Raw genomic sequence first — 54,390 nt, 5'->3', positions numbered from 1 at the left:
CACCGCCCTGGCCGACCGGACGGTCGCGGTGGTCATCCTGCCCTCGGACGTCCTGGAGAAGGACGCGGTGCCCGAGCCGCCCGACGCCCACGGCTACTACCACACCTCCGCGGTGCCCTCCTCGACGATCACGACACCGCCGGCGGACGCGCTGGACGCCGCGGCGGCGGTGCTCGATGCGGGGGAGAAGGTCGCGATCCTCGCCGGGGCCGGCGCGCTGGGGGCGTCCGGCGAGCTCACCGAGGTCGCGAACGCCCTGGGCGCGGGCATGGCCACCGCGCTGCTGGGCAAGGGCGTCGTCGACGAGCGCTCGCCGTGGGTCACCGGCGCGATCGGGCTGCTCGGGACCACGGCCTCGTGGCACCTCATGCGCGAGTGCGACACGCTGCTGATCGTCGGCTCGACGATGCCCTACACCGAGTACTACCCGGCGCCGGGCCAGGCGCGGGCGGTGCAGATCGACGTCGACGGCACCCGCTGCGGCATCCGCTACGACACCGAGGTCAACCTCACCGGGGACGCGGCGGCGACGCTGTCCGCGCTGCTCGGGCGCCTGCGCCCGCGCGAGGACCACGGGTGGCGCGCGCAGGTGGAGCGCTGGACGAGCGCCTGGGTCGAGTACTCCGTGCAGCGCGCCCACGCCCACACCAGCGCGCTCAACCCGGAGCTGGTCGTCCGGGAGCTCTCCGACCGCCTGCCCGACGACGCCCTGCTCGCCGTGGACTGCGGCACCGCGACCTCCTGGTACGCCCGCGACGTCACGCTGCACGGGCGCCAGTACGGGTCGCTGTCGGGGACGCTGCTCTCGATGGGCGGCGGGATGCCGTACGCGATCGCGGCGAAGAACGCGCACCCCGACCGGCCCGTGGTGGCGCTCGTCGGCGACGGCGCCATGCAGATGAACGGGGTCAACGAACTGATCACCGTGCAGCGGTACTGGGCGCAGTGGAGCGACCCGCGCTTCGTCGTGCTCGTGCTGTCCAACGACGACCTGTCCTACGTGTCGTGGGAGACGCGCGGGATGCTCGGCGAGGCCCCCGACCCGCAGTCCCAGGCGATCCCCGACGTGCCCTACGCGCAGTGGGCGATGCTGCTCGGGCTCGACGGTGTCGAGCTGCGGGAGCGCGCGCACATCGGCGCGGTGTGGGACCGGGCGCTGGCCGCCGACCGCCCGTTCGTGGTGGACGCGAAGGTCGACAAGGACATCCCGCTCGTCCCGCCGCACGTGACGATCCAGCAGGCGCTCAACACCGCCCGCTCCCAGCTGGCCGGGGACCCCGACGCCCTGTCGATCATCGCCAACGGCGTCAAGCAGACCGTCGGCGCCAAGGCGCGCTCGGTGCTGGGGCTCGCGCCGAAGGAGTGATCTGGCCCCGGACAGGGCACACGACCTCTCATGGCGGCCAGGGGTAAGGCGTTCGTCGCGTCCCTGTCGGGGACGTCGCTCGAGTACTACGACTTCGCCGTGTACGGCACGGCGTCCGCGCTCGTGTTCCCGCAGCTGTTCTTCCCGGGCTCGGACCCGCTCACCGGGGTCCTGCTCGCGTTCACCACGTTCGCGGTCGGGTACATCTCGCGGCCGGTGGGCGGGTTCGTGTTCGGCCGGCTCGGCGACACGATCGGGCGCAAGCGCGTCCTGGTGTCGACGCTGCTGCTGATCGGCGCGGCCACGGTGCTCATCGGGCTCCTGCCCACCTACGAGACGATCGGCGTGACGGCGCCGATCGTGCTCGTGCTCCTGCGCTTCGCCCAGGGCGTCGGGGTCGGCGGCGAGTGGGGCAGCGCGGTGCTGCTCTCCGGCGAGTTCGGGGATCCGCGGCGGCGCGGGTTCTGGTCGTCGGCGGCGCAGATCGGCCCGCCCGCGGGCAACCTGCTCGCCAACGGCGTGTTCGCCGTCCTCGCCGCCACGCTCACCGGCGACCAGCTGCTGTCGTGGGGCTGGCGGGTCGCGTTCCTGCTCTCGGCGGTGCTCGTCGCGTTCGGGCTGTGGATCCGGCTCAAGCTCGAGGACACCCCGGTGTTCCGCGCGCTGCAGGAGTCGGGGGAGACCTCGGCCAGCCCGATCCGCGAGGTCCTGCGCACCCAGCCCCGCGGGCTGGTCGCGGCGATCCTCTCGCGCCTCGGGCCCGACGTCGCGTACTCGCTGCTGACGGTCTACGTGCTCACCTACGCCACCCGCACCGCCGGCTTCGAGCGCGCCGCGGTGCTCTCCGCGGTGCTCGTCGGGTCGGCGCTGCAGCTGGGGCTGGTGCCCGCGTTCGGCGCGCTGTCCGACCGGTGGAACCGGCGCGCGGTGTCCTGCGCCGCCGTGGTCGGGATCGGCGTGTGGGTGTTCGCGCTGTTCCCGTTGATCGGTGCCGGTTCGTTCGGGCTGCTCGTGCTCGGCGTCGTCGTCGGGCTCGCCCTGCACGCGGCCGCCTACGGCCCCCAGGCCGCGTTCATCACCGAGCAGTTCAGCCCGCGACTGCGCTCCACCGGCTCGTCGCTCGGCTACACCGTCGCGGGCGTGCTCGGCGGCGCGCTCGCCCCGCTGCTGCTGACCTCGCTGAACGCCGACCTCGGCTGGGCCGCCGCCGCGGCCTACGTCGCCGTCGCCTGCGTGCTCTCCGCGGTCGGGCTCGCCATCGGCCGCGACCACGACCCCCGCGAGGACGAGGAGCTCGCGGCCGCTGCGGGCGCGGAGTCCGCCCGCCCGTAGGGTCGCGGGCATGGCGGTCACCGTGGACAACACCGACGACCTGACCCGCGCGCCCGGCGCTGCGGTCACCCCCGACACCCTGCCGAACGACCTCGACATCACCGACCTCGTCGTCGGCGGCGGCACCGAGGCCGGCCCGCGCGACACCGTGCAGGTCCAGTACGAGGGCCGGCTGGTCTCGAACTCCACCGAGTTCGACTCCTCGTGGAGCCGCGGCGCCACGCCGGTCGAGTTCCCGCTCGGCCAGGTCATCGACGGCTTCAAGCTGGGCATCTCGGGCATGCGCGAGGGCGGCCGGCGCGTGCTCGTCGTGCCGCCGCACCAGGGCTACGGCGCGCAGGGCGCCGGCGGTGTCATCCCGCCGAACGCCCACCTCGTCTTCGTCGTGGACCTGGTCAAGGTCAACTAGACGGGTCGGTCGCCGCGGGCCGCGCCAGGACGTCGGCGGCCAGCCGCGGGATGAGCGCGTCCGCGGTGACCCGGTAGCCGAACTCGGCGTACGCGAGCAGCTCGCGGTGCACGAGGTCGCCGAGCGGGCCCGGCAGCGCGCGCCGGGCGTGGTGCGCCGCGGCCTTCAGGCGGTACTTGTCGTGCAGGGGCAGGACCGCTGCGTCGCCGCGAAGGTGCGGCGACGCCTCGGGTGTCTCGATCATGATCGGTCTCCGTTCCGGGGGTCAGCTGACCAGCTCGGCGAGGAGCGCGGCGGCCCGCCGGGCGCCGTCGGCGCGGACGGTCACGGGACGCGGCGGCCGGGCGAGCAGGCCGGCGACGGTCGCCGCGATCACCTCGGGCGTCGCGTCGGCGTAGTCGAGGCGGGTCCCGGCGCCCAGCCGGGCGAGCCGGTGCGGCACGTGGAACTGCTGCTCGAAGTGGTGCTCGAGCGGCACGTAGACGAACGGCACGCCCGCGCACGCGAGCTCCATCGTCGTGGTGAGCCCGCCCTGGACGACCGCGACGTCGGCGGCGGCGAGCTCACGGTCGAGGTCGGGGACGTGCCCGCGCACCTCGACACCGGCCGGCACCCGCAGCGACGCCGGGTCGATGCGGGGGCCGGCGACGAGCACCAGGCGCAGGCCCGGCACCGCGTCACGGATCGCCGGGAACGCGCCCGCCACCCGCTCCAGCAGCGCCCGGCCCACCCCGGACCCGCCGACGCTCACCACGCACACGCGCTCGTCGGGGCGCCAGCCGAGCTCGGCGCGCACCTCCTCGCGGTCGCACGCCGGGGCGCCGGTGGCCACCCAGCCGCTGAACGCGAAGTGCTCGCACGTCCAGTCCCGCACGGTCGGCAGCCCCGGGCCGAGCGGGTCGGTGACCAGGTCGTCCGGCTCGCCGACGAACACCGACCGGTCGCGCAGCCGCGGATGTCGGGCGACGTGCTCGACCATCTCGGCGTTGTGGTCGGCGGTCAGCGCCGCCTCGGACGCCCCGCCGTCGGGCATCGGCAGCCAGCCCACGAAGTCGGTGAGCCACGCGAACGGTGCGCGCTTGAGCTCCGGGTTCTCGTGCAGGAAGTGGTCGATCTCCCAGCTCTCGTCGGCGACGACGAGGTCGTGCCGCCCCTCGTCGACGACGTCGGCGAACACGTGGAAGTTGGCCACGAGGATCGCGTCCATCCGCCGGATCGCCTGGAAGGCGTGCAGGTCGCGCTCGCCGGCCTCGTCCTCGATGTGGGCGCTCTCGGAGGCGAGCAGGGCGCTCGCCGGGTGCACCCGCAGCCCGTCGCGCTCCAGCAGCTCGGTGACGGGGTGCTGGGCCAGCCAGTCGATCTCGAGGTCGGGGCGGGCGGCCGCGAGCTCCCGGGCGATCGCGACGTCGCGGCGCGCGTGGCCGAGGCCGATCGGCGAGCTGACCAGCAGCACCCGCGGCCGGCGCAGCCGCGCGGGCGTCCACGTCGTGCGTCGCGGGCGCGGCGGCGCCAGCGAGCGCGCGAAGTCGCGCAGCAGCAGGTTGACGCGGACCGGCTCGCGCAGCGGCGGGGCGTGGCCGGCGCCGGGCAGCGTGACGAACGTGGCGCCGGTCCACCCGGCGATCGCGACCCCGAGCTCGTAGGGCGTGACCTCGTCGGCGTCGCCGTGCACCACCAGGACCGGGCAGCGGATCGCCCGGCAGATCGCCTCCGCGTCGGCCGTCGTGCGCTCCGCGATGCCGGGCACCGTCGCGATCAGCGTCTCGGCGTCGGTCTCGAGGCCCCAGGTGACGATGTCCTCGAACGGCTTGGTCGCGTGCGCGTCGGTGACGACCCGGGACGCGAAGAACTCGACCCAGCCCCGGTGGTCGGCCTTCCAGTAGTGCCGGTTGGCCTTCTCCCAGCCCTCGTAGGTGTCGCGGACCTCGTCGAACCCGTCCGGCAGCGGCCAGGGCAGCGCGGGACCGATCGCCACGACCCCGAGGACGCGGTCGGGATGCCAGGCGGCGAGCTCGAGGGCCCGCCGCCCGCCCATCGACAGCCCCACGACCACCGCGCGGTCGGTACCGGTCGCGTCGAGGACGGCGACGACGTCGTCGACCATCTCGGTGTCGCGGTACGCCTCCGGGTCCGCGGGACGGTCGGCGGCGCCGTTGCCCCGGCCCTCGACGGTGATGACCCGGAACTCGCGGGCCAGGAACGGCACCTGGGCCTTCCACTGGCGCATGTGCACGATCGCCCACGAGGTCAGCAGCACGATGGTCGGGCCCGGGGCGGGCCCCTCGAACACCTCGTACCCGACCCGGACGCGGTCCCGGGTGATCGTGCCGACCTCGTCGGGCTCCCGTGCGCGCATGACGCCCCCCTCGTCCCCGGTCCCGGATCTAGGGCCGGATCTCGTACACGTCGTTCAGCGGCGTGCCGACGACCCGGCGGAAGCGGGTGAACCCGGCGTCCGTGGCCACCTGGCGCAGCGCCGCCGGCCCCGCCTGGGCGCCGAGGCTGTAGCCGCCCTCCTGCGACCGCGCCGCCGGCACGCAGCACAACGTCGACGCGCCGTAGAACAGCCGGCCGACGGGGTTCGTGTTCTCGTCGACCGAGTCGCCGGCCGCGGGCTCGACGACCATCCAGGTGCCGTCGGGGTCGAGCGCCGCGCGGATGTGCCGGGCCGCGCCGAGCGGGTCGCCCATGTCGTGGAGGCAGTCGAAGGTGGTGACGAGGTCGTAGCCCGTGCCGCCGAAGCCCTGCGCGCTCGCCACCTCGAAGCTCGTCCGGTCGCCGACGCCGGCGTCGGCGGCGCGCTTGCGGGCCACCTCGATCGAGGCGTCGTGGTAGTCCGAGCCGGTGATCGTCGACGCGGGGTAGGCCCCGGCCATGAGGACCGTCGTCGCGCCGTGGCCGCAGCCGACGTCGGCGACGCGCGCCCCGCGCTCCAGCTTCGCCACGACCCCGTCGAGCGCGGGCAGCCACTCGGCGACGAGGTGGCCGATGTAGCCGGCCCGGAAGAACGACTCGCACCCGAGGAACACGTCCTCGTGGTGCTCGTGCCACCCGACGCCCGCGCCGGTGCGGAACGCCTCGGCGATCCGGGGCTCGCTGCGGATGATGCCGGTGGCCAGCACGAACGCGCCGGGCACGTAGAGCGGGCCGTCCGGGTCGGTCAGCGCGAAGGCCTGCTCCTCGCACAGCGAGTAGACGCCCCCGGCGTGCTGCACGTAGCCGCCGGCGGCCTGGCCGGCGAGCCACTCCGCGACGTAGCGCGGGGTGGTGTCGGTCCGCGCGGCGAGCTCCTCGGGCGTCGCGGGGCCCTCGGCCAGCGCGCGGTACAGCCCGAGGCGGTGGCCGAGCACGACGCTGCCGGCCGCGAACGTCGCGCCCACGTCGGCGACCGCCTTGCCGACGAACGCCATCACCTTGTCCATGTCGACGGCCATCGCGCCGCTCTCCTCCGCTGGCTCCTCCGGGCTCCGCCCCGGCCGACGACACGGTCGCGGGGGCCGTTGCGCCGCCGTTGCGCGCCCGTCACGGCGTGACCCGGAGGAGCTGCTCGGTCAGGGGTCGCCACCCGTGCGCGCGGGCCGCGGCGAGCAGCGGGGCGAGCGTGACGCGGGCCCGGGCCTCGCGGCCGCGCGCGAGCCAGGCGCGCGCCACCGAGACGTAGGCGTCGGCGCCGAGCAGCCACGCCGTCGCCGGTGGCGCGGCGATGCCGGCGAGCAGGCGGTCGGCCTCGAGCAGGGCGGTGTCGGCGGGCAGGTGGGCGGGCAGGTCCGCCGGTGTCTCGCCGTCGCCCGCCTCGGCCAGCACGGCCAGGCACCGCACGCGGCAGGCCGCGACGGCGTCCGGCCCGGCGAACGCGAGGCCGCGCGCCGCGAGCACCCGTGCCTCGGCGACGTCGCCGCGGGCGAGCAGGGTGGTGGCTAACAGTGCGCAGGCGGTCGGCGTCCACCAGCGGTGCCCGGTGTCCCCGTTGCGCCGCATCGCCCGTCTCCCGGCGTCGACGGCCTCGTCGAGGTCGCCCTGCTGGCGCGCGACCCACCCGAGGTGGGCGAGGAACCAGGCGTCGTGGCCGCCGAAGCCGGAGTGGCGGGTCACGGCCAGGGCCTCGTCGATCCGCGCGCGGGCCTCGTCCCACCGCCCGGCGGCGATCGCGGGGAACGAGCCCTCGAACACCGCCCACTGCAGGACGGCGCGGTCGGGGAGGCGGCGGGCCAGGGGCTCGAGCTCGTCGACCACCTCGGCGAGCTCGTCGACCATGCCGGTGTAGGCGTACGCGGCCTTGAGCCCGTCGAGGCCCAGGAGCAGCGCGTGGTCGCCGGCGGCGCGGCCGGCGGCGACGGCGCGGCGGCCCTGCTCGACGGCCTCGCCGAAGCGCAGGTCGTTGGCGGCGAGGATGGCCAGGCGCCCGCGCAGGTCGGCCTCGGCGCCGCGGTCGCCGAGGGTGGCGGCGCGGCGCAGGCCCGTGCGCAGGTGCGTCACGCACTCGGCGGGCGGGACGCCGAGCGCGATCGCGACGTCGCCGCCGAGCTGGCGCAGCACCGCCATCTCCAGGCGGCGGTCACCGGCGTCGCGGGCCGCGGCGGCGGCCCGGCGCAGGTCGCTCCACGCCTCCTCGTGCCGCTCGAGGCCCTCCCGGGCGCGGGCCCGGGCGACCAGCACACGCCCGGTGATCTCGGGGTCGGCGACGCGCCCGGCCGCGGCGAGGGCCCGGGAGTGCAGCGACTCAGCGTCGCCCATCGCGCCCCGCACGGCCGCGGTCTCGCCGGCCAGCAGCAGGGCGCGCGCGGCGCGCGGCCAGTCCTGCGCCGCGGCGGCGTGGGTGCCGGCGGACTCCGGGGTGCCGGCGAGCAGGTCGGCGGCGCGGCGGTGGTGCAGACGCCGCACCGGGGCGGGGGTGGTGGCGTAGAGGACCTCGTGGACGAGGTCGTTGGCGAACTCGTAGGTCGGTCCGGTGGGGGTGAGCAGGCGCGCGGCCGCCGCCCGCTCGCAGCGCCGGACGATCTCGGGCACCCCGAGCTCGAGCAGGCCGGCGGCGACCTCGGGGTCGACCCCGGCGCCGAGGACCGCCCCGGCGCGCAGGAGCTCCTCGACCTCGTCGCCGAGGCGCCGGACGCGGGCGAGCACCGCGGCCTGCAGGGACTCGGGCACCCCGGGGTCGCCGGCGGCCAGCCCGCGGAGCGTCTCGACGACGAAGAGCGGGTGACCGCGCGTCCGGCGGTGGATCGTCGCCCCGAGGTCCCGGCGGCCCGCCCGCTCGGCGAGGGCCGTGACCGCGGCGGCGTCGAGCGGGCCGAGGTCGAGGCGGTCGCCGACCGCCGCGAGCTGCGCGAGCGCGTCGGCGCCCTCCTCCGCGCGCACGGTCGTCAGGACGAGGACGCGCGCGCCGCCGGGGCGCAGGGCGAGGAAGTGCAGCAGCTCGACGGTGGCGAGGCCGGCGTTGTGCAGGTCGTCGATCAGCAGCAGCAGGGGAGCGGTGGCGGTGAGGTCGGCGAGCAGGCCCGTGACGCCCGCGAACACGCGCCGCGGGTCCGGGCGCTCCTCGGGCTCGTCGTCGGCGAGCGCCGGGAACAGGCCGGCGAGGGACGGCGGTACCGGGCCGGCGAGCACCGGACCCAGCGCGTCGACGACGGGCTGCAGGAAGAGCGAACGCTCGGCGCCGTGGCAGCGCGCCGACGCCACGCGGCCCCCGGTCGCCGCGGCGAGCGCCGCGATCTCGCCGGCCAGCCGGGTCTTGCCGATGCCCGCCTCCCCGGCGAGCAGCACGAGCGCCGCGTCCCCGCGCGACGCCGCCTCCCAGCGCGCGGTCAGGCGGGCGACCTCGTCGTCACGCCCGACGCAGTGCGACGCCGCCGCGGACCGGGGAGGTGCGCCGGGAGCGGGGTCGGGGTCGGGGCGCTCCTGCAGGAGGGCGAGGTAGTCCTCGCGGGTGCGGGGCGCAGGGGCGACGCCGAGCTCGTCGGCGAGCGCGGTCCGCAGCCGGTGGTAGAGCTCGATCGCCCGGGACGGCTCGCCCGCGCGCCGGTGCGCGGCCATGAGCAGGCGGTGGGCCGTCTCGTCGAACCGGTCGGCGGCCACCGCGTCGGCCGCGGCGCGCCGCGCGCGGTCCGCGTCCCCGGTGCCCAGCGCCGCCCGGGCGTCGGCGTGCCGGGCACGGCGCAGCAGCTCCCGCCACTCGTCGCGGGCCGCGGCCACCCACGGCTCGTCGGTCTCCTCCGGCAGCGGTTCCCCGGTCCCGAGCAGCGCCAGGGCTCCCGCGGCGGCGCTGGCCGCGAGCCCCGGCGCGGCACCGGCGAGGCGCCGGTCGGACTCGTCGAGCAGGCGCGCCGCCTCGTCGAGGTCGACGACGACCCCCGGCGCGGCGCCGAGCCGGTACCCGCCGCGGTCGCCCAGCAGGATGTCGGGCTCGAGGCGGCTGCGCAGCCGGCTGACCAGGGTCGCCACGCCGGCGGCGGGGCTGCGCGGGGCGTCCCCGTCCCACAGCTCGGCCGCGAGCTGCTCGCCGGTGAGCACCGCGGGACGGCGCGCCGCCAGCAGCGCGAGCAGCCGCCGCTCCTTGGGGCTCCCGATGCGCAGCGCCTCCGGTGGCGATCCGCGCTCCACGCGCAACGGCCCGGCCAGCCGGACCGTGACGCTCATCACCACAGTGTGCGACGGCCATCGTCGCCGGGGCAATGCGGACATCGCCCGGACGGGCTAGCGGCGATGACGCCGCGTCATCCTCAGGTGCCGAACGACGCGGGCTGGCCCGTCGCCTCGAGCACCGACATCCACAGGTCGCCGTCGGGGTCGACCTGGTTGCGGTGCGAGGTGATCAGCCGCATCGGGATGTGCACGAACCGGCGACGCCAGCGCACGACCACGGTGTCGGTGCGCCCGGCCATCCCGGCGTGCACCGCGGCGTGGGCGAGGCGCACGCAGTAGACGCTGTCGTAGGCGTTCGCGGCGACGCTGCGGATGGCGTAGCTGGGGTCGAGGTAGCGCACCGTCGGCGGCAGGTCGACCTCGGTGAGGTGCTCGGTGATCTTCTGCTTGAGGAAGAGCCCGATGTCGCCGAGCTTGGTGTTGCCCGAGGCGTCGGTGGTGCGCCCCTCCTGCTCGAGCAGCTCCTGGCCGGCGCCCTCGGCGACCACGATCACCACCTGCCCGTGGCGCCGGACGTGGTCCTCCACCCGCCGCAGCACCCCGTTCGGGCCGTCCAGGACGAAGGGCACCTCGGGGATGAGGACGAAGTCGGCGTCGTTGTTCGACAGCGCCGCGTAGCAGGCGATGAAGCCCGAGTGCCGCCCCATGAGCTTGACGATGCCCACGCCGTTCTCGGCGGCCTGCGACTCGACGAACACCGACGCGATGAACTCGGTGGCCTGCGCGAACGCCGTCTGGAACCCGAAGCTCTGGTCGGTGTAGGGCAGGTCGTTGTCGATCGTCTTCGGCACCCCGACGACGGCGATGTCGAGCCCGCGGGCGTCGATCTCCCGGGTGAGCTTCATGGCGCCGCGCATGCTGCCGTCGCCGCCGATGACGAACAGGACGTCGATGCCGAGCTCGACGAGGGTGTCGACCATCTCCTCGGGGCACTGGTCGCCGCGCGAGCTGCCCAGGATCGTGCCGCCGTCGTTGTTGATGTCGCGCACGGCGTGCAGGTCCAGCTCCACGACGCGCTCGCGGTGCCGGCGGGTCAGCCCGGCGTAGCCGTTGCGGAAGCCGTAGATGTGGGCGACGGCGTAGTGCTCGGTGAGCTCCTGCACGATGCCGCGGATGACGTCGTTGAGGCCCGGGCACAGGCCCCCACAGGTCACGATGCCCACGCTCGTCGCCGCCGGGTCGAAGTAGACCTTCCGGCGGGGGCCGGCCGCCTCGAGGCTCGGCAGCCGGTCGATGGGCACGCCGCGGGCGAGCAGCACCGAGACGGTGTCGTCGACCAGGACACGGTCGTCCTCGTGGACGTAGTGCGGCGAGGTCCGCTTGGTCGCCAGCATCTCGGCGAAGGGGGAGTCGAAGCGGCACTCGCCGAGGGTGCGAACGCGCAGGTCGTCGAGCTCGAGCGTCACGGGAGGCTCCCGGTCGGGTCGTGGCGGGACCGGCGGCGCTACCGGTTCTGTATCGTTCACGATAGCCGAGCGGCGCCACCTGTCCCGACCGGGAACCGCCGCACCAGCTCACTGCGCGACCGCAGGCCGAGCTTGCGGTAGACGCGGGTGAGGTGGTTCTCGACCGTCTTGCGGGAGACGAACAGCGCCGCGGCGGCCTCGTCGTTGGAGCGGCCCTCCGCGACGACCCGCGCGACCTGGAACTCCTGGGGCGTCAGCGCCGCCCAGGCGGCCGCCGCCGGCGCGCGCCGCGGGGAGGACACGCCCGCGGCCGCGAGCTCGGCCTCGGCGCGGTCCGCCCACGGCCCGGCGCCGAGGGCGACGAACACGGCGTGCGCGTCGCGGGCGGCGGAGCGGGCCGCGGTCGGGCGGCGCAGGCGGCGCAGGCACTCGGCCTCGGCGAGCAGCGTGCGCGCGCGCTCGAAGGGCTGGTCGCACCGCGCGTGGACCTCCCGGGCCCGACTGAAGCACGCGCCGGCCTCGTCGGGGTCGTCGGCGAGGAACCCGCGGCACCGGTGCGCCGTCGCCGCCGGGAAGGTCAGGACCGCCCCGGTCTCCCACCAGGCGAGCACTTCCCGGGCGCGCTCCTCCCGGCCGCTGCGGACGAGTGCCTCGACCAGGTCCGGGACGTAGGGCACGACGTTGCCGGCCTCGAGGCCGTCGGCGCGGGCCCGTCGGTGGGCCTGCTCGAGGTGCTCGACGGCCACGTCGGTCTCGCCGGCGACGAGGGCGGCGAGGCCCTCCACCGCCGGCGCGTAGGTCTGGAGGCAGTCGATGCCGTGCGAGCCGACCGCGGCCAGGACGCGCCGGGTGCTCTCGCGGGCGGCCTCGACGGCGCCGGTCGCCGCGTCCAGCCGGGCCAGGATCAGCGTGGCGAGCGCCGCGGTGCCGGCCTCGCCCAGCTCCTCGGCCCACTGCCGGGCCTCCACCGCGTCGGCGCGCGCCGCGGGCCAGCGCCCCCGCCAGGAGTCGAGCTCGGCGCGGATCGCGTGGGCGTACGCGAGGACCGCCGCGACGCCGTGGCGGCGCCCGGTGGTCAGCAGGGCGCCGACGCGCCGGTCGGCGTCCTCGTAGCGCTCGGTGTGGACGGCGACCTGGGCGAGCTGGGCGGCCGTCTGCAGGTCCCGGGGCGGCCCCTCCTCGAGCCCGTCGAGCAGCGCGAGCGCCGGCGCGGTCTGCCCGGCCAGCACCAGCGCGCACACCCGCGCGGGGCCCGCCGACGCCGGCGCGAGCGCCGTCGCGCGGCGGGCGAGGTCGAGCATCGCGTGGACCCGGCCCGCCATCCCGGCCGGCATCGTCGCCTCGGCGAGCAGCGCGCCCGCGGTCCCGGGGTCCACCGGCGCCACGTCGTCGGCGGCGCGGACGAGGTCGACGTACGCGCGCCGGGGGTCGCCGAGCCAGGCGGTCGCCCGGCTCCGGACCACCTCGACGCGGGCGGCGAACCGCACGTCCCCGGCCAGCGCCGCGGCGGCCTCCGCGTGCCCCGCGGCGAGGTCGAGCGCGCCCGCCAGGAGGAACTCGCGGGCGGCCGCCAGGAAGCGCTCGGCGCGGTGCCGGCGCTCGGTGGTGAGCTGCGCGGCCCGCGCCCACGCCTCGCCGGCGCTGCGGTGCCCGCCGAGCTCGGTCGCCGAGCACGCCGCCGCCGCGAGCTGCGCGGCGACGGCGTCGTCGGTGCCGTCCACCGTCGCGGCGAGGTGCCAGGCGCGCCGCGCGCCCGTGGTCCGCGCGGCGAGCGCGGTGTGGGCCCGCCGCGTCACCGCCGGGTCGGCGCCGAGGACGACCGGGCGCAGCAGGGGATGGCGCAGCGCACGGCGGGCGCCGTCGGCGCGCAGCAGGCCCGCGCGCTCGGCGAGCTGCTGGTCGCGGGCGGACACCCCGAGGTCGGCGAGCACCCGGTCCACGACGTCGGCGTCGGCCGACCCGGCGGCGGCCACGGCGGCCACCGCCACCCGGGCCTCGTCGGGGAGACCCTCCAGCGCGCTCGTCCACAGGGCCTCGAGCGCCGGGCCGGGTCGTGGCGCCCGGCGCGCGCCCGTCGAGTGGCGGGCGTTCTCGACGAGGGCGAGGGGGTGCCCGGCGAGGTCCTCGACGAGCCGGTCGAGGGCCACCGGCGGGAGCCGCTCGGCGAGCGGGCCGAGGAGCAGGCGGCTCTCGTCGGCGCCGAGCCCGTCGAGGTCGACGACGCGGGCGCCGGGCACCGTCCGCCCCCGGTCACGCGTGGCGAGCACCAGCGCGACCCGGGCGCAGCGCAGCCGCCGGGCCACGAACAGCAGGACCTCCTCCGACGGGGTGTCGACCCACTGCAGGTCGTCCACGACCACCAGCAGCGGCTCCGCCTCGCCCGCCGCCTCGAGCAGGCCGAGCGCCGCGGCGCACACCGCCAGCGAGCCGCCCGCGCGCCCGGCCCGCAGCGCGACGCTGACCTCGAGGGCCTCGCGCTGGACCTCCGGCAGCGCGGCGAGCGAGCTCCGCAGCGGCAGCACGACGTCGGCGAGGACCGCGAACGGCAGGTGGGCCTCGGCCTCGCTGCCGGCGACCCGCACGGTGCGACCCCGCGCGCCGATCCGCGCCAGCAGCTCGGTCTTGCCGATCCCCGGCTCCCCGCGCACGAGCCCGACGCGCTGCGGGCACCGGCCCGCCGCGATCGCGGCCAGGGTCTCGATCTCGGTCGCCCGCCCCACGAAGGTCGGTGAGTCCGTCGTCGCGGTCATCGTGCCTCCCCGTGGTGGTGTCACCGGGGCGTGCGTGGTGGCTGGGACACAGGATGCCGCTGGTCCCGCACGCGGTCCTGCCGCCTTTCGGGTCGGACCCGGGGGAATTCCCCGGTGCGCAGGAATGGCGTTCTACGCCGTCCGACGGAACGCACGACCGAGAGCGATCGCGCGATCACGGGCGGAGAGAATCGCGAGGCACTTTCGGTCCCGGCCGCCCGCTCCCCGCCATTCCGGCCCCACCGATGCGGGAGTTCTCCCCACTGCCGACGTCGTGCACGGAGAGGAATCGTCGAGAGCGGACAGGTCGGGGGACGCCGTGTCGGCACGGATGCTGTCCAGGTCGAGCCGGGCGGCGACGTGCTGCTCTTCCCGGGACCCCGCGACGCGGCACCCGCCGCCGTCACCACCGCGGTCGCAGGAGGAAGCGCATGAGTGAGAGCACCGGGCTACGTCGCGTCAGTGTCCGTACCCCTCCTGAGGCAGGAGCGGCATGACCACCCTCCGCGAGCAGCAGGACCGCGCCGCTGCCCGCTACCAGCACCGTGCCCCCGAGCGGGCCGAGACCGAGCGCAAGCAGGAGGCCACGGGCACGCTCGTCGTCGACGATCCCGACCAGATCGAGGCCCGGGCCGAGCGGCTCCTCGGGGACGCCGTCGGGACGCGCGCGGTGCGGCAGGCGGGGCGGCACGAGGGCGTGCTCGAGCGGATCATCGCCGAGAACGACCTGCAGCCGAGCCTCTTCCTCGGCCGCGGCACGGCGATCGCCGAGTCGGTCGGGCGGATCTCGCTGCCGGGCGGGGGAGCGGGGACCGGCTTCCTCGTCGGCCGGCGGCTCCTGCTGACCAACAACCACGTCCTGCCCGACGCCGCGACGGCCGGCGGGTCGTTCGTCGAGTTCGACTTCGAGCTCGGCCCCGACGGGCGGCCCGAGGCCCCGGCCGCGTTCGACCTCGACCCGGACACGCTCTTCCTCACCGACGCCGACATCGACGCGAGCCTCGTGGCCGTGGCGCCGAGGAGCGGTGTCGTGGCCGGGGACAGGTACGGGTGGAACAGGCTGCTCAAGCAGCAAGGCAAGATCGTCATCGGCGAGGCCGCGAACGTCATCGGCCACCCCTCGGGGCGCCGCAAGGAGATCGCGGTCCGCCACAACCGGCTGCTCGACCAGCTCCCGGACTTCCTGCACTACGAGGCCGACACCGAGCCGGGCAACTCCGGGTCGCCCGTGTTCAACGACCAGTGGGAGGTCGTGGCGCTCCACCACTCCGGCGTGCCGCGGACGAACGACGCCGGCCAGTGGCTCGCCGTCGACGGCCGCGTGTGGGACCGCTCGATGGGCGACGCCGCCGTCGACTGGGTGGCGAACGAGGGCGCGCGGATCTCGGTGGTGCTCACGCGCCTGCGGGCGCTGGCCCGCACGCCGGCCCAGACGGCGCTGCTCGACGAGCTCGGCGCCGAGGCGCTGATGGGAGCGGCGCCGACGGAGACGTGGAGGACGGCGCGCGAGACCACGGGCCGCGCCGGTCTCCCCGGGGTCCCGGGGACGCCGCCGCACCTCGTGTTCCTCCACGGCCGCTCCCAGCAGGGCAAGGACCCCGCCGTGTCGCGGGTGGACTGGGCGGGCGGCCTGGCCCGCGGGCTCGGCGGCGTCGGCCACCCGCCCGTCGACCCGGCGCGCGTCTGGTTCCCGTACTACGGCGATCTCCTCGCCGGGCTCGCCGACGCGTCGGCCGTCGAGCGGATGGCCGCCGCGCAGGCGGCGGGCACCGTGGCCGAGCAGGTGGCCCCGGCCGGTACGTCGGCCCGCGCCACCTACGCCGAGCTCATCGAGGACGCGGCCGCCCGCGCCGGGTTCCACCCGACGGCGACCGCGCGGGAGGGCATCGGGGACCTCCTCGCCGGGCTCCAGCCCGCCCTGTCGTGGCTCGCGAACCGCAGCCGCCTGGACGACGTCGTCATCGCCGCGGTGTTCCGGGACGTCGCGCTCTACCTCGACGACGACCAGGTGCGGCGCCAGGTGCTCGACACGGTCCTCGCGACCTTCCCGACGTCCGGACCGGTCACGCTGGTGTCGCACAGCCTCGGCACGATCGTCGCGCTCGACCTGCTCACCCGGGTGCCGCCGGCGGTCGAGGTCCGGCTCCTCGTGACCGCGGGCAGCCCGCTCGGCATGGACACCGTCACCAAGCGGCTGCTCAGCGGCGGGCCGCGGCGCCCGGCGGTCGGGCGCTGGGTCAACGCCTGGTGCCCGGCCGACGCCGTGGCGATCGGGTGCCCGCTCGCCCCGTCCTGGGGCGGCGGGGTGGAGGACGTCCAGACCGACAACGCGACCGACCGCGCCCACGCGATCACCGAGTACCTCGCCGACCTCCGGGTGGCGTCGGCGATCGGGGGCACCGTCTGACGGACGCCGGTGCGCGAGGGGCCGCCGTCCGGGCTACGGTGCGGCGGTCCCGCAGCCCCCCGTCCGGAGGAACCATGGCCCACGACGTCGTCGTCACCCGCACCGTCGACGCCCCCGCCGAGCGGGTGTGGGACCTGGTCGGCGACCCGGCCCGGATCGGGGCCATCTCCCCGGAGTGCCACCGCGTCGACTGGCTCGGCGGCGCCTCCGGGCCGGCGCCGGGTGCGCGGTTCACGGGCCACAACCGCAAGGGCCTGCTGCGCTGGTCGACCACCGGCACCGTCGTCGACTACGACCCGCAGCGCGAGATCAGCTGGGACGTCGAGCTCCTGGGCCAGTCGGTCGCGCGGTGGGGCTTCCGCCTGACCCCTGAGGGCGGCCGGACGCGCATCGAGCAGTACTGGCAGGACAAGCGCAGCCCGCTCGCCAACGTCGTCGGCCGGGCGCGCGCCTGGGACGTGCCCGCCGCCAACCGGCGCGGCATGGAGCAGACGCTCGACGCGATCCGGCGGCGCGCCGAGCAGGGCTGAGCCCGACCGGGGGCTCAGGCCTCCAGCGACGCGAGGCTCTCGAACCCGGAGAGCTGCAGCACCCGGCGCGTGTGCGAGCCCGGCGGCACGTCCACCCGCAGCTCGATCTGCAGCACCTCGAGGCGCGCGGCCAGCGCGAACAGCACCCGCAGGCCGGCGCTGTCGAGGTACTCGAGCTCGGCGAGCTCGAGGGTCACGGCGGAGGTCTCGTTCGGGATCGCCGCGGCGAGCTGGTCCTCGACGTCGCCCGCGTTCTCGAGATCGACCTCGCCGCCGATCCTGATGCGCACGTCGGACCCGTCGGAGCGGACGGCGACGGTGGCGTCGGTCATGGCGCGTCCCCCCTGATGCGGCGCCGGAAGGTCACGGTCGTGCCGCCGGCCCCGGCGATCACGTCCATCTCGTCGCTGCACTGGCGGATGAGGGTGGTGCCGCGCCCGCGGTTCTGCCCGCGGGCCGACCGCCAGCGCCCGTTGTCGCGCACGGTGGCGACCACCGAGCCGCCCTCGCGCTCCATCTGCAGCGTCAGCGTGCCGCCGGCCGGGCCGTAGGCGTGCTCGACGACGTTCGAGGCGGCCTCCCCGACGGAGACGAGGATGTCGGCCATGTCCTCGCCGGTGGCACCGGCCGCGCCGAGCCACCGGCGGACCGCGGCGCGGATGTCGGCGAGCACCCGCGGGACCGCGGGGACGACGATGTGCAGCGGCACGACGGCGGGTGTCACGCCCCGGCGCATCACGAGCATGGCGACGTCGTCGTGCACCGGGTCCGCGCCGATCATGCGGTGCAGCACGGCGGCGCACACGGCGTCGGCGTCGGTGTCGGGGTCGACCACCTCGCACATCGCGTCGAGCCCGACGTCCAGCGGCCGCCCGCGGCGCTCGACGAGGCCGTCGGTGTAGAGGAAGAGCAGCGACTGCGGCGGGAGCTCGATCCGCGTCGTCCGCCGCGGCGGCCCGACCGACACCCCGACCGGGAGGTCCACCGGCACGTTGACGAGCGCCGCCGGGTGGCCCGACCGCGCCATCACCGGGGGCAGGTGGCCCGCCGTCGACAGCGTCAACGACTCCAGCGACGGCTCGACGATGGCGTAGAGCACCGTCGCCATCACGTTGTCCTCGAAGTGCTGGACGTTGGCGTCCAGCCGTTCGATCACCTCGGCCGGGTCGTCCTCCTCGAGGGCGAAGGCGCGCAACGCGCTGCGCAGCCGCCCCATGACGACCGCGGCCTGCAGCCCGCGACCCACCACGTCGCCGATGACGATGCCGAGGCGCCCCGACGGCAGTCCGAAGACGTCGTACCAGTCGCCGCCGAGCCCGCCCGCCTCGCCGGGGACGTAGCGCGCCGCGAAGTCGATGCCGGTGACCTTCGGCAGCGCGCCGGGCATGAGGCTGCGCTGCAGGACCGAGGCCGCGGCGCGGTCGAGACCGGACATGTGGGTGCGCGTGACCAGGGCGATCCGGTCGGCGGCCGTCTGCAGCAGGTCCGCGTCGTCGCGGGTGAACAGGCGCGGGCGCAGGGTGCCGACGTGCAGGACGCCGAGCACGCCGCCCTCCGCGATGAGGGGCACGCCCAGCAGGGAGCGGATGTCCTTCTCGCGAAGGATCGGGTTCATGACGTTCGAGTGGTCGACCTCGTCGATGACGACCGGGCGGCGCTCGGCCGCGATGCGCCCCGCGAAGCCCTTGCCGACCGGGATGCGCACCCCCTGGCGCACCTCCTCCTCGATGCCGCGCGCCGCGGTGGCCTCGAGGTAGTCGCCGGCGGCGTCGAGCAGGAGCACGGCCGCCGTGTCGGCCTGGAGCAGGGCGCGCACGCGGTCGAGGAGCTCGGTCAGCAGGTCGCCGGTGTCGAGGTGCGCCAGCGTCGTGTCGGTGATCTGCTCGATGCGCCGGAGCCGGTCCTCATCGGTGACGGGGCTCGACGCTGCCATGGGCGCGAACGCTAGTACGGCGCCCCGACGACACGAAACGCACGTGGCCTCGAAACGAACACGCATCGGGGTGACGGCGCCGGTGGCCGGGGCCGTCGGTGGGCCCGGCTAGCGTGGCGGGCGTGCGACTGGCGACCTGGAACGTGAACTCGGCGAAGGCCCGCGAGCCGCGGCTGCTCGGCTGGCTCGACGAGCGCGCGCCCGACGTGGTCTGCCTGCAGGAGACCAAGCTGTCCGACGAGGCGTTCGCCGAGTCGTTCGCGGCGCCGCTGGCCGAGCGGGGCTACGCGGTCGCCCACCACGGCGAGGGCCGGTGGAACGGCGTCGCCCTGCTCTCCCGCGTCGGGCTCGACGACGTCGAGGAGGGCCTGCCGGGCGGGCCCGGCTACCCCCACCAGGAGGCCCGCGCCGTCACCGCGACGTGCGGCGGCCTGCGCGTCACCTCGGTGTACGTGCCGAACGGCCGCGACCCCGCCGACCCGCACTACGCCTACAAGCTCGAGTGGCTCGCCGCGCTGCGCGACCGCGTCGAGGCCGTCGGGGCGGACAGCGCCGTCGTCGCCGGCGACTTCAACATCGCCCCCGCCGACCCGGACGTCTACTCCGTCGAGGCGTTCGCCGAGTCCACCCACGTCACGCCGCCCGAGCGCGAGGCACTCGCGGCCCTGCTGAAGGCCGGGCTGCACGACGTCACCCGCGAGCGCTGGCCCGACGAGCGCGTCTTCACCTATTGGGACTACCGCGGCGGCGCCTTCCACCAGGACCGCGGGATGCGCATCGACCTGGTGCTCGCCGGCGCGCCGGTGGCGCAGCGCCGCGCGGCGCTCTGGGTCGACCGCCAGGCCCGCAAGGGCACCGGCCCCTCCGACCACGCGCCGGTGATCCTCGACCTCGACGAGGCCCCCGACGGCGACATCGGGCCCGTGGTGCCGCCGCCCTCGCTCGGCGCCAAGAAGGGCGGCTCGCGCCGCAAGTAGCGCCTCAGGCCCCGCGCGCCGCGCGGAACGCGGCGCCGGCCTGCTCGAGGTCGACGACGGGCTCGGGGTAGTCGAGGTCGTGGGAGCCGCGGTGCTTCCACGGCTCGTGGATGCGCGTGCCCTCCAGCGCGGCGAGCTCGGGCACCCAGCGGCGCACGAACGCGCCGTCGGGGTCGTAGCGCTTCGCCTGGGTGATCGGGTTGAGCACCCGGTTCGGGCGCGTGTCGGTGCCGGTGCCCGCCACCCACTGCCAATTCATCTGGTTGTTGGCGACGTCCCCGTCGACGAGGTGGTCGAGGAAGTGGCGGGCCCCGAGGCGCCAGTCGAGGTAGAGCGACTTGGTCAGGAAGCTCCCGGTGATCAGCCGCAGGCGGTTGTGCATCCAGCCCTCGTGGTGCAGCTGGCGCATGCCGGCGTCGACGATCGGCACCCCGGTGCGCCCGTCCGCCCACGCCGCGAACTCGTCGTCGTCGCGGCGCCAGCGGTCGCCCCGGTCGCGGTAGTCCCGCGTCGCGGCACGGGGGACGGCGGCGAGGGTCTGGTGGTGGAAGTCGCGCCAGGCGAGCTGGCGCACGAACTGCACCGCGGCCTCCGACTCCGTGCCGGCCCGCCGCGCGACCTCGGTCGGTGAGAGGCACCCGAAGTGGAGGTACGGCGACAGGCGCGAGGTGCCGTCGCGCGCCGGGAGGTCCTGGCCCCGGGCGTACTCGTCGATCCGGTCGAGCCAATCGTCGAGCCGTGCGCGGGCGGCGCGCTCGCCGCCGGGCAGGAGGTCCGGGGCGGTCGGCCCGTCGGCGAGGTCCGCCGGCGCCGGGACGTCGCCGGCGCGCACGCCCGCCGGGAGCCGCAGGTCCTCGGGCGGGTCGAGGGGCTCGCGGATCTCCAGGCCGGCCCACTTCCGGTGGTAGGGCGTGAAGACCTTGAAGTGGTCGCCGCTCGCCGGGGTGACCGTACCGGGGGAGACGACGGTGACGACGGCGTCGTGCACGACGAGCTCGCGGTCGCCGAGCGCCTCCTCGAGCGCCCGGCGCCGCCGGCCCGCGTAGGCGCTGACGTCGCCGGCGACGTGGACGGCGGTGGCGTCGACCGCGTCGGCCACCGCCGCGACCTGCGCGGCGACCTCGCCCCACCGCACGACCAGCCCGGCGCCGGCGTCGCGGAGGCCCGCGTCGAGGTCGGCGAGCGACTCGGCGAGGAACCGGGCCCGGTTCGGCACCCGGTAGCCCTCGATCGCGATGTCCACCACGAACAGCGGGACGACCTGCCCGTCGCCCTGCTCGGCGGCGGCGTGGAGGACGGGCTGGTCGTGGACCCGCAGGTCGCGCGTGAACAGGCAGACGGTGGGCACGGGATCGCGTTCCCGTCACGCCCGCGCGGTACTCACGAGCGTCGCCGCCCACTGCTCGAGGGTCGTCGGCGTCGTCGTCGCCGGGGTGCGGCCCGCGAGGCTCTGCACCGCGCCGCGGTTGAACGCCGCGTTCATCGCGAGCTGCTCCTCGACGACGTCGGCGGGCAGCCCCGCCTCCTCGACCAGCACCGCGCGCATGACGTCGTCGGGCGCCCGCTCGTAGCGCAGCGGGGTCCCGAGCACCCCGCCCAGCCGGGCGATCGCCTCGGGCATCGTCACGTCCTCGGCGCCGAGGACCTCGCGGACGCCGACCGCGGCGGTGTCGAGCAGCGCGTCCGCCGCGGCGTCGCCGACGTCGGCGGTGGCGACCATGGGCAGGACGACGTCCGCGTCGACCGTGTCGTGGTGCACCCCGGTGGCCTGCATCGGCGCGAGCGAGGGCAGGAACGACTCGAAGAACAGGCCGGGGCGGACCAGCGTCACCTGCGCGTCGAGGGCGGCGAGGCGCTGCTCCTGCTCGTGGAGGGGCTCGAGGAAGCCGGTGCCGCGCTCGACGTCGGCGCCCAGCGAGCTCAGCGCCACGACGCGCGGGACCCCGGCCGTGGCGAGCGCCGACGCGATCGCGGTGCCGACCTGCTCCTGCTGGCGGCGGTAGCCGGGTGCCGCGAGGTCGAGGGGCATGAGGACGTAGGCGGCCTCGGCGCCGCGCAGCGCGTCGGTGAGGAACGCGGGGTTGGTGATGTCGCCGACGGTCGGCTCGGCGCCGCGGGAGACGGCGCCGGCGAGCCGGGCGGTGTCGCGCCCGACGGCGCGCACCGGCACGCCGGCCTCGCGCAGGCGGCGGACGACCCGGCCGCCGGTGTTCCCGCCGGCTCCCAGAACAGTGATCATGATGGCGTCTCCTCGCTGGTGTCTCGATCGGCTGCGTCCGAGCCTGCTGCGGGGGAGTCGGACGAACCATCACCAGGGCGCCGGGTCTCTTGCTCGATCGTCCACGGTGCTGGAGCCTGGGTGGCGTGACCGTCGTCCAGCCGCCGTGGACCCCGTCCGATGCCGTCGGCGCGGCCCTGCACGTCCTGCGGATGAGCGGGACCTTCTACTGCTCGTCGGAGCTGCGGGCGCCGTGGGGGCTGCGGCTGCCCGAGACGCGGGGCTGCCTGTGGTTCCACGTCGTGACCTCGGGGTCGGCGACGATCCGGGTCGGCGACGACGAGGTGACCCTCTCGCCGTCGGACGTCGTGCTCCTGCCGCGCGGCGAGGGCCACGAGATGCGCTCGGGCGACCACGCGCCCGGCGCGCACGTGCCGAACGTCCTGACGCTCCCGCACACCTGGTACGGCGACCGCTACGCCTCGATCAGCTACGGCGGCGACGGCCCGGCCACGACCATGATCTGCGGCGCGGTCCGCCTCGAGCACCCGATGGCCGAGCGGCTCGTGGAGCTGATGCCCGACGTCGTCCACGTGCCCGTCTCGCCGCTCACCGCGCGCCTGCACGACACCCTGCGCCTCATCGCGCTCGAGGTGGAGGAGACCCGCCCCGGCGGCGAGGCCGTGATCACCCGGCTCGCCGACGTGCTGGTCGTGCAGATGCTGCGGGCGTGGCTGTCCCACGACCCCGCGGCCCGCTCCGGCTGGCTGGGCGCGCTCGCCGACCCCGACATCGGCCGCGCGCTCGCCCTCGTCCACGCCGACCCCGCCGCCGACTGGACGGTCGCCGGCCTCGCCCGCGAGCTCGCCCTGTCACGCTCGACCTTCGCGGCGCGCTTCACCGCCCTCGTCGGCGAGCCCGTGATGGCGTACGTGACCCGCTGGCGCATGCTCGTCGCCCACGACCGCCTCCGCGCGGGTGACACGACGGTCGCCGCCGTCGCGGCGGCGATGGGCTACCGCTCCGAGGCGGCCTTCAGCCGCGCCTTCCGCCGCGTCGTCGGGACCCCGCCCGGCTCGGTCCGTGCGCGCCCGGCGGCCGAGGAGATGCTGCTCGGGGCGTGAGCACCCGTGTCCTGGGGACACGGGTCGACGGTGCCGGTCCCGGCGCTGCCCGTGGCGGGGCCGGGCGGCGACCGATCCTCGAGTCGAAACCCGCGTCCTGAGGACACGGGTCGAGCTTGTCCGTTCCGCCCCCGCCGCGGTGCGCGGTCCGCGACGCTGGAGCCGTGGATCGCGAGGCCCGGGAGCGGCAGGAGGCGGACTCCACCGACGAGCTGCTCACCGTGCTGCTCGACGACCTCGGTCCGGCGGTGCAGTGGTACCGCGACGAGGTCGCCCGCCGGCTCGGGCTCTCGTCGGCGGAGCTGCTGTGCCTCGACGTCTGCCGCCGGCACGGACCGATCTCCAAGGGCCGGCTGGGGGAGCGGCTCGGCCTCACCCGGAGTGCGGTGGCGAAGATGCTGCGGCGTCTCGAGGGCGACGGCCACCTGGTGCGGGACCTTCCCCGGGGTCGGGAGCAGGAGATCCACGTCCGCCTGCGACCACACCCGCACCGCGACGCCGTGCTCGCCGACCTCCGCGCCGACATGCGGCGCGCGGTGAAGCAGGTCGTCGCCGACTTCGCGCTCCGCGAGCAGCGGCACTCGCTCGCGGCCGGCGTGGTCGTCCGGCTCGGCGACACCTTCTTCGAGCACGCCCGCGCCCTGGCCGAGGCGACCGCGTGGCGCCGCATCCTCGCCGAGCGTCGGGCGCGCCGGGAAGCCGATCCGGCGCGGCCGTGGTGGGAGCGCTACTGAGCCCGCCGCCGCCCGCGGTAGGGCAGGGCGAACAGGTACAGGCCCGTGGTGAGGAGCAGGGCGAGGGGCAGCAGCGGTGTGTAGACGATCCACACCGAGGCGGCGCTGCCGACGGCCAGGGCGATCGTGGTCGCCACGACCGTCACCACGAACAGCATGCTGATCCAGCGATGGGTCTGCCGCACCGCCCGGCTCGTCCTGACCATGGTCCACTCCTCCGTCGCGGCGATCTGGGTGCCTCACGGTAGGGAGGCGGCCGCCGGAGGGGCTTCTCGATTCCTGATCAGAACCCGGGCAGCCCGGCCGCGTCCAGGCGCGTGTCGAGCTGCGGGGCGGGTCATCACGAACGACATCCGCCGGCGCACGGCCACTCCTCGACGTCCGGTTCGTCCCCTGTGGGCGGAGCGAACCTGACGATCACGGTGCCGGGACCGGATGCGGGGAACTGCTCAGGTGGCGGACATCGGGCCCGCGGCCGTCACGTGCACCACGGCCGCGCCCAGCTCGTCGGAGGCGTCGAGGTCGACGTCGGCGGTGATGGCCCAGTCGTGGTCGCCCTCGGGGTCGTCGAGCACCTGCCGGACGTGCCAGGTCCGGCCGTCCACGGTGACGCGGTAGAACGCCGGGCCGCGCGCGTCGGGGCCTGCCCCGAGCTCGTCGTACTCGGCGAAGTAGCCCTCGATCGCCTCGGTCCAGAACGCGGCGTCGGGGCCGTGCTCGGAGAGGTCCGCGAGCTCGGCGGGGGAGCGGCGGGCGAACAGCTCCACCCGGCGGAACATCTCGTTGCGGACCAGCACCCGGAACGCGCGCTCGTTGCGGGTGACCGGCGGCGGTCCCTGGTCGACGGGCCGCGCGTCGTCCCCGGCCGCGTCGAGTTCGGTGGGGTTCGCCAGGTTCTCCCACTCGTCGAGCAGCGACGAGTCGGTCTGGCGGACGAGCTCGCCGAGCCAGGCGACGAGGTCATCGAGGTCCTCGGTGCGCGCCGCCTCGGGGATCGTCTGGCGCAGGGCGCGGAACGCGTCGGTGAGGTAGCGCAGGACGAGGCCCTCGGAACGCGCGATCTTGTAGTACGAGACGTACTCGGTGAACGTCATCGCGCGCTCGTAGAGGTCGCGGACCACCGACTTCGGCGAGAGCTCGTGGTCGGCGACCCACGGGTGCCCGGAGCGGTAGGACTCGTAGGCGGCCCCGAGCAGCTCCGCGAGCGGCTGGGGCCAGGTGACGTCCTCGAGCAGCTCCATGCGCTCCTCGTACTCGATCCCCTCGGCCTTCATCGCCTGCACGGCCTCGCCGCGCGCCTGGTTCTCCTGGGCGCGCAGGATCTGCTTCGGGTCGTCCAGGGTCGACTCGACCACCGAGACCATGTCGAGGGCGTAGGTCGGCGACTCCTTGTCGAGCAGGTCGAAGGCCGCGAGCGCGAACGGCGAGAGCGGCTGGTTGAGCGCGAAGTCGACCTGGAGGTCGTCGACCAGCCGCACGTCCGGGCCGTCCGGCGTCTCGATCCGTTCCAGGACCTGGGCGTCGATGAGGCCCCGGTAGAGCGCGATCGCGCGCAGGATCAGCCGGCGCTGGACGGGTCGCTCGGCGTGGTTGTCCTCGAGCAGGTGGCGCATGGCCGCGAAGAACGGCTGCCCGCGCTGCGCGACCTGCAGCAGCATGGCCGTCGACACCCGGAACTGGCTGGTCAGTGCCTCGGGCTGGGCCTCGACGAGCTTCTCGAGGGTCTTGCCCGACCACGACACGAAGCCCTCGGGCGGCTTGACCCGCACCACGCGCCGCTGCTTCTTGACGTCGTCGCCGGCCTTCGCGAGGCGCTTGGCGTTCTCGACCTCGTGCTCGGGGGCCTGCGCGACGACGTAGCCCGCGACGTCGTGCCCGGCGCGACCGGCGCGGCCCGCGACCTGGTGGAACTCGCGGGCGCGCAGGTGGCGCACGCGCTGGCCGTCGAACTTCGTCAGGGCGGTGAACAGCACCGTGCGGATGGGCACGTTGATGCCGACGCCCAGGGTGTCGGTGCCGCAGATGAGCTTGAGCAGCCCGGCCTGCGCGAGCGTCTCCACGAGGCGCCGGTACTTGGGCAGCATCCCGGCGTGGTGCACGCCGATGCCGTGGCGCACCAGCCGCGAGAGCGTCTTCCCGAAGCCCGCGGTGAAGCGGAACGAGCCGATGAGCTCGGCGATCTGCTCCTTCTCGGCCTTCGACGAGACGTTGAGGCTCATGAGGGCCTGGGCCTGCTCGATCGCCGCGGCCTGCGTCGTGTGGACGATGTAGACCGGCGCCTGCTGCCCCGAGAGCAGCTCGGTGATCGTCTCGTGCAGGGGCGTCGTGGCGTAGCGGAACGAGAGCGGCACCGGGCGCTCGGTGTGCGCGACGACGGCGGTCTCGCGGCCGGTGCGGCGGGTGAGGTCGCCCGCGAAGAAGGTGACGTCGCCGAGGGTCGCCGACATCAGCAGGAACTGGGCCTGCGGCAGCTCGAGCAGCGGGACCTGCCAGGCCCAGCCGCGCTCGGCGTCGGCGTAGTAGTGGAACTCGTCCATGACCACCTGGCCGACCTCGGCCTCGCGCCCCTCGCGCAGCGCCCAGTTGGCCAGCACCTCGGCGGTGCAGCAGATCACCGGCGCCTCGGGGTTCACCGCGGCGTCGCCGGTGAGCATCCCGACGTTGGCGTAGCCGAGCTGGGCGCCGAGGGCGAAGAACTTCTCCGAGACCAGCGCCTTGATCGGCGCGGTGTAGACCGAGCGCTCGCCCCGCGACATCGCGGTGACGTGCGCACCGAGCGCGACCAGCGACTTCCCGGAGCCGGTCGGCGTCGAGAGGATCACGTTGGAGCCCGACACGAGCTCGATGAGCGCCTCGGACTGCGCGGGGTAGAGGTCGAGGCCCCGTTCGGCCGCCCAGCCGGCGAACCCCTCGTAGATCTCGTCCGGGTCCGCGCCGGATGCGGGCAGGAGCGCGGTCGAGGTGGTCACACCGCCATTGTCCGGGATCGCACCCCGTCCCCGAGGAGCCCCGCGGGTTACGATGCGTCACTACACGCGCCTGCCGTCGTTGGGCCAGGTCGGCTGCAGGAAGGATGACGTGTGACCCAGGGTGACGAAGCGACGAGGACGGCGCGCCCGCCGCTCGGCCGCCGCGCGGCGACGAAGGCCAGGACCCGCGAGGCCCTGCTCGACGCCGCGCGCCGCGTCTTCGCCGAGCGCGGCTACGGGCCGGCCTCGGTCGAGGAGATCGCCCGCACGGCCGGGGTGTCCGTCGGCTCGGTGTACGTGCACTTCGCGAGCAAGGAAGCCCTGTTCACCGCGCTGGTCGAGGCCCAGACCTCCGCGGACGTCTCGGCCATGACCGCGGTCGTGCACGACGACCCCGACGAGACCTTCGCCGCCCTCGACCGGCTGGTCGGCGACATCGCCGACTCCCGCGAGGAGGCCTTGCTCGACGCCGAGATCTGGCTCTACGCCGTGCGCCACCCCGAGTTCGCCGACCGTCTCGCCGAGCACGAGGTCCGGATGGCCCGCTTCGCGAACGAGCGGCTCTCGCACGACTGGGACGCCATGGACCCCGCCGTGCGCTCCGCGGTCCGTGACGACGAGTTCGTCATCGCCGCCGCGGCGTTCTTCCACGGGCTCATCCGCCTGCGGCGTGTGCTCGGCGAGGAGGCCGTGCCGACCGACCTCTACAGCCGGGTGCTCAAGCTCCTCCTGCGCCTGCCGGACCGCTCGACGGAGTAGTGCCGGGTGCCGTGCGGCGGGATCCGGGGTACGTCCGAGCTGTGTCCACCCAGCGCTCCCGCAACCTGACCTGGATCCCCCGCGTGCTCGGCGTCGCCACCGCCGGCTACAGCGTGGCGATCATCGCCGACCCGTCGCTCTTCGCCCGCCCCACCGGTCTGCAGGCCGACGGCGCGCCGCTGCCGACCGCGACGGCGATCGGCGTGCGCGCGCTGGGCGGCCGCGACCTGGCGTCGGGGCTCGCGATGGCCCTCGCGCCGGCGGGCAAGGCGCTGAAGACGGCCATCGCCGTGCGCGTCGGCGCCGACGTCGCCGACCTCGCGGTGCTCGGCACCTCGCTGCCGGGGCAGCAGTACCGCGCGAAGGCCGCCGGTGTCGCGGCCGTGTGGGGCACCCTGTGCGGGCTGAGCTACCTCGCCGCCGGCGACTGATCGGCCGGCACCTCGGCGGCGCGCAGGTGGTAGACACCGGCCGCCGGGGTGAGCGGGTGCAGGTCGTACACGTGCACGACCTTCGGGCCGTCGTGGAGGTGGGTGTGGGTGACCACCGGAAGGGGCGCGCCGTGCCGCGCCTCGCGCACCTCCACACGCCCGTCGAGCGGCCCGCCCACGTAGAGCAGGACGGCGTCCTCGTCGGTCATGGCGGCCTCCTCGGATCGCTCGCGGGTGGACGGACGGTACGTCGGGACCAGCGTAGGGATCGACACGCTCCGGCGCTGCGTCTCTTCGGAGGCAAGCGATGACTGGCGGTGACAGCGGCGGTGACAGTGGCCGTGACAGCGGCGGTGACGGCGTGCGCGACTGGACCGCGCCGGGCACCGCGCCCCTGGTCCCCGAGATCACCCTGCTGCTCGCCGACGACATCCACCGCACCTGGTCGGCGCTCGACGAGGAGGCCCCGCCGTTCTGGGCGTTCGCGTGGGTCGGCGGGCAGGCCCTCGCCCGCTACGTCCTCGACCACCCGGACCTGGTGCGCGGCCGGCGCGTGCTCGACCTCGCGTCCGGCTCCGGCCTGGTGGCCATCGCCGCCGCCCGTGCCGGCGCGGACGTCGTCATCGCGTCCGACACCGACGCCCGCTCGCGCGCCGCGATCGGGCTCAACGCCGCGGCGAACGGCGTCGAGGTCGAGGTGCTCGGCGACGTGCTCGATGGGCAGGAGGAGCTCGACGTCGACCTCGTGCTGGCCGGCGACGTGTTCTACGAGCAGCCGATGGCCCGCCACGTCGAGCGCTTCTGCGACGAGGCGAGTGCCGCGGGCGTCGACGTCGTCGTCGGCGACCCCGGGCGCGAGTACCTGCCGCGGCGCCGCGTGACGGCCCTGGGCCGCTACGAGGTCACGGGGACCCTCGACCTCGAGGGCGGCGCCACGACCACGACCACGGTCTACCGGTTCACCTGACGCGGCTCCGACTGATAGAACCGTCACCTCTGACGGTTACCAGGCGAGGTCGGGAGGCGCGGTGCGCGCGGTGCAGGTCGTCCGGCTGGACGGGCCGGAGGCGGTCGAGGTCAACGAGGTCGAGGAGCCCAAGGCCGGGGCCGACCAGGTCCTGATCGACGTCGAGGCGGCCGGCGTCGTCTTCCCCGACCTGCTGCTGACCCGCGGCGCGTACCAGATGAAGCCCGAGCTGCCGTTCTCGCTGGGCAGCGAGGTGGCCGGCACCGTGCGCGAGGCCCCGGACGGCTCGGGCTTCTCGGCGGGCGACAGGGTGGCCGCGCTGCCCGTGCTCGGCGGCTTCGCCACGACGGTCGCCGCGTCGACCGAGACCGTGTTCCCGCTGCCCGACGGGGTGTCGTCGGACGTCGGGGCCTGCCTGCCGATGAACTACCTGACCGCGCACTTCGTGCTCGAGACCCGCGCGCAGCTCGCGGCGGGGGAGACGGTGCTGGTGCACGGCGCGGCCGGCGGCGTCGGCGTCGCCTGCATCCAGTTCGCCAAGGCCCGGGGGGCGACGGTGATCGCCGTCGTGTCGTCGGAGGCCAAGGGCGAGGTGGCGAGCACTGCCGGCGCCGACCACTGGGTGTCCGTCGAGGGGTTCAAGGACGCCGCGAAGGAGCTCACCGGGGGGCGGGGCGTCGACGTGGTCGTCGACCCGGTCGGCGGTGACCGCTTCACCGACTCGCTGCGCAGCCTCGGCGACGACGGCCGGCTCGCGGTCGTCGGCTTCACCGCCGGCGAGATCCCCACGGTCAAGGTCAACCGGCTGCTGCTCAACAACACCTCGGTCGTCGGCGCCGGCTGGGGCGCCTACGCCTCGAAGCGCCCGGGCTTCATGCGCCGCCAGTGGGACGCGATCCGCGACGACGTCGCGAGCGGCCGGCTCGCCCCGCCGATCAGCGCGACCTACCCGCTCTCGCAGGCCGCGGCGGCGATCGCCGAGCTGGCCGAGCGTCGCGTCACCGGCAAGGTCGTCATCCACCCCGGGGAGCACTGAGTGGATCTCGCGCACACCCGGACCGGCGCGGGTGAGCCCGTGCTGCTCCTGCACGGGATCACCCACCGCCGGCAGGGCTGGGACCTCGTCGCGCCGCTGCTCGCCCGGGAGCGCGAGGTGTGGGCGGTCGACCTGCCCGACCACGGCGAGTCGCCCGACCTCCCGCCCGAGTACACCGGCGACATCGGCCCCCTCGCCGACGCGATCGAGGCGTTCTGCCGCACCCAGGGCCTCGACCGCCCGCACGTCGTCGGCAACTCCCTCGGCGGGCTCGTCGCCCTCGAGCTGGCCGCGCGGGGGACGGTGCGCTCGGCGACGGCGCTCTCGCCGGCCGGGTTCTGGTCGCGCGCCGGGCGCCTGTGGGCCCGCGGGGTGCTCGGCGGGGCGCACGCGCTGCTCGCGCCGATCCCGTCGGCGCGGCTGCGCCGGATGCTCGCCACCCCGGTCCTGCGCACCGCGCTGCTGGGGCTGCTGCTCGCGCACCCGTCGCGGATGGACCCCGACCAGATCACCGCGGACCTGTACGGGCTGAGCCACCCGCGCTCGTCGTTCCGCACGATGCTCGCCCACCTCGACACCTGGACGATCCCGCAGCGCGCCGCGGTGCCCACGACCGTCGGCTGGGGTGCCCGCGACCTCCTGCTGCCCCGCGGGCAGTCCAAGCGCCTGCGCCGCGCCCTGCCCGACGCCGCGGTCTACGTGCTGCCGGGGTGCGGCCACGTGCCGATGGGCGACGACCCCGCGCTCGTGGCCGACCTCGTGCTCGCCGCGACCCGCCCCCGGCCCACCGCCTGAGCTCGCCCACGCTGTACCTGACCCGGGGCCTGCCGGCCTCGGGGAAGTCGACGTGGGCGCGGGCCCTCGTCGCGTCCCGGCGACCGGGCTCGATCCTGCGGGTCAACCGCGACGACCTGCGCCGCAGCATGGTCGACCCCGCCTACACGACGCCGGTCGACGCGGTGGAGCGGCGGATCTCCGACGCGGAGTGGCGGCTGGTGCGGGGCGCGCTGCGTGACGGTGTCGACGTCGTCGTCGACGCCATGAACCTGCGCGCGGGGCCGGCGCGGCGCTGGCTCGCCCTGGCCGAGGCGTGCGGCGCCGGCACGCACGTCGAGGACGTCGTCACCGACCTCGAGGAGTGCCTCCGCCGCGACGCCGCCCGCCCGGCGCTCGAGCGCGTGGGGGCCGAGGCGCTGCGGGACCTCGCCGCCCGCTTCCTCGACCCGGACACCGGGCGCCCGGCGCCGCTCGCCCCGCCGCCGCGGCTGTCCTCGGCGGGCGGCGCGCCGTTCCCGTCGCCGCCCGGGGCGCCGGCGGCGGTGCTCGTCGTGGTCGAGGGGCTGGGGATCGACGCCCCGGTGCCCGCCGCCGTCGCGGTGCTGACCGCGCTCGCCGACGCGGGCCACCGGGTGATCGCCTGCTCGGCGCGCCCCGAGGACGACCGGGCCACCGTCGCGTCGTGGCTCGCGCGCCACGTCCCGGTCGTGCTCGAGGCGCTGCTGCTCCGCCCGCCCGGCGACCGGCGCGCCGACGACCGCGCCGTGCTGGCCCTCGTCGACGAGCACGTCCGTGACCGCTACGCGCTCACCGCGGTGGTCGAGGGGCGACCGCGGCGCGCGCAGGCCTGGCGCGACCTCGGGCTCGCGGTCGTCGAGGTCTCCGACGGCGAGGTGTGAGCGGGCGGACCCATGGCCGTGCCAGCATGGGACCGTGGCCCACGAGAACGAGTGGTACTACTGCCTCAAGCACCATCGGGTGGAGCCGTGGGACGGCTGCCGCTCCGCCGACCGTCTCGGTCCCTACCCGGACAAGGAGACCGCCGAGCACGCGCTGGAGATCGCCCGGCAGCGCACGGAGGCGGCGGACAAGTACGACGAGAGCTGATCCTCAGCGGAACCAGCGGCGGTGCGCCCGGCGCGCGACGTCGGTGACGTCCGCGACCAGGTCGTCGAGCTCGGCGCGGAAGCGCGCGGCCGGCAGGGAGATCGCGATCGCGGCGCTCACCCGGCCGCCCGGGTCGGCGATCGGGGCGCAGACGCAGCCGAAGCCGGTCGCGTACTCCTCGCGGTCGAGCGCGTAGCCGTCGCGGCGCACCCGGGCGAGCTCGGCGTCGTAGGCCGCGAGGGTCGTGATCGTCTCGGGCGTGTACGCCGTCCAGCCGGGAGCCAGCCGCGCGCGGCGGTCGGGCGCGAAGGCGACGAGCACCTTGCTGACCGCGAGGGCGTGCGCCATCGACGGCGGGATCCGCGCGGGCAGCTCGGGGACGAGGCCCAGGCCCTGGTGCCCGCGCAGGTCGACGACGTCGAGGTGGTCGTCGTCGGCCCACTCGACGAGGTAGGTCCACGCGCGGGTGCGCCGGTAGAGCTCGCTCACCGCCTCCGAGAGGACCTCCGGCAGCTCCCACCGCAGCGCCGGCCGCTCGGGCCCGCCGAACGCGGGACCGGGGCGCAGCCGGTAGGCACCGGCGTCGGTGCGCTCGGCGTGCCCGGAGCGCAGGAGCCCCGTGACGACGGGCAGGACCCCCGTGCTCGTGCGACCGAGGTGCCCGCCGAGGGTGGCGAGGTCGACGCCCTCGGGGTGCGCCGCGAGCACGCGCAGGGCACGCAGCGTGCCGGGAGCGGCCGTCCGCGGCGGTCGAGGCGGGCGACTGTCACCCGACCGGGGCAGCGGGAGCTCGATCGTCACGAGACGTGATCGTAGGCAGTGCGGCCCGGCGGCGGAACGGCACCGGCATGAGGAAACGGTGAGGGTGCCGGGTCAGATCGCCTCGAGGTGCTTGCCGCACGACGGGCAGCGCGTGGGCGGGTCCTCGTCGGCGAGGCGCCCGCACTCGTCGCAGACCCGGTGCATCCAGCACGCCGGGTCGCCCCCGGCGTCGTCGGGGAGCTCGGCGGGGGACCGCTCGGAGGAGGCCATGGGGCCATCGTGCCCCGAGCGGTCCCGTCGTGGGTCAGCGCTGGGCGAAGGGGTCGTCGAAGCCGAGCCGCCAGGTGCCGTCGGTCTGCTTGCGCAGCAGGATGACCGCCTGTCCGTCCATCCGCGCCGGCCCGTCCTCGCCGACACCGGTGAGCGTCCAGTCGGAGTAGACGACCGCGTCGTTCTCGCGCTCGTAGACCACGTGGGTGCGGAGGTCGATCGACGGTTCCCGCATCGGGAAGGCCGTGATCCAGTCGCGGATGGCGTCCGGGCCGACGAGGGGCTTGCCGCCGGGCTCGGGCACGAAGAGCGCATCGTCCTCGTACAGGCCCAGCAGCCCGTCGATGTCGCCGGTGTTGAACAGCCCCATCCAGACCTCGTCGGCCTGCGCCGGGCTCATGATCGCCATGGTGTGACCCCCTGGTTCCTCCTGCTGTCGTGGCGGGCATGACCCAGCGTCGCAGTGGTTGCCGCAGAAGGCGCCACGGGTCGCCGAGATGGCGCAGCCGTTGCTCACGTGCTGCGTCCGGATGCCTCCACGAGCGTGGCGATCCAGAGGTGGCTCAACCAGGCGGCGTAGTCCTCGTCCGTCCAGCCGCGCCCCTCGACGAGGGTGCGCCAGAGCGTCCCGTCGGTCGTGGCGAACAGGACGTCGCGGCAGGTCTCCTCGGCGGCCGTGAGGTGCCCGGTCGCCGCGGCCGCACGCGCGTGGACCCCCAGCGCCTCGAGACGGGCCCGGTCGATCTCGGCGAGGAACTCCGCCGCCGCGGGATCGCCCCCGGCCGCGTGCTCGACAGCCCGGCGCAGTCCGGCCGTCCGACCCATGATCGCGGTGTTGACGCCGGCGAAGCGCACGAGCCGGGCCCGGAGATCGGGTTCGTCGAACACCGCGCGCAGCTCCGGCCGCTCGAGCAGGTGCACGTCGAGGTCGTCGCCGCCGACGGCGAGGTCCCAGGCGCGCCGCAGCAGGGTGAGCTTGGTGCGGAACGCCGAGTAGACGGTCTCGGGGGCCACCCCGGCCGCGGCGGCGACCTCGGCGACGGTCGTCGCGCCGTACCCCTGCGACACGAACAGCTCGTGCGCGGCCCGGAGGATCCGGAGCCGGTTCTCCCGGGCCTGCTCCGTCCGGCGGCTGGAGTCGTAGCGCCTCTTGACGCCGTCCGACATCGGGCACACCCTCCTTGTATTGAATGCAGTCCCACTGTATCGGAGGTGCGGCATGACCGCGCGGACCACGGAGGTCGAGGCGTTCCTGGACGAGATGCTGCCCCGCCAGGTGGCGGCCGAGCGCGCGCTCTGCGGAGGTGACGCGGGCCCGCGCGGCACGACGTGGTCGTCGCGCGACCCGGTGACGCTCTTCGGCGGTGCGGTGGTGCTGCGCCGCGGCCGGGACGAGGTGAGCGCGGTCTTCCGCTGGCTCGCCGGCCGTTTCACCGAGCTGCGCGCCTACGACTTCGAGCTCGTGGCGGCGGGGGCGAGCGGGGACCTCGCCTACACCGTGGGGTTCGAGCACAAGACCGTCGTCGCCGACGGGGCGGAGTCGACCTACACGCTGCGGGTCACGCACGTGTACCGGCGCGAGGACGGGCAGTGGCGCATCGTGCACCGCCACGGGGATGCGCCCCCGGTGGATCGGGCCCCGCGCTGAGGTGACCCCGGAGACGACGAAAGCCCTGGTCTCGACCCGTCTCCGGGTTCCGACCAGGGCTTCCTGGGTGGGCGATACTGGGATTGAACCAGTGACCCCTACCGTGTCAAGGTAGTGCTCTCCCACTGAGCTAATCGCCCGAGGCGCAGGCGGGAATCGAACCCGCGTACAGGGCTTTGCAGGCCCTTGCCTAAGCCACTCGGCCACTGCGCCAGGCTTCCGGAGGTCTTCCGGCTCACCGTGGAGAAGTAGGCAAGCAGCCTCCCGAGCGGACGACGGGACTCGAACCCGCGACCCTCACCTTGGCAAGGTGATGCGCTACCAACTGCGCTACGTCCGCGTGTGGCCGGCGGGTTCCGGGAGGTCCAGCTCGTCCCGTTCCCGCCGTTGCCGACGAAGAGAACACTACTGCATCGTGCGTCCCCCGCGTTGTCGGGGGGGGGGGTGCGTGTCAGCTCGGGTCGCTCGACAGCAGCAGGCCGAGAGCGTGCTCCAGGTCCAGCCAGTCGTCCTCGGAGCCGGGCGCGACGATCTCGTGGGTGCGGGTGAGGAACTCCGACACCTCGCGGCTCGCGGCGCGGAAGGTGGCGTGACCCGAGGGGGAGCTGAGCTCGATCTCGACCGACTCGGGGTCGCCGTCGGCCGGGCGGATGCGGACGTCGCCCGCCCCGGCGGCACCGAGGAGCCCGTCGGTGAGGAGGTCCCGGGAGAAGACCCACTCGACCCATCCGGCGCGACCGGTGCGGAACGCCGCCTGCACGGCGTACGGGTCGCGCGTGTCGTACCGCATCTCGACCTGGACGGGCACGGGCGGGTTCGGCGGGCCGACGAGGTCGAAGACCGCCGTGGAGCGGATCGTCGTGTGATCGTTGAGCATGAGGCTGCCTTTCGCACGCTGCTGTCGTCGGGGGAAACGACTGGCGGACGACCCTGTGACGCCGGTTCACCCGGCTCACGCACGCATCACACCGGACGGGCACTCGGATGAGCGCTTACCCGGTTCGGTTCCGTAACGAACCACCCTCCCCGGCCGGGCGTCCACCCCTGCCCCGGGAGCACTAGCCTGACGCACGTCCTGCCCGGACACACACACCGGAGGAGAGGGTCGATCAGTGACGGACGCGTCGCGCGGAGTCCCCGAGGTGACTCCGGAGAGTGACGACGACCGCCATGGCGCTGTGACCGATGCCACATTGCTCGAACAGATCGGCGAGCGCAGCGCGGACGCCCTGGCGCAGCTCTACGACCGCTTCGGGCGTCCCGCCTATTCGCTCGCGCGTCGCATCTGCGTCGACGAGACGTTGGCGGAGGACGTCGTGCAGGAGGCCTTCCTCGTGGTGTGGCGCGACCCGGGCCGCTTCGACCCCGCCCGCGGGACGGTGTCGAGCTGGTTCCTGACGCTCGTCCACCACCGCGCGGTCGACGCCGTGCGCCGCGAGGCGACCCGGCGCAAGCGCACCGCCCCGTCGAGCTCCGACGGCGAGGACTGGAACATCCCGCCCGGTCCCGGCGCCGACCAGGCGGCGCTCGGCGCGGTGGTCGCGGGCAAGGTCCGTGACGCGCTCGGCGAGCTGCCGGCCGACCAGCGCGAGGCCCTGGCCCTCGCGTACTTCGGCGGGTACACGCAGCGGGAGGTGGCGGCCCTCGTCGGCGTCCCGCTGGGCACGGTCAAGTCCCGGATGTTCGCCGGGACGCAGAAGCTCCGGGCGATGCTGGGCCCGCATGTCGAGGTGGAGGGGGAGCAGTCATGACCCACCGCGCCCCCGAGACGCACACCGGCGACCACGACGCCCTCGCCGTCGGCTGGGCCCTCCACACCCTCGACCCCGACGAGGCGACGGCCTTCGAGGCGCACCTCGAGACCTGCCCGACCTGTCGGCGGACGGTCGACGACACCACCGCGATCCTCGGTGACCTCGGCGGCGCCGTCGTCCCGTCGGACCCGCCGCCGCGGCTGCGGCAGCGGCTGCTCGACGCGGTGGACGCGGACCTCGCGGCGGGGTCCGGCCCCGGCGTCGACACCCCGGACGCACCGTCCCCCGGCCCGGTCCCGTCCCCCGAGGAGCCCTCGCCGGAGCGGCGCGACGCGACCGTCGTGCCCCTCGCCCCGCGCCGGCGCGCGACGCGCTGGCTCGCCGCGGCCGCCGTCGTCCTCGTCGTCGCCGCGATCGGCGGGCTCACCGCGGCCAACCAGTCGCTGCGCGACGAGCGCGACTCCGCCCAGGCCGCGGCCGCCGCCCAGGCCGAGCGCGAGGCCGCCGTCGCCGACGTCCTGCGCGACGCCGGATCCCCGGGGGTGTCGCACGCCGTCCTCGCCGGGGCACAGGGCGGCATCGTCGGGCTCGTCGTCGACGACGGCACCGGGCAGCGCGTGCTGACCACCGGCCTCGGTCCCAACGACGCCGCCAGCGAGATCTATGTCCTCTGGGGGCTGGTCGACGGAACCCCGCAGGCCCTCGGGACGTTCGACGTCGGGGGCCGGGCTCCGGACGTCCGTTCCGTACCCTCGTCCCCCGAGGCGGTGCCGTATGCCGGGTTCGCGGTGTCACTCGAGCCCGGCCGCACGGCGCCCGCCTCGCCGACCAGGGTCGTCGCGAGTGGGCAGGTGGGACGTTGAGCGAATCGGGCGAGCAGTCGACGGCGACGGCGCAGCAGTCGCCGCCACCGCCGTCGCCGCCGGCCCAGGGCTCGACCGTGACCCCGCCGCCCCGGCACCGCACGATGCGCACCCGGCTGCGCCACTTCCGCGCCCGGGTGCGCGCCAAGCCGAAGATGAACAAGGCCTGGCGCCTCGGCATCGGGATCCTCGGCGGGATCGTGCTGATCCTCGGCGTGATCGCGATCCCGTACCCCGGTCCCGGCTGGCTGATCGTCTTCGCGGGCCTGGGCATCCTCGCGACGGAGTTCGCGTGGGCCGGGCGCCTGCTGCGGTTCGCCCGGCGCCACTACGACCGCTGGATGGCGTGGGTCGGCCGGCAGCACGTCATCGTCAAGTTCCTGCTGGGTCTGCTGACCTGCGCGATCGTGCTGGCCACCCTCTGGCTGCTCGGTGCGCCGTACCTCGTCGCGAAGCTCGTCGGCCTCGGACACTGGACCTGGCTGCAGAGCCCGCTGGGTTGATGGTCTAGGCTTCGGTCCAGCGCAGGGCGATTAGCTCAGGGGTAGAGCGCTTCGTTCACACCGAAGAGGTCACTGGTTCGATACCAGTATCGCCCACCCGCGGAACCCCTGGTCAGAGGCTCGTGAGAGCCACCGGCCAGGGGTTTTGTCGTCCCCGAGCAAGATCGAGGCAGCGTCCGGGCAGTCGTCGAGGCCCGCTCGTGACCCATGACGCGCGGGACCATGGTCGGCGGGACACCGTCGTCGACGGGCCACGTCGCGTACGAGTGCCGCAGGTCGTGGAAGGCAACCCGCCGAAGTGGCGCCGGGAGACCTCCATGACGCCGTAGGTCCGGTTGAGCAGCGCAGGCGGACGGTGCGGCTCCGACGGCTGTCGTTGTCGCGACAGCCGTGGAGTCGTCACCGACCGCCCTGGCGATTACCGACAGGCGCTCGTCACCGGGCCGATCGCTACGCATGCCGTATGACCTGTACGGTCGGTGCTCGGTCGACGCGACGGCCGTGACCCGGACACGGGGTGCTGCGTTCAGCACATCCCGGACAGTCTCGTTCTTCATGTGCATCCCGAGCCGCCCGATGATCGGCGGCATAGGCAGATCCCAGCGCATGTCGCTTCGGCTCTGCCCGATCAACGCTGCCTCGCGCTGCGCCCCGCGCCCCTGACACCTCGAGCCAGGGGGAGCGCCACCATGGACAGCCGCGACGTCGAGCAGCTGGTCACCGCACTGCGCAACGCGGCCCGGCAGATGGCCGCGAGGCGCAGCATGCGCGATCTCGAACAGACCCTCGGCCAGATCGTCACCTCTGCGGTGGAGACCGTGCCGGGAGTCGACGACGGCAGCGTGTCGATGACGCGCGACGGGCGCGTCGAGACGCGCAACCCCACCAGCGAGACCATCCGCAAGCTCGACGAGACCCAGAGCGAGCTGGGCGAGGGCCCCTGCCTGTCCGCCCTCACCGAGCCCCCACTGGGTGGGGTGGTGGTCGCGCAGAATTTCGCCGGGGCTGACGCCCAGCGCTGGCCGCACTTCGCCTCGCACGCGGTCGGGGCCGGGTACCGGGGCCTGCTGTCCATCCAGCTCTCGGCCAACGGGGGCCCGCGCGCCGCGCTGAACCTCTACGCCCACGAGGCCGACGCTTTCGACGAGCACTCCCGGGCAACAGCCGGGCTGTTCGGTGTCCAGGCCGCGCTGCTGCTCTACGGGGCCGACACCGCTGTCCACCTGCAGCGCGCTGTCGACAGCCGCGACGTCATCGGGCAGGCCAAGGGAATCCTCATGGAACGGTTCTCCCTCGATGCCGAGGGCGCCTTCAGATGCTGGTCAAGTCCTCCCAGGAGACCAACGTCAAGCTCACCGCCGTCGCGCAGTGGCTCACCACCGAGGTCGCCAACCGCGGGGCGCGAGACGTAGTCAGCGACGCCTGATCCGGCGCCGCACTCGTCGATGAGTGCCACCGCCAGGCAGCACGACAGCGGTGCCGTCGTTCGCTGCATCACCAGCTGTTTCGTGCTCTGGTCAGATCGGGCACGGCCCCACGACGCGGTCCACCCCGGGCGCCGGTTGCTGAGGCCTGCGGACATCGCGCCAGAAGGCGAAGCCATCTTGCGAGCCCGCTTCGACCGATAGCCGTACCGAGAATTCCGGCAGAGCAGAGCCCTCGCCGCCGGGGGAGAGCCCCCGAGCGCCGGTCGCGAGAGGGTCGACCGAGCCGGCGCGACAGAGCACCTGCGAGCAGGTTCCCCGAGACCTGCAGGTGCAGCACACTTGCTCACACGACGGAGGCGATGGTGCTCGCTTCCCAAGGCCCGGTGGAGATCATGGACAGGCGCTTGGAGGTCCCGACCAGGAACGCCGCGGCTGACGAGCGGGAAGCACGGGACAGGGCCGCCGACGAGCGCGACGACGCGGCAGATGCCCGGGACAGGGTCGCCGACGAGCGCGACGACGCCGCCGACCGGCGCCAAGCCAGCGCTGACCAGCGAGAGCAGCGCGCCGACGCGCGCGAGCAGAAGGCCGACGAGCGCGAGACCGCCCTGGACGATCTCCTCCGAGCCAGTGGATTGTCGACCCACAAGCAGCGCTTCGAGCGATCGGAACAGGCGCTGAGCCGCGCCGACGATGCGGTAGCGCGAGCCCACGAGCGCCTCGATCGCGCGCGTGGCGCCCTGCTCGAGGAACGCCGGCGAGCCGGTCAGGAACAGGACGACATCGAACGCGAGACCCGAAAGGTGGCCCGCCGGATGGACGCCCACGACCCGACGGGTTGAGTACGGCACTTCCCGCGGCGCCGGGACAACCAGGAGGAACGACATGACGCCCGATCCCGACGACATCCTGGCGCGCGCCCGAGCAGCCCAGGCCGGCTCGGCTCGTCTCTGGGGTGTCGTGTACGAGATGAAGGTCCAGACGATGCTGGCTGCCACCGAACACGAGCTGATCGAGAACACCCCGTGGCTCGCCGCGCGGCTGCGCTCCCTCCTCCTGGACGGCGAGGCCGTCCCGAAGCACTGACGGGCACGGAGGACAGCGTGCTCGTGCTGGCAGGTGGCGGCAGATCGAGTGACCGAGGCCGTGCTGCGGGGATTCCTGACAATGCCCTCCTCGCCGGAGTCCCAGCCGCACACCACAGACGAGACGAGAACCCGGAGGTCTCACGGTGGCCGCAAGCAACAGTGGGCACGACTCTCCCGCCCACGACCCCCACGCGGAGGCGATGGCGAAGCGAGCAGCCAAAGCCACCGAGGCCGCGCGGGCTCTGGCGGCCCGTCTCGCGTCCACAGCGGAGGACCTCGCCGACACACTCGACGAAGTCGCACAGTCCAGGGACGAGCGGACCGGGGCCGTCCAGTTCCCGGGCGACGATGACGCCGCGCAGAGGGCCCGCGACAAGGCAGAAGGCGAGCGGCGCGACGCTCGGGAGCTCCGGGAGAAGTGGGACGTCACCTAGCCCCACCGACACCGTCGCGTCCGGCCGGTTCACCGGTCGACCCCAGGCGGATGTCGTCGCAGGTCAAGCCGTACGCGGGGACACTCAGCAGGAGCCGGTGGGCGAGGCGAGGCCCGTTCACACCGAAGAGGTCGCTGGTTCGATACCAGGATCGCCCACCGCAGGTCGGAGGCCCGATCCCGTGTTCCGGGGTCGGGCTTTCGCCGTTCCGGCGGACGTCCGGGCGCCGTCATCCGGAGGACGTGGGCGTGCCCCCGATGTCCTGGCCGAACTCGTCGCGGCGCCGGCGTTCGCGGTCGTCGCGACCTCGGTGGGGTGTCGGGGTCGGCGAGCAGGCCCACCGCCGGCGTACGGCCACCGGTCGCCACCGGGCCCTGGCCGATCCACAGCGTCCCCGTCGGTGAGACGCGGTCAGGGGCCGACGGCGGGGAGAACCCCTTTCACTCCGCCATCGGTCGCTCTGGGCTTACCGTTCATGGCGGCTTACGGAGACGCCGGGCTCGGGTTGCTGGGCGACCCGATGCGCCGCGCGATCTTCGAGATGCTGGCGCGCCGGCCCAGCTCGGTGGGCGACCTGGCCGAGCAGCTCCCGATCAGCCGCCCGGCCGTGTCGCAGCACCTCAAGGCGCTCAAGGACGGCGGCCTGGTCGTCGCCCACGCCCGGGGCACGCGGCGCATCTACCGCCTCGACCCGCAGGGCGTGGCCGCGCTGCGCGGCTGGCTCGAGGGCGTGTGGGAGCACGCCCTCACCGACTTCCACAAGTACGCCGAACAGACCGTCGCCGACGACGGCGTCGCGCCGGTCGCCGACGACGACCACTCCACGAGGGGGACGCCATGACCACACCGATCCCGGCGATCGAGGGCAAGACCACCGTCAACGTGAACCGTGAGCGCGCCTTCGAGCTGTTCACCGCCCACTTCGGGGCCTGGTGGCCGCCGCAGTACCACATCGGCGCGGTCGAGGTCGCCGACGTGGTCCTGGAGCCCCGGGAGGGCGGCCGGTGGTTCGAGCTCGGGGTGGACGGCAGCGAGTGCGACTGGGGTCGGGTGCTCGCCTGGGAGCCCCCGGAGCGGGTCCTGTTCACCTGGCAGATCGGCGGGGACTGGCAGTTCGATCCCGACCCCGCCCACGCCAGCGAGATCGAGGTCCGTTTCCACGTCGACGGCCCCGAGCAGACCACGGTCGAGGTCGAGCAGCGCCACTTCGAACGCCTCGTCGGCGGCGAGGGCGTCCACGGCGCGATCGAGCACGGCGGCGGCGGGTGGGTCGCGCTGCTCGCCGCGTACTCCGCGATGGTGGCCGGCGAGACCGGGCAGACCCACGGGTGACCCGACCCGACCCGGTCCGGCGCGCCCAGCTCGAGGGGTGCTCGCCGGGCCGTCAGGTGTACTCGTCGTGGCGCTCCGCGCGGTAGGGCGGGAGCTGGGGACGGCCCTCGGGCGTGTCCTCCCAGGTCTCCTGCCGCCCCAGGGCGGTCAGGTCGAGCATCGACAGCGTCGGCAGCAGCGGCTCCACGCCGCGGCCGTTGACGAAGTAGGTCCGGTAGACGCGGTCGTGGTCGTCGCGCAGGAAGACGTTGATCCCGAACATCTCGGGGACGCCGAAGTCGCGGCTGAAGCCGTCGCCGACGAGCGTGTACCAGGGCGTGAGCTCCCAGCCCATGTGCGCCTTCAGCGCGGCGATCCTGTCCTGCCCGGCGGGCGAGACCATGACGAAGGCGGTGTCCCAGGCGTGGAGGTGGGCCAGGTGCGGAACGTTGTCGGCGAGGTACGAGCAGCCCGCGCAGCTCTTGTCCGGCCACCCCTCCACGTCGGGCTGGAAGAAGAAGCGGTAGACGAGGAGCTGGCGCCGGCCGCCGAACAGGTCGAGCAGGCCGACCTCGCCCTCCGGGCCCTCGAAGCGGTACTCGGTGTCGACGCGCGTCATCGGCATCCGCCGGCGCTGCGCGGCGAGGGCGTCGCGGGCGCGGGTGAACTCCTTCTCCTTGACCAGCATCTCCTCGTGGGCCCTGGCCCACTCCTCGGGCGACACCACGGGCGGCAGGGCGGAGTCGGGCAGGGGCAGCGACGTCATGGCGGGACCTCCTCGCCGTGCACGGTACGAAAAGAGTACTGCACGATAGCGGAGTAGCACCGATCGGCAACCATCACGGGTCGGGCGTGGACAACCGGATCGCCGCGGGGTTCGATGCCGGAGGCATGGGAGCCACCCCGGCCGCGGCCGAGTGGTCCACGAGCGCCGTGGATCAGGACCACGCCTTCGACTACTGGCGCGACCTCATCTGCGACGCCTTCGTGCAGCTCTCGGCGCGCCCCGTGCTGCCGGGGCCGTTCGCCGGCTCCATCGCGCACCGGGCCCTCGACGAGGTCGAGCTGTCGACGGTGACCGCCGACGCCCAGCGCGTCGACCGCACCCGCTCGCTGATCGCCCGCAGCCACGAGGACTACCTGCTCGCGAGCATCCAGCTCGAGGGCTTCGGCGAGGTCCGCCAGGACGGGCGTGTCGCCGGGCTGCGGGCCGGGTCGATGGCGTTCTACGACAGCACCCGCCCGTACACCCTCGAGTTCGGCGGCCCCTTCCGTCAGCTCGTCGTCCAGGTGCCCCGCGCCGCGCTGCCGGCGGCCCGCGTGCGCGACGCGACCGCGGTGACGCTCGGCGGGCCCGGTCCCGGCCGCCTGGTGACCGACTTCTTCGTCGGGCTGGCCCGCGAGGCGCAGGACGGCCGGCTCACGCCCGGTCTGGTGCCGCACGCCGTCGGCCTCTTCGAGTACGCCCTGGGCCTGGCGGGCGGGTCGGGTGCGGGGACCGACGCCGCGGACCGCCAGCGTGTGCACGACGCGATCACCCGCGCCGCGGGGCGGCCGGGCGTGAGCGCCGAGGACATCGCGGCGGCCTGTCACATCTCGCGCCGGACCCTGTTCCGCGTCCTCGCGCCGGAGGGGCGGTCGCTGCGCGAGCTGCTGCGTCACGAGCGGGTGCGCCGCGCGAAGGCGGTGCTGCGGGCCGAGCCGCACCTCCCGATCGCGGCCGTCGCCGCCCGGTGCGGGTTCGGCGGCGAGGCGCAGCTGCACCGCGCGTTCCGGGAGGTCGCCGGTGTGAGTCCCGGCGAGTTCCGCGCGCGTCCCCGTTAGCCCGGCGGCGGGACGGCGCCGACCTGGATCAGCAGGCTCAGCATGTCCGAGCACGTCCACCGTTCCGCGCACCGGCCGTCGCGGAAGTGCAGGATCGTGATGCCCGGCATCACGATCTCCCGGCCCGTGGCGGGGATCCCCATGAAGTCGCCGTCGTGCCGGCCCGACAGCATGAACCGGCTCGTCAACCGGTCACCGTCGCCGAACGTCTCGTGCAGCTCGATCCGGTTCCCGGGGAACGCGGCGAAGAGTCCCTCGTAGAACGCGCGGGTGGCGTTCTTGTCCAAGGGCTCGGGCGCGAATCCGTGGAGCCGGACGTCGTCGGTGTAGAGATCGAGATAGCCGTCGAGATCGTTCGCGTTCCACCGCTCGATGGCGCTCATGAGCGCGTTCTCGTTGCGGGTTCCCGGCAGGGTCGTGCTCACGGCGGACCTCCTCGATCGGTATCGGAGGGAGGAACGTAGCGCGGGGGGAGCAGTTCCAGATGATCGTCGAGCCCATTCTCGGGGCCATTCTCGGGGGCGCGTCGCGCCTCGTCGTCGGTCGATTCCGCACCGTGCGGAGTCGGCGCCGATGCGCCGGGATTGCTGGCCGGGTGGGGCGGGTTTCTGAGCGAGGGGCACCTTGGGTCGGGTGGACGGGTGGGGGGTGCCTTTCGCTGGAACGGTGGTGGCGGCGAACGGCAGGTAGGCATGATCGGCGTGCCTGTTGCTGAGGCGATCCCGGCGAATCGGCCTCGGAGTGTCGGGGGTCGGCGGTAGGTTCGAACACGTGAGCGAACGCGGGGTGGGGGCGGGCGAGCGTGCGGTGCTCGGGCGCGCCGCCGCGGCGGTGCTCGCTCAGCGGCGCGGCTATTTCCGGCGGCTGGAGGCGATCGCGGCGCTCGCCGACTCCGGTGTCGTGGCCGGCACCGGGTACCGGTCGGTGGAGTCGCTGCTCGCCGACCGCGACAACCTGGACCATGCCGAGGCGAAGCGGCTGGTCGCCGAGGCGGCGGAGCTGTGCCCGCGGGCGTCGTTGCTGGGGGAGGTGTTGCCGGCGGTGCTGCCGTGCACCGGGGCGGCGCTGGCGGCGGGGGTGATCGATCCGGGGCATGTGCGGGTCATCCGGGAGACGATGACCCGGCTCTCGGGGCTGGTGTCCCCGCCACCACCTGAGGTGTGGGCGGGGGTCGAGCGGACGCTGGCCGAGCACGCGGAGTTGTTGCCGCCGCGGATGTTGCGGGTGCTGGCCAGGAAGTTCCTCGATGCCCACGACCCCGACGGCGCCGCCCCACCGCCGGAGGGGGAGGGGTCGCGCGACGAGGTGGTGTTGTTGCGCCGCCGGGACGGGTCGCTGGTGTTCAAGGGCCGGTTGCACGACCCGTTGGACGCCGAGGCGGTGGTGGAGGTGTTCGGGGTGCTGTCCGCGCCGGCCGGTGCCGGGGATGAGCGGTCGCTGGAGCAGCGCCAGGCTGATGCGTTCAAGGACCTGGTCCAGGACGCCCGCGGCCCCCGCGGTCTCGCGACCGACACCCGCCACGACACCGACGACGACGCGACCCGTGATGACGCCACCGACGACGACGCGAGCAGCGACGACGTGAGCGCCGGCGACGTGGGCGACGTCGGCGATGACGCGTGGGACGCGACCGACGCCGACAATGCGGGCGACGGCGGCAACGCGGGCGACGGCGACAACGCGGGCGACGGCGACGAGGCTGCCGAAGGCGACGCTGCGCTGGACGGCGAGGACACCCGCGCCGACGACGAGCCCGCCGACGACGAGCCGGCCGGGGACCCATCCGAGCCCGACGCGCCGTGGGCGTTGATCCCCGAACCGCGCCCGGCGAGCGAGGGGCGGGGTTGGACCGAGCGCCCCGGTCGCGCGCTGCTGACCGTCACGATCGATCACCGCTGGCTCTGCGCAGCCCTGACCGACACCGGTGGCTACGGGACCCTGGATTCCGGGCACCACGTCGATGCCGCCACCGTGCGCCGCTGGGCCTGCGACGCCGAGATCCTCCCCATGATCCTGGGCGCCAAGTCCGAACCCCTCGACGTCGGGCGCGCGCAGCGGACCGCCCCCGACGCGATCCGGCGGGCGCTGAACCTGCGCGACGGGGGTTGCGCGTTCCCCGGCTGCACCCGCCGCCCGCGGCGCTGCGCGGCCCACCACATCGCAGAGTGGTTCCGGGACCGCGGGGCGACCGCGGTGGAGAACATGTGCCTGTTGTGCCGGTATCACCACCAGCTGGTCCACCACGGGGACTGGACGATCACCATGACCGAGGGTCGGCCGTGGTTCACCCCGCCCTGGTACATCGACACCACACGACGACCCCGCCCCGGCGGACGACCCCGCGCACCCACCTGAGGCGAGACGCTCCGAGAGATCCGGATCGTCCTCGTGGGAGAGCCCGACTCCTCCGTACGTGCAGCCCCGGGAGCAGGGCGACGGGCGGCGGCTCCCGTCCGACGGGCGCCGTCGACGTCGCCGTGTCCCGCGGCGCCGCCGCGTCCGGCTCTGTCTAGAATTCCCGGGCCGCGGTCGAACAGACGGCCGCTTCGTGGATCGGGGCGCGGGCTCGTCGCCGTGCGCTCGCCAGGTCCCTCGCCGTGCGCGTCCGCTCGCACCCATGTCCGGGGTGGGGCGTCGGTCGTGCGCCCGGAGGACCTGCGGCACGTCGTCTCCCTGTGCTGTCCCGGTTCCGTAGCGACCGTCGAGATGGGGGAGAACCGCGTGCACCCGGGCCAGGCCGAGCAGCTCGTCATCGCTCTGCGCAAGGCAGCCCAGACCCTGCTCGAGCGACGGGGCATCCGGGACCTCCAACAGACGCTGTCGGACATCGTCGCCGCCGCGGTCGAGACGATCCCCGGCGCGACGGCCGGGGGCATCTCGGTCAGCGAGGACGGGATCGTCGACACCCGGAACCCGACCAGTCGCGGCATCTCCGAGCTCGACCGGCTCCAGGGTGAGCTCCACGAGGGGCCGAGCATCACCGCGATGGACAGCCCCGCCGAGGACGGCGTCGTCATCGCCCACGACCTGGGCGGAGTCGACCGGGAGCGGTGGCCGCGGTTCGCGCCGGCGGCGGTGACCGCGGGCTTCCGGTCGATGCTCTCCGCCCAGCTCGCCACGGTCGGCCCCATGCGGGCGTCGCTCAACCTCTACGCCGCCGAGCCCCACGTCTTCGACCTCGAGGCGCGCCTCACCGCCGGGCTCTACGGCGTGCAGGCGGCGATGCTGCTGCACGGCAGCGAGCAGGCCGTGCACCTGGCGCGGGCCGTCGACAGCCGCGACATCATCGGTCAGGCCAAGGGCGTGCTGATGGAACGGTTCGCCGTGGACGAGACCGAGGCGTTCGAGATGCTCGTCGAGTCCTCCCAGGGCACGAACCTCAAGCTCGTCGACGTCGCGCGGTGGCTCGTGGGGGAGGTCGCTCGACGCCGGACCCGGCGCGCGGGGACCGATGGTCAGCGGGCCGAGATCGCGCCCGGCGATCTCCGGCCCGAGCGCTGACCGTCAGGTCCCGCCGAGGACGACGGGGCCGGCCGGCGTCCTCAGCTCCGCCCGCAGGTCCGGGGGACCGTCGGCGACGGTGACGCAGCCCGACAGCCCGAGCGCGGCGAGGCGCCGCCGCAGCCCCGCCGCGTCGGGCGAGGACACGACGAGGCGGTCCAGGCGGACGCCGACGTCCTCGAGGGTGTCGGTCGGGTGCGCACCGTCCCAGGCGATCAGTGACGGGACGAGACCGCTGCCGTCGCCGGGCAGCGACCCGTCGGCCGGCACGGTCACCGTCCAGGCCAGCGCGTCGCGGGAGAGGCGGAGGCGCTCGCCGTGGTCGTCGGGGCCCGGCGGCAGCGGCGACGGCCGTGCGACCCAGTGCAGCAGGCGCGGGCCGTCGCCGAGCCGGGACCGGACCGCGGCGGTGTCGAGGCCGAACCACCGCGGGCGGCCCGGCGCGGGCGCGTCGGGGTCGGGAGCGATCAGCTCGAGGTAGGTGGCGTCGCCGAGCGCCAGCAGCGCGTTGTGCGTGCCGAACGCGGCGTGCCGGCCGCCGGCCGCGAGCCGGACCCCGAGCTGCGCCTCGAGGGCGGGCACGCCCTGAGCGAGATCCTCGGCGGCGACGACGAGGTGGTCGACGGCGGGCGCGGGCGGCACGTCGGCACGGTACCCAGCCATCCCGTCAGTACGAAAAAACAACCACAGAGTTGTTCGAAAGAATCAGACGCTGCTAGCGTCGCCCCCATGACCACCGCGACCACCGGACGCCGCGCATGGATCGGGCTCGCCGTCCTGGCGCTCCCGACGCTGTTGCTCTCGCTCGACATGAGCGTGCTCTACCTGGCGCTGCCCGCCCTGTCCGCGGAGCTCGGCCTCGGGCCGACCGCGCAGCTCTGGGCCATGGACGTCTACGGCTTCATGATCGCCGGCTTCCTCGTCACCATGGGCACGCTGGGCGACCGCATCGGTCGCCGCCGGCTGCTGCTCATCGGGGCGGCCGCCTTCGGGGTCGCGTCGGTGGCCGCGGCGTTCTCGACCGGCCCGGCGATGCTCATCGCGACCCGCGCGCTGCTCGGGATCGCGGGGGCGACGCTGATGCCCTCGACGCTCGGGCTGATCCGGACCATGTTCCCCGACCCGCGGGCCCGCGGCACCGCCATCGCGATCTGGATGAGCTGCTTCATGGGCGGCATGACGGTCGGCCCGCTGATCGGCGGCGTGCTGCTCGAGACGTTCTGGTGGGGCGCGGCCTTCCTCATGGGCGTGCCGGTGATGGTGCTGCTGCTGGTGCTCGGCCCGGTCCTGCTGCCCGAGTCGCGCGACGCCGCCGCCGGGCGTCTCGACCTCGCCAGCGTCGCGCTGTCGCTGGGCGCGGTCCTGCCGGTGGTGCACGGGCTCAAGTCGCTGGCGGTGTCCGGCCCGGAACCCGGCGCCCTCGTGGCGCTGGCGGCCGGGGCCGGCCTCGGCGCGCTGTTCGTCCGCCGCCAGCTCCGCCTCGACGACCCGCTGCTCGACCTGCGGCTGTTCCGTCACCGCGCCCCGGCCGGCGCGCTGGGCATCAACCTCGGCGGTGGGGTCGTCATGGCCGGCACGTTCCTGCTGCTCACCCTGTGGCTGCAGCTCGTCGCCGGGCTGTCGGTGCTGACCGTCGGCCTGGTGCTCGCGCCGCTGCAGGCCGCCATGGTGGTGGCGTCGTTGCTCGCCCCGCGGCTCGCGCGCTCGATCCGGCCGGCCCGGGTGACGGCGGCCGGGCTGCTGGTCGGCGGGGTGGGTCTCGCGGTCGTGGGCCTGCTCGGGGCCGGCGCCGGCGGCGGCACGGTGGTGCTGCTCGCGGGCTTCCTGCTGGCCTCGGTCGGCATCGCGCTCCCGACCGCGCTCGGCACCGACCTGCTCGTCGGCTCCGTCCCCGAGGAGAAGGCGGGGTCGGCCGGCGCGCTCTCCGAGACCAGCGGCGAGCTGGGCATCGCGCTCGGGGTGGCGACGCTCGGGAGCCTGGCCACCGCGGTCTACCGCGACGTCCTCGTGCTCCCGCCCGGCACGCCCGCCGCGCAGGCCGACGCGGCCCGCAGCGGGCTCACCGAGGTGGCCGCCGCCGGTCCGACGCCCGCGGTGGCGAGCGCGGTGGAGGCCGCCTTCACCGCGGGGCTCGGTGTCGCCGCCACGGTCGGCGCGGTGATCTTCGCCGGCCTCGCGGCGGTCGCCACGGTCGCCTTCCGCCACGTGCCCGTGACGGCCGCGCCGGTGGACGAGCCCCGGGAGACGGGGCGACCCGAGCCCGCCGTGGCGTGAGCCCTCGACGGCGGAGCGCACGGCGGCACCGGATACGGTGCCGCCATGCCGGGCATCACGTGGCCGCCGCGCGACACCGACCGCAACCGCTTCCTGTGTCGCGTCCAGGTCGTCCTCTACGCGCTGGTCACCCTGTACTTCGGCGCGTTCGCGCTCGCGAGCGGGGCCCTGCTGCCGTGGACGATCTTCACGATCGCACTGGCCGCGACGCTGGTGGCGGGCGTGGCGCTGGTGCTCATGCGCAGCCGGCGCCGGAGCGGCAGCTAGCCCGACGACCCCGTCGCGACGGTCTCCCAGCGGCGGGACAGGGCGTCGAGACGCTCGAGGAGCTCGGTGACGCCGGCCGCGTGCTCGGCCATGAGCTCGTTCTCGAGCGCGGAGACCCGGTCCCGGAGGCGCTGGAGGGCGGCGCGCCCCTCCTCGGTGAGCCCGAGGAGCTTGCGGCGGCCGTCGGCCGGGGCCTGGGTGCGCTCGATCAGCCCGCGGTCCTCGAGGCGCCGGCAGACGTCGGCCATCGTCGAGCGATCGAGCATGACCGTGTGGGCGAGCGAGCCCTGGTCGAGCCTCGGATGCGCGTCCACCGTCACCAGGACGGCGTACTGCGGACCGGTCAGCACCGGATCGACCCGTCGGGCCCAGGCGGCGATGTAGGCCTGGTGCAGGCGGCGGGCCAGGTACCCGGGTGCTTGGCGTATGACGGCTGGAGTGGCCGGACCACCCTCCGGACTCGTCGCGTCCCCCTCGCGTGACATTCGTCCACTCTGACACAACTGAGTGACACACAACGCATTACGGCCGGTCACGAGACTGACAAGCGGTCGTGTGAGTCGCCCACCGGGGCGTCCGGTCGGTTCTTCGTACGGTGAGCGAACGTCGGGGACCGGTGGGATGGTCGTTCCGTGGACGACATCGCGGAGTGGAGCCGTGCGCAACAGCGCGTGATCGCGCTGGTCAGCGGCCTGACGGCGGAGCGCGCGGAGACGACGGTGCCCGCCTGCCCGGACTGGACGGTGCGGGATCTCCTCTCGCACATGGTGGGGCTCGGGGCCGACGTCCTGGCCGGCGACGAGCCCGACGACCACAACGAGGAGTGGACGGCGCGGCAGGTCGACGCCCGCCGCGGGCGTGACGTCGCCGCGCTCGTGGCGGAGTGGGAGGTCGTCGCGGAGCCGCTGTGCGCCTGGATGGCCGAGCACGGCACCCGCCCGCTCGGGGACGTCACGATCCACGAGCAGGACCTGCGCGGCGCCCTCGGTGTGCCCGGCGGCCGCGACACCCCGGCCATGGCGGCCCTGCGCGACCGCTTCGTCGGGCGCTTCGCCCCGCGCCTCGACGCCGGCCTCCCGCCGATCGCGCTGGTCGGCGAGCAGTGGTCGTGGTGCTCGGCGGGGGAGCCCGCCGACGCCGCCGTCGAGCTGCGGGCCGGCGACTTCGACCTCGCCCGCGCGCTGATGACCCGCCGCTCCGCGGACCAGCTGCGCGCGTGGACCGTGCGCGGCGACGTCGAGCCCTACCTCGACGCGTTCGCGACCCTCGGCCCGCTGCCCGAGCGGGACCTCACGGACGGGTAGGACCCGACCTCGGCACCTGGCTCGGGAAGAGCAGGCGCACGTCGTCCAGGGTCACCAGCCGCAGGTGGATGACCTGCTCGACCACCGCGATGCGCCAGCCCCGGGTCTTGTCGTTGAGGCGCAGCCCGCGCAGCCAGCGCTGGGCGTGCCGGAACGCCTCGCTCTGGGTCTTCGGGCTCGGCGCGGGGCGGCCCTCCGCGCGGTGCCAGTCGGCGATCTGCTCGGCGTCGCCGTGCACGTCGCGGGGCACGCTGCCCGGCGCCGACGCGGCGGCGATGATCGTCGGGCCGCAGGCGGCGACGAGCACCGACCACCACGTCTCGGCGGTCGGCAGCGACGTGTCGATGGTGCGGCCGCCCGCGAGCCCGCCGCTGGTGGTCGGCCCCGCGCCGGCGGTGGGGGCGAAGCGCAGCAGCGCCAGGGTCAGCTCCTGGCCGTCCGGGAACCACAGGCCCAGCGAGGAGCGGTCGTCGCGGACGAGCAGGCCGTTGCCGGCGCGGATGCGATCCTTGCCCGGCACCCCGGGCACGAAGAGCGTCAGCAGGGCGCCGTGGCGCTGGCGGTTGATGATCAGGTACGCGTCGTCGCGGACCTCGATCTCGGCGGCGAGCCGCGACACCCGGTCGTCGGGGACCGGGACGTGGCGTGCGCCGCCCTGCCCCGGCCCGCGGGCGGTGGCGTCACCGCGGCCGATCGTGATCCGCTCGCCCCACGGCACCGACTGCGTGTGCTCGGTACGCACGTCGAGCACGGCGAGACCGCCGACGGGCAGGCGGGGGGAGGGCGCCTGCGGAGGGCCGGCCCGGGCCGGGCGTGCGACGGGTCGCGTCACGCCACCTCCCGGTCGGCCGGAGAGCGGGAGCGCGTCACGCGCCTCCGCTGCGGCGAGGGTTCGCCGGTCGACGCCACGATACGCCGGGGCGCCCCGCACCCCGCGCCGTCGCGACGACCCGCTCGACGAGCGTCGGCCGCTCGACGACCTGCGTGCCCACCTGCGCACCGATCTGCTGACCGACCCGCGCCGGGGCCGTGACGGTGGCGTCGTCGCGGCGGTGGACGACGGTCCGCGGACCCGCACCATGCCCACCACCGGCTTCCCGGGACCCCCCGACGGAGTCCCGGGAAACCCCCGCCGGCCCCCGCGCCGGGGCAGGCCGGGGTGGTGGTGCCACCCGCGCGACGGGCAGCGCCGGACCCGGCCGTGCGGCTGCCCCCGCCACGGCCGGGCCGGACGGTCCCGGCGGGGAGGGGGGACCCGCCGGGACGGGGGGCGCCGACAGCGACGTGGGGGTCGGGTCGGTCGCCGACGTGGTCGCCGCGGGCGTGGCGGCGGGCCGCGAGAACGCGGCGGTGACGAGCACGCGGCCGACGGGGACGTCGGGGCCCGCGAGCAGGTGCAGGAAGGTGCGCTCGGCCAGACGGCGCGCCTCGGTGCCGCGCGCGTGCTCCAGGTAGCCGTTGAGCAGCTCGTCGGCCAGCACCTCGAGCGGCCAGCGGGCGGCGACGTCGGCGAGGTCGTCGGGGTGGAGTTCCACCCACAGGTGCGGGGCGGTGACGCGCTGGCCGCGCGGGGTCCACACCAGCGCCTCCTCGGAGGCGAGCCGGCGCGCCGCGGCGCGGACCAGGCCGTCGCCGTGCACCCACGGGCGCCCGAGCACGCCGCGCAGCGTCCGGCGCACGCGCTCGCCGGCCGAGGCCGGCCCGAGGTCGGCGGTGGGCAGGGCGTCGGCCACCGCGGACGGGCCGCCGCCCGCGTGCCCCCGCGCGGAGCGGCCGCTCCAGGACACGAACAGCCAGGCGCCGGCGGCGGTCGCGGCGACGAGGACGACCACCAGCAGGGCCAGGAGGAACGACCCGGTGCCCCACCAGGTCAGGAGCAGCAGCACCAGCGCGCCGCCGCCGGCGAGGCGGGGGAGTGTCACGGGCGCCCTCATCGGGTGCCCCCGTCGGCCAGCGTCGGCGCCTCGGTCGGCAGCAGCACCAGCGGGTTCGGCAGGCGCTCGGCGGCGGCGCCCAGCACGGCGCTGTCGCGCGCGGCGTCACCGAGGCCTGCCGGGCCGATCGCCGTGACGATGCCGGTGGCGAGCACGAGCAGCATGAGGGCCAGCGCGCCGTGCGCGGCGACGCCGAGGACGCGGTCGGGCAGGCCGGGGCGGCGCCACCCGCCGCCCGTGCGCCGGGCGAGGGCCTCGCCGAGCCGGCGGCCCACGCCCCAGCCGACCAGCGCGCCGACCAGTGCGGCGCCGAGGACGAGCGCGCCGCGGGAGATGCCGTCGTCGGTGGTCACGAGCATCGGCACGAGCCAGCGGGCGAGCGCGCCCGCCAGCAGCACACCGGCCACGGCGCCCGCCGCCCGCAGCACGAGCCCCGTGCCCCCGCGGCGCCAGCCGCGCAGCGCGGCGATCGCCACCACCGCCAGCACCAGCAGGTCGACGACGGTCACGGCACCTCCTCGATCCCCGACTCGATCCCGGCACACGGCGCCGGGTGACATCGAGTCAACGCCCCCCGTGACGGTGGGGGCGGTGGGCGATCGGGAACTAATTCCCGGAATCGCCCGCGGAGCCCTCGAGGGGGACGAGCACCTCCTGCATGCCGGGGCTGTCGACGGGCCCGCCGGCCATCCGGGTCAGGAAGCCGATCACGCCGGCCGACCCCCAGTGCCACGACGGCTCGCCCGGGAGGGTCCATCGCCCGGCCTGGCGTGTCGCGCCCCAGCGGTGCTCCGGGGTCGCCACGGCGAGCAGCCAGTTGCGGGCCGCCCGGGCCGCGCCGGCGAACTCGTCGTCGCCGGTGACCCGTCCGAGCGAGTCGAGGAACCAGCCCGTGCCGGCCGCGCCGCTGTTGGTGGCGGTGTGCACGGTCGGGCTGCCCTCGTACTCCGCCCACGCGCGCCCGACCGGCTCGGTCAGCGAGACGTCGACGAGCCAGCGCCCGGCGGCGCGGGCGCGCTCGAGGTGGCGGGGGTCGCCGAGGATCGCGTGGGCCTGCAGCGACACCCAGCCGATGCCGGCCGCGCCCTCCTCCATGCCGGTGGCGCGGTTCGGGTTGTCGGGGACGAGGGCCTGCGACCCGGCGCCGAGCAGTATCGGCCAGGTCACCCCCCGCCCCGCGGGCTGCGCGGTCCGGTCGAGGAAGCCCAGCGCCGACTCCGCGTCGCGGCGCCAGCGCTCGTCCCCGGTCGCCTGGTACATGCGCAGGAACACGAACGCCGCGCCCGCGGTGCCCGACAGGAAGCCCGTGTTGCGGCGCGGCTCGTCGTCGCGCTCGGGCAGGCCGCCGTCGTCGT

57 protein-coding genes and 4 tRNA genes (2 of these 61 only partly in view) are annotated in these 54,390 nt (G+C 75.1%); 32 read left to right on the top strand and 29 right to left on the bottom strand.

The window, feature by feature from the left end; genetic code table 11:
* The 3 genes in view from ACFPK1_RS13790 to ACFPK1_RS13780 are tightly spaced (at most 30 nt apart) and all read left to right on the top strand, a layout consistent with a single transcriptional unit that may run on beyond the window.
* Positions 1–1,366: the 3' portion of a thiamine pyrophosphate-requiring protein gene (locus tag ACFPK1_RS13790; RefSeq protein WP_378021506.1), read on the top strand. It extends 446 nt beyond the left edge of the window; 1,366 of the gene's 1,812 nt are visible here — the last part of the coding sequence; its start codon lies off the left edge, out of view; it ends in the stop codon at positions 1,364–1,366.
* Positions 1,367–1,396: 30 nt separating this feature from the next.
* Positions 1,397–2,698: an MFS transporter gene (locus tag ACFPK1_RS13785; protein ID WP_378021505.1), complete on the top strand. Its 1,302-nt coding sequence runs from the start codon at positions 1,397–1,399 to the stop codon at positions 2,696–2,698.
* A 10-nt stretch (positions 2,699–2,708) separates the two neighbouring features.
* Positions 2,709–3,107 (top strand): FKBP-type peptidyl-prolyl cis-trans isomerase, encoded by a 399-nt coding sequence (locus ACFPK1_RS13780; protein ID WP_378021504.1) that lies wholly within the window; start codon positions 2,709–2,711, stop codon positions 3,105–3,107.
* Here ACFPK1_RS13780 and ACFPK1_RS13775 read toward each other — a convergent pair.
* The 6 genes from ACFPK1_RS13775 to ACFPK1_RS13750 all read right to left on the bottom strand — a co-directional run bounded on the left by ACFPK1_RS13775 (position 3,100) and on the right by ACFPK1_RS13750 (position 13,902).
* Entirely contained in the window at positions 3,100–3,351 is a 252-nt protein-coding gene (locus ACFPK1_RS13775) for a hypothetical protein (protein ID WP_378021503.1), read from the bottom strand. The genes ACFPK1_RS13780 and ACFPK1_RS13775 overlap by 8 nt on opposite strands.
* 21 nt (positions 3,352–3,372) lie before the next feature.
* Entirely contained in the window at positions 3,373–5,463 is a 2,091-nt protein-coding gene (locus ACFPK1_RS13770) for an alpha/beta hydrolase (RefSeq protein ID WP_378021502.1), read from the bottom strand.
* A gap of 28 nt (positions 5,464–5,491) precedes the next feature.
* On the bottom strand, positions 5,492–6,541 hold the full coding sequence (locus ACFPK1_RS13765) for a class I SAM-dependent methyltransferase (RefSeq protein WP_378021501.1): 1,050 nt from the start codon (positions 6,539–6,541) through the stop codon (positions 5,492–5,494).
* Positions 6,542–6,629: 88 nt separating this feature from the next.
* Positions 6,630–9,740, bottom strand: coding sequence for an ATP-binding protein (locus ACFPK1_RS13760; protein ID WP_378021500.1), 3,111 nt, complete (start codon positions 9,738–9,740; stop codon positions 6,630–6,632).
* 83 nt (positions 9,741–9,823) lie between these two features.
* The gene (locus tag ACFPK1_RS13755) at positions 9,824–11,152 is read right to left on the bottom strand and encodes an ATP-dependent 6-phosphofructokinase (protein ID WP_378021499.1); all 1,329 of its coding nucleotides are present in this window, start codon (positions 11,150–11,152) and stop codon (positions 9,824–9,826) included.
* A gap of 56 nt (positions 11,153–11,208) precedes the next feature.
* Positions 11,209–13,902, bottom strand: a complete 2,694-nt coding sequence (locus ACFPK1_RS13750; RefSeq protein ID WP_378021498.1) for a helix-turn-helix transcriptional regulator — start codon at positions 13,900–13,902, stop codon at positions 11,209–11,211.
* A 493-nt stretch (positions 13,903–14,395) separates the two neighbouring features.
* On the opposite strand from ACFPK1_RS13750, the gene ACFPK1_RS13745 reads away from it, so the two are divergent.
* Together ACFPK1_RS13745 and ACFPK1_RS13740 are read left to right on the top strand one after the other, a co-directional pair.
* Complete coding sequence (locus tag ACFPK1_RS13745) at positions 14,396–16,309, top strand: trypsin-like serine peptidase (RefSeq protein ID WP_378021497.1); 1,914 nt, start codon at positions 14,396–14,398, stop codon at positions 16,307–16,309.
* A 74-nt stretch (positions 16,310–16,383) separates the two neighbouring features.
* Positions 16,384–16,839, top strand: a complete 456-nt coding sequence (locus ACFPK1_RS13740) for an SRPBCC family protein (protein ID WP_378021496.1) — start codon at positions 16,384–16,386, stop codon at positions 16,837–16,839.
* A gap of 14 nt (positions 16,840–16,853) precedes the next feature.
* Here ACFPK1_RS13740 and ACFPK1_RS13735 read toward each other — a convergent pair whose 3' ends face one another.
* Together ACFPK1_RS13735 and ACFPK1_RS13730 are read right to left on the bottom strand one after the other, a co-directional pair.
* Positions 16,854–17,171 carry an STAS domain-containing protein gene (locus ACFPK1_RS13735; protein WP_378021495.1) on the bottom strand — a complete coding sequence of 106 codons (318 nt, stop codon included), beginning with the start codon at positions 17,169–17,171 and terminating at the stop codon, positions 16,854–16,856.
* Positions 17,168–18,772: an ATP-binding SpoIIE family protein phosphatase gene (locus tag ACFPK1_RS13730; RefSeq protein WP_378021494.1), complete on the bottom strand. Its 1,605-nt coding sequence runs from the start codon at positions 18,770–18,772 to the stop codon at positions 17,168–17,170. Before ACFPK1_RS13730 ends, ACFPK1_RS13735 begins: the two co-directional genes overlap by 4 nt.
* Before the next feature lie 113 nt (positions 18,773–18,885).
* Between ACFPK1_RS13730 and ACFPK1_RS13725 the strand changes: the two genes are divergently transcribed.
* Positions 18,886–19,749 carry an exodeoxyribonuclease III gene (locus tag ACFPK1_RS13725; RefSeq protein ID WP_465252223.1) on the top strand — a complete coding sequence of 288 codons (864 nt, stop codon included), beginning with the start codon at positions 18,886–18,888 and terminating at the stop codon, positions 19,747–19,749.
* Positions 19,750–19,753: 4 nt separating this feature from the next.
* Here ACFPK1_RS13725 and ACFPK1_RS13720 read toward each other — a convergent pair whose 3' ends face one another.
* Both ACFPK1_RS13720 and ACFPK1_RS13715 read right to left on the bottom strand, forming a co-directional pair.
* Positions 19,754–21,097, bottom strand: coding sequence for a cryptochrome/photolyase family protein (locus ACFPK1_RS13720; RefSeq protein WP_378021492.1), 1,344 nt, complete (start codon positions 21,095–21,097; stop codon positions 19,754–19,756).
* Positions 21,098–21,112: 15 nt separating this feature from the next.
* Positions 21,113–21,988, bottom strand: coding sequence for an NmrA family NAD(P)-binding protein (locus ACFPK1_RS13715; RefSeq protein ID WP_378021491.1), 876 nt, complete (start codon positions 21,986–21,988; stop codon positions 21,113–21,115).
* A gap of 125 nt (positions 21,989–22,113) precedes the next feature.
* Here ACFPK1_RS13715 and ACFPK1_RS13710 point away from each other — a divergent pair, with 125 nt between their 5' ends.
* A complete protein-coding gene (locus ACFPK1_RS13710) occupies positions 22,114–23,091 on the top strand; it encodes an AraC family transcriptional regulator (protein ID WP_378021490.1) in 978 nt (325 codons plus the stop codon).
* A 164-nt stretch (positions 23,092–23,255) separates the two neighbouring features.
* A complete protein-coding gene (locus tag ACFPK1_RS13705; protein WP_378021489.1) occupies positions 23,256–23,825 on the top strand; it encodes a MarR family transcriptional regulator in 570 nt (189 codons plus the stop codon).
* Here the strand turns inward: ACFPK1_RS13705 and ACFPK1_RS13700 are convergent.
* Together ACFPK1_RS13700 and ACFPK1_RS13695 are read right to left on the bottom strand one after the other, a co-directional pair.
* Positions 23,819–24,031, bottom strand: coding sequence for a hypothetical protein (locus ACFPK1_RS13700; RefSeq protein ID WP_378021488.1), 213 nt, complete (start codon positions 24,029–24,031; stop codon positions 23,819–23,821). The two genes, ACFPK1_RS13705 and ACFPK1_RS13700, sit on opposite strands and share 7 nt — an antisense overlap.
* Before the next feature lie 243 nt (positions 24,032–24,274).
* Positions 24,275–26,794 carry a DEAD/DEAH box helicase gene (locus ACFPK1_RS13695; protein ID WP_378021487.1) on the bottom strand — a complete coding sequence of 840 codons (2,520 nt, stop codon included), beginning with the start codon at positions 26,792–26,794 and terminating at the stop codon, positions 24,275–24,277.
* Between the two features lie 111 nt (positions 26,795–26,905).
* Here ACFPK1_RS13695 and ACFPK1_RS13690 point away from each other — a divergent pair, with 111 nt between their 5' ends.
* Both ACFPK1_RS13690 and ACFPK1_RS13685 read left to right on the top strand, forming a co-directional pair.
* A complete protein-coding gene (locus ACFPK1_RS13690) occupies positions 26,906–27,553 on the top strand; it encodes a TetR family transcriptional regulator (RefSeq protein WP_378021486.1) in 648 nt (215 codons plus the stop codon).
* 41 nt (positions 27,554–27,594) lie between these two features.
* Positions 27,595–27,984, top strand: coding sequence for a hypothetical protein (locus ACFPK1_RS13685; protein WP_378021485.1), 390 nt, complete (start codon positions 27,595–27,597; stop codon positions 27,982–27,984).
* Here the strand turns inward: ACFPK1_RS13685 and ACFPK1_RS13680 are convergent.
* Positions 27,963–28,193, bottom strand: coding sequence for a hypothetical protein (locus ACFPK1_RS13680; RefSeq protein WP_378021484.1), 231 nt, complete (start codon positions 28,191–28,193; stop codon positions 27,963–27,965). The genes ACFPK1_RS13685 and ACFPK1_RS13680 overlap by 22 nt on opposite strands.
* 152 nt (positions 28,194–28,345) lie before the next feature.
* On the opposite strand from ACFPK1_RS13680, the gene ACFPK1_RS13675 reads away from it, so the two are divergent.
* From ACFPK1_RS13675 to ACFPK1_RS13655, 5 genes are all read left to right on the top strand, one after another.
* The gene (locus tag ACFPK1_RS13675; protein ID WP_378021483.1) at positions 28,346–28,951 is read left to right on the top strand and encodes a class I SAM-dependent methyltransferase; all 606 of its coding nucleotides are present in this window, start codon (positions 28,346–28,348) and stop codon (positions 28,949–28,951) included.
* 61 nt (positions 28,952–29,012) lie between these two features.
* Positions 29,013–29,987 carry an NADPH:quinone oxidoreductase family protein gene (locus ACFPK1_RS13670; protein WP_378021482.1) on the top strand — a complete coding sequence of 325 codons (975 nt, stop codon included), beginning with the start codon at positions 29,013–29,015 and terminating at the stop codon, positions 29,985–29,987.
* Entirely contained in the window at positions 29,988–30,782 is a 795-nt protein-coding gene (locus ACFPK1_RS13665) for an alpha/beta fold hydrolase (protein WP_378021481.1), read from the top strand. It abuts the gene before it with no gap.
* Positions 30,698–31,663, top strand: coding sequence for an AAA family ATPase (locus ACFPK1_RS13660; protein WP_378021480.1), 966 nt, complete (start codon positions 30,698–30,700; stop codon positions 31,661–31,663). The genes ACFPK1_RS13665 and ACFPK1_RS13660 overlap by 85 nt, the downstream gene beginning before the upstream one ends.
* A 34-nt stretch (positions 31,664–31,697) precedes the next feature.
* Positions 31,698–31,871: a hypothetical protein gene (locus tag ACFPK1_RS13655; RefSeq protein WP_378021479.1), complete on the top strand. Its 174-nt coding sequence runs from the start codon at positions 31,698–31,700 to the stop codon at positions 31,869–31,871.
* 3 nt (positions 31,872–31,874) lie between these two features.
* Here the strand turns inward: ACFPK1_RS13655 and ACFPK1_RS13650 are convergent, their stop codons facing one another.
* The 4 genes from ACFPK1_RS13650 to ACFPK1_RS13635 form a co-directional block, all read right to left on the bottom strand.
* Positions 31,875–32,672 (bottom strand): IclR family transcriptional regulator, encoded by a 798-nt coding sequence (locus ACFPK1_RS13650; RefSeq protein WP_378021478.1) that lies wholly within the window; start codon positions 32,670–32,672, stop codon positions 31,875–31,877.
* A 72-nt stretch (positions 32,673–32,744) separates the two neighbouring features.
* Positions 32,745–32,903, bottom strand: a complete 159-nt coding sequence (locus ACFPK1_RS13645; protein ID WP_378021477.1) for a hypothetical protein — start codon at positions 32,901–32,903, stop codon at positions 32,745–32,747.
* Positions 32,904–32,937: 34 nt separating this feature from the next.
* Positions 32,938–33,303, bottom strand: a complete 366-nt coding sequence (locus ACFPK1_RS13640) for a YybH family protein (protein ID WP_378021476.1) — start codon at positions 33,301–33,303, stop codon at positions 32,938–32,940.
* Between the two features lie 113 nt (positions 33,304–33,416).
* Complete coding sequence (locus ACFPK1_RS13635) at positions 33,417–34,070, bottom strand: TetR family transcriptional regulator (protein WP_378021475.1); 654 nt, start codon at positions 34,068–34,070, stop codon at positions 33,417–33,419.
* Between the two features lie 52 nt (positions 34,071–34,122).
* On the opposite strand from ACFPK1_RS13635, the gene ACFPK1_RS13630 reads away from it, so the two are divergent.
* Positions 34,123–34,551 carry a nuclear transport factor 2 family protein gene (locus tag ACFPK1_RS13630; RefSeq protein WP_378021474.1) on the top strand — a complete coding sequence of 143 codons (429 nt, stop codon included), beginning with the start codon at positions 34,123–34,125 and terminating at the stop codon, positions 34,549–34,551.
* 68 nt (positions 34,552–34,619) lie between these two features.
* Here ACFPK1_RS13630 and ACFPK1_RS13625 read toward each other — a convergent pair.
* The 4 genes from ACFPK1_RS13625 to ACFPK1_RS13610 all read right to left on the bottom strand — a co-directional run bounded on the left by ACFPK1_RS13625 (position 34,620) and on the right by ACFPK1_RS13610 (position 35,428).
* Positions 34,620–34,691 (bottom strand) — tRNA-Val (locus tag ACFPK1_RS13625).
* A 1-nt stretch (position 34,692) separates the two neighbouring features.
* A tRNA-Cys gene (locus tag ACFPK1_RS13620) sits at positions 34,693–34,764 on the bottom strand.
* Positions 34,765–34,818: 54 nt separating this feature from the next.
* A tRNA-Gly gene (locus tag ACFPK1_RS13615) sits at positions 34,819–34,891 on the bottom strand.
* Between the two features lie 111 nt (positions 34,892–35,002).
* The gene (locus ACFPK1_RS13610; RefSeq protein ID WP_378021473.1) at positions 35,003–35,428 is read right to left on the bottom strand and encodes an SsgA family sporulation/cell division regulator; all 426 of its coding nucleotides are present in this window, start codon (positions 35,426–35,428) and stop codon (positions 35,003–35,005) included.
* Positions 35,429–35,729: 301 nt separating this feature from the next.
* On the opposite strand from ACFPK1_RS13610, the gene ACFPK1_RS13605 reads away from it, so the two are divergent.
* The 10 genes from ACFPK1_RS13605 (at position 35,730) to ACFPK1_RS13560 (ending at position 41,952) form a co-directional block, all read left to right on the top strand.
* Positions 35,730–36,302 (top strand): RNA polymerase sigma factor, encoded by a 573-nt coding sequence (locus ACFPK1_RS13605; protein ID WP_378021472.1) that lies wholly within the window; start codon positions 35,730–35,732, stop codon positions 36,300–36,302.
* Complete coding sequence (locus ACFPK1_RS13600; protein ID WP_378021471.1) at positions 36,299–37,168, top strand: anti-sigma factor domain-containing protein; 870 nt, start codon at positions 36,299–36,301, stop codon at positions 37,166–37,168. Before ACFPK1_RS13605 ends, ACFPK1_RS13600 begins: the two co-directional genes overlap by 4 nt.
* On the top strand, positions 37,165–37,671 hold the full coding sequence (locus tag ACFPK1_RS13595) for a TIGR02611 family protein (protein WP_378021470.1): 507 nt from the start codon (positions 37,165–37,167) through the stop codon (positions 37,669–37,671). The genes ACFPK1_RS13600 and ACFPK1_RS13595 overlap by 4 nt, the downstream gene beginning before the upstream one ends.
* 24 nt (positions 37,672–37,695) lie before the next feature.
* A tRNA-Val gene (locus ACFPK1_RS13590) sits at positions 37,696–37,767 on the top strand.
* Positions 37,768–38,360: 593 nt separating this feature from the next.
* Complete coding sequence (locus ACFPK1_RS13585; RefSeq protein WP_378021469.1) at positions 38,361–39,083, top strand: GAF and ANTAR domain-containing protein; 723 nt, start codon at positions 38,361–38,363, stop codon at positions 39,081–39,083.
* A 374-nt stretch (positions 39,084–39,457) separates the two neighbouring features.
* Positions 39,458–39,940 carry a hypothetical protein gene (locus tag ACFPK1_RS13580; protein ID WP_378021468.1) on the top strand — a complete coding sequence of 161 codons (483 nt, stop codon included), beginning with the start codon at positions 39,458–39,460 and terminating at the stop codon, positions 39,938–39,940.
* A 43-nt stretch (positions 39,941–39,983) separates the two neighbouring features.
* On the top strand, positions 39,984–40,184 hold the full coding sequence (locus ACFPK1_RS13575) for a hypothetical protein (RefSeq protein WP_378021467.1): 201 nt from the start codon (positions 39,984–39,986) through the stop codon (positions 40,182–40,184).
* 145 nt (positions 40,185–40,329) lie between these two features.
* Entirely contained in the window at positions 40,330–40,620 is a 291-nt protein-coding gene (locus ACFPK1_RS13570) for a hypothetical protein (protein WP_378021466.1), read from the top strand.
* A gap of 475 nt (positions 40,621–41,095) precedes the next feature.
* Positions 41,096–41,461 carry an ArsR/SmtB family transcription factor gene (locus ACFPK1_RS13565; protein WP_378021465.1) on the top strand — a complete coding sequence of 122 codons (366 nt, stop codon included), beginning with the start codon at positions 41,096–41,098 and terminating at the stop codon, positions 41,459–41,461.
* Positions 41,458–41,952, top strand: a complete 495-nt coding sequence (locus tag ACFPK1_RS13560; protein WP_378021464.1) for an SRPBCC family protein — start codon at positions 41,458–41,460, stop codon at positions 41,950–41,952. The genes ACFPK1_RS13565 and ACFPK1_RS13560 overlap by 4 nt, the downstream gene beginning before the upstream one ends.
* Positions 41,953–42,004: 52 nt before the next feature.
* Here ACFPK1_RS13560 and ACFPK1_RS13555 read toward each other — a convergent pair whose 3' ends face one another.
* A complete protein-coding gene (locus ACFPK1_RS13555) occupies positions 42,005–42,697 on the bottom strand; it encodes a DUF899 domain-containing protein (RefSeq protein ID WP_378021463.1) in 693 nt (230 codons plus the stop codon).
* A 125-nt stretch (positions 42,698–42,822) separates the two neighbouring features.
* Here ACFPK1_RS13555 and ACFPK1_RS13550 point away from each other — a divergent pair, with 125 nt between their 5' ends.
* Positions 42,823–43,755: an AraC-like ligand-binding domain-containing protein gene (locus tag ACFPK1_RS13550; RefSeq protein WP_378021462.1), complete on the top strand. Its 933-nt coding sequence runs from the start codon at positions 42,823–42,825 to the stop codon at positions 43,753–43,755.
* On the opposite strand, the gene ACFPK1_RS13545 is transcribed toward ACFPK1_RS13550, so the two are convergent.
* Positions 43,752–44,180: an ester cyclase gene (locus tag ACFPK1_RS13545; RefSeq protein WP_378021461.1), complete on the bottom strand. Its 429-nt coding sequence runs from the start codon at positions 44,178–44,180 to the stop codon at positions 43,752–43,754. The two genes, ACFPK1_RS13550 and ACFPK1_RS13545, sit on opposite strands and share 4 nt — an antisense overlap.
* A 346-nt stretch (positions 44,181–44,526) precedes the next feature.
* Here ACFPK1_RS13545 and ACFPK1_RS13540 point away from each other — a divergent pair, with 346 nt between their 5' ends.
* A complete protein-coding gene (locus ACFPK1_RS13540) occupies positions 44,527–46,110 on the top strand; it encodes an HNH endonuclease signature motif containing protein (RefSeq protein ID WP_378021460.1) in 1,584 nt (527 codons plus the stop codon).
* A 351-nt stretch (positions 46,111–46,461) separates the two neighbouring features.
* Positions 46,462–47,256, top strand: coding sequence for an ANTAR domain-containing protein (locus tag ACFPK1_RS13535; RefSeq protein WP_378021459.1), 795 nt, complete (start codon positions 46,462–46,464; stop codon positions 47,254–47,256).
* 3 nt (positions 47,257–47,259) lie between these two features.
* Here ACFPK1_RS13535 and ACFPK1_RS13530 read toward each other — a convergent pair whose 3' ends face one another.
* Positions 47,260–47,898 carry a VOC family protein gene (locus ACFPK1_RS13530; RefSeq protein ID WP_378021458.1) on the bottom strand — a complete coding sequence of 213 codons (639 nt, stop codon included), beginning with the start codon at positions 47,896–47,898 and terminating at the stop codon, positions 47,260–47,262.
* Positions 47,899–47,985: 87 nt separating this feature from the next.
* On the opposite strand from ACFPK1_RS13530, the gene ACFPK1_RS13525 reads away from it, so the two are divergent.
* Together ACFPK1_RS13525 and ACFPK1_RS13520 are read left to right on the top strand one after the other, a co-directional pair.
* On the top strand, positions 47,986–49,530 hold the full coding sequence (locus ACFPK1_RS13525) for an MFS transporter (protein WP_378021457.1): 1,545 nt from the start codon (positions 47,986–47,988) through the stop codon (positions 49,528–49,530).
* A 45-nt stretch (positions 49,531–49,575) separates the two neighbouring features.
* Positions 49,576–49,797 (top strand): hypothetical protein, encoded by a 222-nt coding sequence (locus tag ACFPK1_RS13520; protein ID WP_378021456.1) that lies wholly within the window; start codon positions 49,576–49,578, stop codon positions 49,795–49,797.
* Here ACFPK1_RS13520 and ACFPK1_RS13515 read toward each other — a convergent pair.
* Positions 49,794–50,147: a MarR family transcriptional regulator gene (locus ACFPK1_RS13515; protein WP_378021455.1), complete on the bottom strand. Its 354-nt coding sequence runs from the start codon at positions 50,145–50,147 to the stop codon at positions 49,794–49,796. The two genes, ACFPK1_RS13520 and ACFPK1_RS13515, sit on opposite strands and share 4 nt — an antisense overlap.
* 282 nt (positions 50,148–50,429) lie before the next feature.
* Between ACFPK1_RS13515 and ACFPK1_RS13510 the strand changes: the two genes are divergently transcribed.
* Positions 50,430–51,101 carry a maleylpyruvate isomerase family mycothiol-dependent enzyme gene (locus tag ACFPK1_RS13510; RefSeq protein ID WP_378021454.1) on the top strand — a complete coding sequence of 224 codons (672 nt, stop codon included), beginning with the start codon at positions 50,430–50,432 and terminating at the stop codon, positions 51,099–51,101.
* On the opposite strand, the gene ACFPK1_RS13505 is transcribed toward ACFPK1_RS13510, so the two are convergent.
* The 4 genes from ACFPK1_RS13505 to ACFPK1_RS13490 all read right to left on the bottom strand — a co-directional run.
* On the bottom strand, positions 51,088–51,933 hold the full coding sequence (locus tag ACFPK1_RS13505; RefSeq protein WP_378021453.1) for an FHA domain-containing protein: 846 nt from the start codon (positions 51,931–51,933) through the stop codon (positions 51,088–51,090). The two genes, ACFPK1_RS13510 and ACFPK1_RS13505, sit on opposite strands and share 14 nt — an antisense overlap.
* A 34-nt stretch (positions 51,934–51,967) precedes the next feature.
* A complete protein-coding gene (locus ACFPK1_RS13500; protein WP_378021452.1) occupies positions 51,968–53,023 on the bottom strand; it encodes a hypothetical protein in 1,056 nt (351 codons plus the stop codon).
* Positions 53,024–53,031: 8 nt separating this feature from the next.
* Complete coding sequence (locus ACFPK1_RS13495; RefSeq protein ID WP_378021451.1) at positions 53,032–53,544, bottom strand: CvpA family protein; 513 nt, start codon at positions 53,542–53,544, stop codon at positions 53,032–53,034.
* 97 nt (positions 53,545–53,641) lie between these two features.
* Positions 53,642–54,390, bottom strand: partial view of a lanthionine synthetase LanC family protein gene (locus ACFPK1_RS13490; RefSeq protein WP_378021450.1) — the end only. The gene runs 772 nt beyond the window's last position; the window shows 749 of its 1,521 coding nt (coding positions 773–1,521); its start codon lies beyond the right edge, outside the window — the gene reads right to left on this strand; the stop codon is at positions 53,642–53,644.

Source organism: Actinomycetospora rhizophila (assembly GCF_042657905.1).
Taxonomy (GTDB): Bacteria; Actinomycetota; Actinomycetes; order Mycobacteriales; family Pseudonocardiaceae; genus Actinomycetospora; species Actinomycetospora rhizophila.
The sequence above is the reverse complement of the archived record's forward strand: the minus strand, read 5'-3'. Positions and strand labels throughout refer to the sequence as shown.

Excerpts from the sequence above, each read along its gene's own strand:
- ACFPK1_RS13630 (WP_378021474.1), top strand. The coding sequence starts at position 34,123 with ATGACCGCGCGGACCACGGAGGTCGAGGCGTTCCTGGACGAGATGCTG.
- ACFPK1_RS13640 (WP_378021476.1), bottom strand. The coding sequence starts at position 33,303 with ATGAGCCCGGCGCAGGCCGACGAGGTCTGGATGGGGCTGTTCAACACC.
- ACFPK1_RS13520 (WP_378021456.1), top strand. The coding sequence starts at position 49,576 with ATGCCGGGCATCACGTGGCCGCCGCGCGACACCGACCGCAACCGCTTC.
- ACFPK1_RS13560 (WP_378021464.1), top strand. The coding sequence starts at position 41,458 with ATGACCACACCGATCCCGGCGATCGAGGGCAAGACCACCGTCAACGTG.
- ACFPK1_RS13580 (WP_378021468.1), top strand. The coding sequence starts at position 39,458 with ATGGTGCTCGCTTCCCAAGGCCCGGTGGAGATCATGGACAGGCGCTTG.
- ACFPK1_RS13750 (WP_378021498.1), bottom strand. The coding sequence starts at position 13,902 with ATGACCGCGACGACGGACTCACCGACCTTCGTGGGGCGGGCGACCGAG.
- ACFPK1_RS13740 (WP_378021496.1), top strand. The coding sequence starts at position 16,384 with ATGGCCCACGACGTCGTCGTCACCCGCACCGTCGACGCCCCCGCCGAG.
- ACFPK1_RS13680 (WP_378021484.1), bottom strand. The coding sequence starts at position 28,193 with ATGACCGACGAGGACGCCGTCCTGCTCTACGTGGGCGGGCCGCTCGAC.
- ACFPK1_RS13645 (WP_378021477.1), bottom strand. The coding sequence starts at position 32,903 with ATGGCCTCCTCCGAGCGGTCCCCCGCCGAGCTCCCCGACGACGCCGGG.
- ACFPK1_RS13550 (WP_378021462.1), top strand. The coding sequence starts at position 42,823 with ATGGGAGCCACCCCGGCCGCGGCCGAGTGGTCCACGAGCGCCGTGGAT.
- ACFPK1_RS13775 (WP_378021503.1), bottom strand. The coding sequence starts at position 3,351 with ATGATCGAGACACCCGAGGCGTCGCCGCACCTTCGCGGCGACGCAGCG.
- ACFPK1_RS13780 (WP_378021504.1), top strand. The coding sequence starts at position 2,709 with ATGGCGGTCACCGTGGACAACACCGACGACCTGACCCGCGCGCCCGGC.
- ACFPK1_RS13600 (WP_378021471.1), top strand. The coding sequence starts at position 36,299 with ATGACCCACCGCGCCCCCGAGACGCACACCGGCGACCACGACGCCCTC.
- ACFPK1_RS13610 (WP_378021473.1), bottom strand. The coding sequence starts at position 35,428 with ATGCTCAACGATCACACGACGATCCGCTCCACGGCGGTCTTCGACCTC.
- ACFPK1_RS13770 (WP_378021502.1), bottom strand. The coding sequence starts at position 5,463 with ATGCGCGCACGGGAGCCCGACGAGGTCGGCACGATCACCCGGGACCGC.
- ACFPK1_RS13760 (WP_378021500.1), bottom strand. The coding sequence starts at position 9,740 with ATGAGCGTCACGGTCCGGCTGGCCGGGCCGTTGCGCGTGGAGCGCGGA.
- ACFPK1_RS13535 (WP_378021459.1), top strand. The coding sequence starts at position 46,462 with ATGGGGGAGAACCGCGTGCACCCGGGCCAGGCCGAGCAGCTCGTCATC.
- ACFPK1_RS13585 (WP_378021469.1), top strand. The coding sequence starts at position 38,361 with ATGGACAGCCGCGACGTCGAGCAGCTGGTCACCGCACTGCGCAACGCG.
- ACFPK1_RS13525 (WP_378021457.1), top strand. The coding sequence starts at position 47,986 with ATGACCACCGCGACCACCGGACGCCGCGCATGGATCGGGCTCGCCGTC.
- ACFPK1_RS13715 (WP_378021491.1), bottom strand. The coding sequence starts at position 21,988 with ATGATCACTGTTCTGGGAGCCGGCGGGAACACCGGCGGCCGGGTCGTC.
- ACFPK1_RS13745 (WP_378021497.1), top strand. The coding sequence starts at position 14,396 with ATGACCACCCTCCGCGAGCAGCAGGACCGCGCCGCTGCCCGCTACCAG.
- ACFPK1_RS13730 (WP_378021494.1), bottom strand. The coding sequence starts at position 18,772 with ATGGCAGCGTCGAGCCCCGTCACCGATGAGGACCGGCTCCGGCGCATC.
- ACFPK1_RS13575 (WP_378021467.1), top strand. The coding sequence starts at position 39,984 with ATGACGCCCGATCCCGACGACATCCTGGCGCGCGCCCGAGCAGCCCAG.
- ACFPK1_RS13635 (WP_378021475.1), bottom strand. The coding sequence starts at position 34,070 with ATGTCGGACGGCGTCAAGAGGCGCTACGACTCCAGCCGCCGGACGGAG.
- ACFPK1_RS13735 (WP_378021495.1), bottom strand. The coding sequence starts at position 17,171 with ATGACCGACGCCACCGTCGCCGTCCGCTCCGACGGGTCCGACGTGCGC.
- ACFPK1_RS13555 (WP_378021463.1), bottom strand. The coding sequence starts at position 42,697 with ATGACGTCGCTGCCCCTGCCCGACTCCGCCCTGCCGCCCGTGGTGTCG.
- ACFPK1_RS13765 (WP_378021501.1), bottom strand. The coding sequence starts at position 6,541 with ATGGCCGTCGACATGGACAAGGTGATGGCGTTCGTCGGCAAGGCGGTC.
- ACFPK1_RS13785 (WP_378021505.1), top strand. The coding sequence starts at position 1,397 with ATGGCGGCCAGGGGTAAGGCGTTCGTCGCGTCCCTGTCGGGGACGTCG.
- ACFPK1_RS13565 (WP_378021465.1), top strand. The coding sequence starts at position 41,096 with ATGGCGGCTTACGGAGACGCCGGGCTCGGGTTGCTGGGCGACCCGATG.
- ACFPK1_RS13700 (WP_378021488.1), bottom strand. The coding sequence starts at position 24,031 with ATGGTCAGGACGAGCCGGGCGGTGCGGCAGACCCATCGCTGGATCAGC.